The organism is Tetragenococcus halophilus subsp. halophilus DSM 20339, assembly GCF_003841405.1.
In the GTDB taxonomy this organism is placed as follows: Bacteria; Bacillota; Bacilli; order Lactobacillales; family Enterococcaceae; genus Tetragenococcus; species Tetragenococcus halophilus.
This window is the reverse complement of the sequence record NZ_PXYA01000003.1, coordinates 345,130-402,800: the sequence shown is the minus strand read 5'-3', so window position 1 is coordinate 402,800 and position 57,671 is coordinate 345,130. Positions and strand designations below refer to the sequence as shown.

Annotated in this window: 41 protein-coding genes, 5 pseudogenes, 1 riboswitch and 1 other annotated feature (2 of these 48 only partly in view); of the genes and pseudogenes, 36 read left to right on the top strand and 10 right to left on the bottom strand. The window is 36.3% G+C overall.

All coding sequences use genetic code 11. From position 1 onward, the window contains the following. The 8 genes and pseudogenes from C7K42_RS11630 to C7K42_RS11590 form a co-directional block, all read left to right on the top strand. Positions 1-1,596, top strand: the 3' portion of a protein-coding gene (locus tag C7K42_RS11630) for a RelA/SpoT family protein (RefSeq protein WP_014125518.1). It extends 618 nt beyond the left edge of the window; only the last 1,596 of its 2,214 coding nucleotides appear in the window; the start codon falls outside the window, past its left edge; the stop codon is at positions 1,594-1,596. A gap of 4 nt (positions 1,597-1,600) precedes the next feature. Beyond that, entirely contained in the window at positions 1,601-2,050 is a 450-nt protein-coding gene (gene dtd, locus C7K42_RS11625) for a D-aminoacyl-tRNA deacylase (protein WP_014125517.1), read from the top strand. A gap of 222 nt (positions 2,051-2,272) precedes the next feature. After that, a pseudogene (locus C7K42_RS11620) lies at positions 2,273-3,923 on the top strand (phosphoenolpyruvate carboxykinase (ATP)). A gap of 551 nt (positions 3,924-4,474) precedes the next feature. After that, entirely contained in the window at positions 4,475-5,773 is a 1,299-nt protein-coding gene (gene ltrA, locus C7K42_RS11610; RefSeq protein WP_249038036.1) for a group II intron reverse transcriptase/maturase, read from the top strand. 208 nt (positions 5,774-5,981) lie between these two features. Beyond that, the gene (locus C7K42_RS11605; RefSeq protein ID WP_014125514.1) at positions 5,982-6,320 is read left to right on the top strand and encodes a helix-turn-helix domain-containing protein; all 339 of its coding nucleotides are present in this window, start codon (positions 5,982-5,984) and stop codon (positions 6,318-6,320) included. After that, positions 6,317-8,977 (top strand): annotated as a pseudogene (locus tag C7K42_RS11600) (cation-translocating P-type ATPase). Before C7K42_RS11605 ends, C7K42_RS11600 begins: the two are co-directional and overlap by 4 nt. A gap of 97 nt (positions 8,978-9,074) precedes the next feature. After that, entirely contained in the window at positions 9,075-10,613 is a 1,539-nt protein-coding gene (locus C7K42_RS11595) for a phosphohexomutase domain-containing protein (RefSeq protein WP_371862652.1), read from the top strand. 155 nt (positions 10,614-10,768) lie between these two features. After that, on the top strand, positions 10,769-12,151 hold the full coding sequence (locus tag C7K42_RS11590) for an APC family permease (protein WP_014125510.1): 1,383 nt from the start codon (positions 10,769-10,771) through the stop codon (positions 12,149-12,151). A gap of 56 nt (positions 12,152-12,207) precedes the next feature. Here the strand turns inward: C7K42_RS11590 and C7K42_RS11585 are convergent, their stop codons facing one another. Both C7K42_RS11585 and C7K42_RS11580 read right to left on the bottom strand, forming a co-directional pair. After that, positions 12,208-13,407, bottom strand: coding sequence for a toxic anion resistance protein (locus C7K42_RS11585; protein ID WP_094243226.1), 1,200 nt, complete (start codon positions 13,405-13,407; stop codon positions 12,208-12,210). A 54-nt stretch (positions 13,408-13,461) separates the two neighbouring features. After that, positions 13,462-14,139 (bottom strand): 5-bromo-4-chloroindolyl phosphate hydrolysis family protein, encoded by a 678-nt coding sequence (locus tag C7K42_RS11580; protein WP_014125508.1) that lies wholly within the window; start codon positions 14,137-14,139, stop codon positions 13,462-13,464. Positions 14,140-14,327: 188 nt separating this feature from the next. On the opposite strand from C7K42_RS11580, the gene C7K42_RS11575 reads away from it, so the two are divergent. The 3 genes from C7K42_RS11575 to C7K42_RS11565 are packed head-to-tail and all read left to right on the top strand — an operon-like array spanning position 14,328 to position 15,899. Beyond that, positions 14,328-14,897, top strand: a complete 570-nt coding sequence (locus C7K42_RS11575; protein WP_014125507.1) for an NUDIX hydrolase — start codon at positions 14,328-14,330, stop codon at positions 14,895-14,897. A 3-nt stretch (positions 14,898-14,900) separates the two neighbouring features. Then, a complete protein-coding gene (macP, locus tag C7K42_RS11570) occupies positions 14,901-15,182 on the top strand; it encodes a cell wall synthase accessory phosphoprotein MacP (RefSeq protein WP_014125506.1) in 282 nt (93 codons plus the stop codon). A gap of 24 nt (positions 15,183-15,206) precedes the next feature. Beyond that, positions 15,207-15,899, top strand: a complete 693-nt coding sequence (locus C7K42_RS11565; RefSeq protein WP_014125505.1) for a 5'-methylthioadenosine/adenosylhomocysteine nucleosidase — start codon at positions 15,207-15,209, stop codon at positions 15,897-15,899. Positions 15,900-16,106: 207 nt separating this feature from the next. On the opposite strand, the gene C7K42_RS11560 is transcribed toward C7K42_RS11565, so the two are convergent. Further along, complete coding sequence (locus tag C7K42_RS11560) at positions 16,107-17,993, bottom strand: M13 family metallopeptidase (protein ID WP_014125504.1); 1,887 nt, start codon at positions 17,991-17,993, stop codon at positions 16,107-16,109. A 252-nt stretch (positions 17,994-18,245) separates the two neighbouring features. On the opposite strand from C7K42_RS11560, the gene C7K42_RS11555 reads away from it, so the two are divergent. The 7 genes from C7K42_RS11555 (at position 18,246) to C7K42_RS11525 (ending at position 25,387) form a co-directional block, all read left to right on the top strand. Beyond that, on the top strand, positions 18,246-18,785 hold the full coding sequence (locus tag C7K42_RS11555) for a C39 family peptidase (protein ID WP_014125503.1): 540 nt from the start codon (positions 18,246-18,248) through the stop codon (positions 18,783-18,785). Between the two features lie 63 nt (positions 18,786-18,848). Beyond that, a complete protein-coding gene (locus C7K42_RS11550) occupies positions 18,849-19,820 on the top strand; it encodes a ribose-phosphate diphosphokinase (RefSeq protein ID WP_094243229.1) in 972 nt (323 codons plus the stop codon). An 87-nt stretch (positions 19,821-19,907) separates the two neighbouring features. Next, positions 19,908-21,065 carry a cysteine desulfurase family protein gene (locus C7K42_RS11545; RefSeq protein ID WP_014125501.1) on the top strand — a complete coding sequence of 386 codons (1,158 nt, stop codon included), beginning with the start codon at positions 19,908-19,910 and terminating at the stop codon, positions 21,063-21,065. Positions 21,066-21,107: 42 nt separating this feature from the next. After that, entirely contained in the window at positions 21,108-21,446 is a 339-nt protein-coding gene (locus C7K42_RS11540; protein ID WP_014125500.1) for a DUF1831 domain-containing protein, read from the top strand. A gap of 305 nt (positions 21,447-21,751) precedes the next feature. Then, positions 21,752-22,873: a tRNA 2-thiouridine(34) synthase MnmA gene (mnmA, locus tag C7K42_RS11535; RefSeq protein WP_014125499.1), complete on the top strand. Its 1,122-nt coding sequence runs from the start codon at positions 21,752-21,754 to the stop codon at positions 22,871-22,873. 128 nt (positions 22,874-23,001) lie between these two features. Next, positions 23,002-23,379, top strand: a complete 378-nt coding sequence (locus tag C7K42_RS11530; protein WP_014125498.1) for a DUF1033 family protein — start codon at positions 23,002-23,004, stop codon at positions 23,377-23,379. Beyond that, a complete protein-coding gene (locus C7K42_RS11525) occupies positions 23,312-25,387 on the top strand; it encodes a DNA topoisomerase 3 (RefSeq protein ID WP_014125497.1) in 2,076 nt (691 codons plus the stop codon). The genes C7K42_RS11530 and C7K42_RS11525 overlap by 68 nt, the downstream gene beginning before the upstream one ends. 127 nt (positions 25,388-25,514) lie before the next feature. On the opposite strand, the gene C7K42_RS11520 is transcribed toward C7K42_RS11525, so the two are convergent. The 4 genes from C7K42_RS11520 to C7K42_RS11505 all read right to left on the bottom strand — a co-directional run bounded on the left by C7K42_RS11520 (position 25,515) and on the right by C7K42_RS11505 (position 29,826). Then, positions 25,515-27,053: an IS1182 family transposase gene (locus tag C7K42_RS11520; RefSeq protein WP_124175436.1), complete on the bottom strand. Its 1,539-nt coding sequence runs from the start codon at positions 27,051-27,053 to the stop codon at positions 25,515-25,517. Between the two features lie 177 nt (positions 27,054-27,230). Next, a complete protein-coding gene (locus tag C7K42_RS11515; protein ID WP_014125495.1) occupies positions 27,231-27,602 on the bottom strand; it encodes a YccF domain-containing protein in 372 nt (123 codons plus the stop codon). Between the two features lie 124 nt (positions 27,603-27,726). Further along, positions 27,727-28,830 (bottom strand): ABC transporter ATP-binding protein, encoded by a 1,104-nt coding sequence (locus C7K42_RS11510; RefSeq protein ID WP_014125494.1) that lies wholly within the window; start codon positions 28,828-28,830, stop codon positions 27,727-27,729. Between the two features lie 120 nt (positions 28,831-28,950). Then, positions 28,951-29,826 carry a helix-turn-helix domain-containing protein gene (locus C7K42_RS11505; protein WP_103099543.1) on the bottom strand — a complete coding sequence of 292 codons (876 nt, stop codon included), beginning with the start codon at positions 29,824-29,826 and terminating at the stop codon, positions 28,951-28,953. A gap of 414 nt (positions 29,827-30,240) precedes the next feature. Next, positions 30,241-30,472, top strand: a binding site (T-box leader). 147 nt (positions 30,473-30,619) lie between these two features. Here C7K42_RS11505 and C7K42_RS11500 point away from each other — a divergent pair. From C7K42_RS11500 to C7K42_RS11470, 7 genes and pseudogenes are all read left to right on the top strand, one after another. Beyond that, entirely contained in the window at positions 30,620-31,261 is a 642-nt protein-coding gene (locus C7K42_RS11500; RefSeq protein ID WP_041591850.1) for an amino acid ABC transporter permease, read from the top strand. An 11-nt stretch (positions 31,262-31,272) separates the two neighbouring features. Continuing rightward, the gene (locus C7K42_RS11495; RefSeq protein ID WP_014125491.1) at positions 31,273-31,908 is read left to right on the top strand and encodes an amino acid ABC transporter ATP-binding protein; all 636 of its coding nucleotides are present in this window, start codon (positions 31,273-31,275) and stop codon (positions 31,906-31,908) included. A gap of 16 nt (positions 31,909-31,924) precedes the next feature. After that, a complete protein-coding gene (locus C7K42_RS11490) occupies positions 31,925-32,731 on the top strand; it encodes an amino acid ABC transporter substrate-binding protein (RefSeq protein WP_014125490.1) in 807 nt (268 codons plus the stop codon). A gap of 84 nt (positions 32,732-32,815) precedes the next feature. Further along, positions 32,816-35,248, top strand: coding sequence for a DNA translocase FtsK (locus tag C7K42_RS11485; protein WP_014125489.1), 2,433 nt, complete (start codon positions 32,816-32,818; stop codon positions 35,246-35,248). A 214-nt stretch (positions 35,249-35,462) separates the two neighbouring features. Next, a complete protein-coding gene (locus C7K42_RS11480) occupies positions 35,463-36,170 on the top strand; it encodes a gamma-glutamyl-gamma-aminobutyrate hydrolase family protein (RefSeq protein WP_014125488.1) in 708 nt (235 codons plus the stop codon). 28 nt (positions 36,171-36,198) lie between these two features. Then, a pseudogene (locus tag C7K42_RS11475) lies at positions 36,199-37,825 on the top strand (peptide ABC transporter substrate-binding protein). A 211-nt stretch (positions 37,826-38,036) separates the two neighbouring features. After that, a complete protein-coding gene (locus C7K42_RS11470) occupies positions 38,037-39,695 on the top strand; it encodes a peptide ABC transporter substrate-binding protein (RefSeq protein WP_014125486.1) in 1,659 nt (552 codons plus the stop codon). 70 nt (positions 39,696-39,765) lie between these two features. Here C7K42_RS11470 and C7K42_RS11465 read toward each other — a convergent pair whose 3' ends face one another. Continuing rightward, positions 39,766-40,101: a DUF3899 domain-containing protein gene (locus tag C7K42_RS11465; protein WP_014125485.1), complete on the bottom strand. Its 336-nt coding sequence runs from the start codon at positions 40,099-40,101 to the stop codon at positions 39,766-39,768. Between the two features lie 89 nt (positions 40,102-40,190). Here C7K42_RS11465 and C7K42_RS11460 point away from each other — a divergent pair. The 8 genes and pseudogenes from C7K42_RS11460 to mgtE all read left to right on the top strand — a co-directional run. After that, positions 40,191-40,370, top strand: a pseudogene (locus C7K42_RS11460) (ABC transporter permease); the annotation flags it as partial. A 139-nt stretch (positions 40,371-40,509) separates the two neighbouring features. Next, positions 40,510-41,868 (top strand): IS4-like element ISTeha3 family transposase, encoded by a 1,359-nt coding sequence (locus C7K42_RS11455; protein ID WP_103099640.1) that lies wholly within the window; start codon positions 40,510-40,512, stop codon positions 41,866-41,868. Further along, positions 41,869-42,660, top strand: a pseudogene (locus C7K42_RS11450) (ABC transporter permease); the annotation flags it as partial. Continuing rightward, complete coding sequence (locus C7K42_RS11445; protein WP_014125483.1) at positions 42,660-43,703, top strand: ABC transporter permease; 1,044 nt, start codon at positions 42,660-42,662, stop codon at positions 43,701-43,703. The pseudogene C7K42_RS11450 and the gene C7K42_RS11445, both read left to right, overlap by 1 nt. Positions 43,704-43,705: 2 nt before the next feature. Beyond that, positions 43,706-44,764 carry an ABC transporter ATP-binding protein gene (locus C7K42_RS11440; protein WP_014125482.1) on the top strand — a complete coding sequence of 353 codons (1,059 nt, stop codon included), beginning with the start codon at positions 43,706-43,708 and terminating at the stop codon, positions 44,762-44,764. Next, a complete protein-coding gene (locus C7K42_RS11435; protein WP_014125481.1) occupies positions 44,761-45,720 on the top strand; it encodes an ABC transporter ATP-binding protein in 960 nt (319 codons plus the stop codon). The genes C7K42_RS11440 and C7K42_RS11435 overlap by 4 nt, the downstream gene beginning before the upstream one ends. Positions 45,721-45,786: 66 nt before the next feature. Beyond that, positions 45,787-46,785: an RNA-guided endonuclease TnpB family protein gene (locus C7K42_RS11430; protein ID WP_014125480.1), complete on the top strand. Its 999-nt coding sequence runs from the start codon at positions 45,787-45,789 to the stop codon at positions 46,783-46,785. Positions 46,786-47,096: 311 nt separating this feature from the next. Beyond that, positions 47,097-47,262, top strand: a riboswitch (M-box (ykoK) riboswitch). A 169-nt stretch (positions 47,263-47,431) separates the two neighbouring features. Further along, positions 47,432-48,793 carry a magnesium transporter gene (gene mgtE, locus C7K42_RS11425; protein ID WP_103091971.1) on the top strand — a complete coding sequence of 454 codons (1,362 nt, stop codon included), beginning with the start codon at positions 47,432-47,434 and terminating at the stop codon, positions 48,791-48,793. Between the two features lie 85 nt (positions 48,794-48,878). Here mgtE and C7K42_RS11420 read toward each other — a convergent pair whose 3' ends face one another. Then, positions 48,879-49,700, bottom strand: a complete 822-nt coding sequence (locus tag C7K42_RS11420) for an NUDIX hydrolase (protein WP_103091970.1) — start codon at positions 49,698-49,700, stop codon at positions 48,879-48,881. 533 nt (positions 49,701-50,233) lie between these two features. On the opposite strand from C7K42_RS11420, the gene metG reads away from it, so the two are divergent. Continuing rightward, positions 50,234-52,246, top strand: a complete 2,013-nt coding sequence (gene metG / locus C7K42_RS11415) for a methionine--tRNA ligase (protein ID WP_103099561.1) — start codon at positions 50,234-50,236, stop codon at positions 52,244-52,246. A gap of 205 nt (positions 52,247-52,451) precedes the next feature. Here the strand turns inward: metG and C7K42_RS11410 are convergent, their stop codons facing one another. Further along, complete coding sequence (locus C7K42_RS11410) at positions 52,452-55,097, bottom strand: cation-translocating P-type ATPase (protein ID WP_041591849.1); 2,646 nt, start codon at positions 55,095-55,097, stop codon at positions 52,452-52,454. A 419-nt stretch (positions 55,098-55,516) separates the two neighbouring features. Here C7K42_RS11410 and C7K42_RS11405 point away from each other — a divergent pair, with 419 nt between their 5' ends. Together C7K42_RS11405 and abc-f are read left to right on the top strand one after the other, a co-directional pair. After that, a complete protein-coding gene (locus C7K42_RS11405; protein ID WP_069029209.1) occupies positions 55,517-55,939 on the top strand; it encodes a hypothetical protein in 423 nt (140 codons plus the stop codon). A 389-nt stretch (positions 55,940-56,328) separates the two neighbouring features. Beyond that, positions 56,329-57,671 carry the 5' portion of a ribosomal protection-like ABC-F family protein gene (gene abc-f / locus C7K42_RS11400; protein ID WP_103091967.1) on the top strand. It continues 148 nt past the right edge of the window, so the window shows 1,343 of its 1,491 coding nt (coding positions 1-1,343); its start codon is at positions 56,329-56,331; its stop codon lies off the right edge, out of view.

Sequence of the window (57,671 nt, the reverse complement as noted above, 5' to 3'; positions counted from 1 at the left end):
ATGCAATCTAAACGAGACGAACGAGAAAAATATGTGAAACAGGCAGTAGAAGAAATTCGCATTGCTACTGAAGACTTAGACATTTATGCTGAAATATATGGTCGTCCTAAACATATTTATTCTGTTTATCGGAAAATGGTTGATAAAAAGAAACAGTTTGATGAAATTTATGATCTATTAGCGATTCGAGTGATCGTTGATTCGATCAAAGATTGTTATGCTGTGTTAGGGGCTATTCATACAAAATGGAAACCAATGCCTGGTCGGTTTAAAGATTATATTGCTATGCCTAAAGCCAATATGTATCAATCGATTCATACTACAGTTATCGGCCCTAACGGTAACCCAGTTGAAATTCAAATACGAACACACCAGATGCATGAAATTGCTGAATTTGGTGTAGCTGCTCATTGGGCGTATAAAGAAGGACATACAGAAGAAATTCAGCCGGATGAAATGACAAACCAAGTCGGCTGGTTTAAAGAATTATTAGAATTACAAGATGAAAGTTTTGACGCTTCTGATTTTATGGAAGGTGTCAAAGGAGATATTTTCAGTGATAAGGTGTACGTATTTACGCCTAAAGGAGATGTTTCTGAACTACCGAAAGGTTCGGGTCCTTTAGATTTTGCTTATCATATTCATACAGATATTGGTAATAAAACTGTAGGAGCAAAAATTAATGGAAAAATGGTGCAGCTTGATTATAATTTAAAAAATGGTGATATTGTAGAAATATTAACGTCTCCTAATTCTTTTGGTCCCAGTCGGGATTGGTTAAAATTTGTTGCTACGAGTAAAGCTAAGAATAAAATTAAGCGTTTCTTTAAAGCCCAAGACCGTGACGAGAATATTGAAAAAGGGCACAGTCTATTGGTCAAAACATTACAAGAAATGAACTTTTCAGCCAAAGAGGTTCTTTCAAAAAGCAAAATCCAAGAAGCTTTAGAAAGATATAATTATCACTCAGAAGATGATTTATACGCAGCAGTTGGTTTTGGTGAAATGAGTCCGACTACTCTAGCAAATCGTTTAACCGAAGAGGAGCGGCGTCAACAACAAGCAGCAGAAGAAAAACAACGTGTACAAGATATGGTCAATAATGGTCCGAAAAAAGACACGGAAAAAATGAAGATTCGCCATGACGGCGGTGTAGTCATTCAAGGCGTAGAAAACCTGTTGATCCGTATCAGCCATTGCTGTAATCCTGTGCCAGGAGATGACATTGTTGGTTATATTACAAAGGGCCGTGGCGTTTCTATTCATAGAAAAGATTGTCCTAATGTACAAAATTCATCGCAAATGCAAGACCGCTTAATCGAAGTGGAGTGGGAAGATACAAGTAATACTAGTAAAGAATATGATGCTGAAATCGAAGTTTATGGTTACGATCGTTCGGCACTATTAAATGATATTTTACAAGCAGCAAGTTCACAAAATCATCGAATTATTAATGTAGAAGCACATTCTAATAAAGAAAAAACAGCGACGATTCGGATTACTGTTTCGATTAAAAATCTTTCACATTTACAATCAATTGTAGATAAAATTAAACAAGTTCCTGATATATATAGTGTCCATCGTTTGAAAGGATAGAGGTATGCGAGCAGTTGTTCAAAGAGTAAAAAGTGCGCATGTTACGATTAATGATAAAATCGTAGGTGAAATCGATCAAGGCTTTATGATCCTATTAGGAATTCATGAAGAAGATAGTCAGGACGATGTGGCGTATCTGGTAAAAAAAATAGCAAAATTGCGCGTTTTTGAAGACGAAAATGGAAAATTAAACTTAAGTATTGATGCAGTTGGCGGGAGTATTTTAAGCGTTTCGCAGTTTACTTTGAATGCAGATACGAAAAAAGGTAACCGTCCTAGCTTTATTAAAGCTGCGCGGCCAGAAACAGCAGTTCCTTTGTACGAAGCTTTCAATGATGGCTTAAGCCAACAAGGAATTCCTGTAGTAACGGGGGAGTTTGGCGCAGACATGCAAATTTCTTTAGTAAATGATGGTCCAGTCACTATTATTTATGATACTAGAGAAAAGACATAAGTGGGCTTAAACTAAACACTAGTGTTGATAACAAGAAACTAACCTTCTTGTTTTATCAACACTAGTTTTTTATTCTACTAATAAAACATGTATTTTTTCCGTAAAATTATTTGTAAGTGCTTTATAATTATGAGATAATAAAATGGCAGGAGGGATTTCCCTTTATATAAACGTATTTATAAATATTTATTTTATTTACAATGAAAGGAGTTTCGATGATTTATGGCAACTATTGGAAAGTTTAATCGCAGTGAAGTTAAAAAAGAAAATCAGTTATTTTCGCGTTTTAAAACTTTAGTTGAGACAGCTTTTTATGGAAATAATGTGACAAAAGTCACAAATTTGCAAAAAGCTTATCATTTAGCTACACAAGCTTTAGGAACGGTTGTTACAGATTTGCCAGTAAAGCATACTAGTGACTTAGGTTTACCTGAAGAGGCTAAGATGCTTATTTTTAATGATGGAAAAATTGTGGGAAGAACAGCAGCAGCACGTGTAGTTATTGGTCACCCTGGGGTTGATTCTGATTATTATCAAGGAATATTAAGAGAAGCACTATATCAATCAAAGGAACAAAACTTTTATACAGCTGATGTTGTTGTCGGTCTTGATGAAAAGTTCATGGTCAAAAGTCATCTGATGCTGCCAGAAGGATTTGAAAATAATCTCTATTCTTATTTATTGAATTTCCAGATAGCAAACGAGCAGTGGCAGGAACGTTATGAAGACTCTGTTTCTTATGAAGAAAATGACATCTATCTTTTTGCTGACCCTAACTGGCAACATCCAGATTTTCCTTTTGGCTTAGCTTTATTTGATCCTGAACATAATGTAGCCGCTATCTTAGGTTTACGTTACTTTGGTGAATTGAAAAAAGGTACGCTGACACTTGCTTGGGCTACTGCTCACCGGAATAACTATGTAGCTTGTCATGGAGGGATTAAGCAGTACCAACTACCCGGAGGTAATAAATATACAATGGCTGCTTTTGGTCTTTCTGGTTCAGGAAAATCAACGATCACTTTAACTCAACATGGTGGGAAATATAAGGTAGATGTTTTGCATGATGATGCATTTGTTATTGATCGAGATACAGGATCAACGATTGCATTAGAGCCTGCGTATTTTGATAAAGTACAAGATTATCCGTTAACTCATAATACAGTTGATTACTACTTAACCATGCAAAATGTCGGGGCAACAAAAGATAAAGAGGGTAAAACTGTTCCTGTTTTACAAGATATTAGAAATGGCAATGGTCGAACAGTTAAATCACGTTATGTCACAAAAAAATCGAGTAGATGCTTTAGATGAGAAATTAGATGCTATTTTTTGGATTATGAAAGATGATAGCTTACCTCCTGTAGTAAAAGTGGAGGACCCTATTCTAGCTGCAGTTTTTGGTTTAACACTTGCAACAAAACGGTCAACAGCAGAAAATGTTGTAGGCGATGTCGATTTAAGTCAGCTGGTTATTGAGCCTTACGCCGATCCATTTCGTGCTTATCCTTTAGCAGAGGACTACCGTAATTTCCGTGATTTATTTAATAAAAATAAAACTTCCTGCTATATTTTGAATACAGATGCTTTCCATGGTGAGGATATCACTCCACAAGTCACTTTATCCAGCATTGAAGAAATTATTACAGGTGAAGCAATTTTTGAACAATTCGGCCCAATTAAAGAAATGTCTTACTTGCCAATTGAAGGATACGAACTGGATTTTAATGACGAAAAATATATAAAAGATATTCATGTACGTTTACAAAGTCGTTTAGATTTTATTTTAAAAGAAAATAATACAAACGAAGGTTATGATGCTTTACCTGAAGAAACAGCAGAAATGATGCGTCATGTAATAAGTGAATTATAACTAAAGTATTAGTAAACTGATAATTAACTTTAACGGTTAATTATCAGTTTTTTTGGTGCGCTCGGCATGGGCGATAACTTGGTGGTGAAAGTCCACTACAGGCTTGGCAGTAGGAACTGTTAGCCAAAAGCAAGGGTGTCCACTGCGAAGTGGAATCTGAAGGAAGCTGGAGGCAAACACTCGCGCTGACGAACAGAAACCTCATAGGAAGGCTGGATTGGGACGGATGAGCTTGCCAAACAAAGCAAAGTCCAATACTGCCCGAACCCCATACAGTAAATGAGGCAGCGGCATGAGTGGAAGGTTATCACTCCTTACCCGAGGATATCTATCTAGCGACAGCTGTCGTAGTAATAACGAATAGATAGAAGTCAGCTGAGGTCATAGTAGGGAAAATGTACCGAAGGACCGAACAATATTCATACAAAGTATAGATTGGAGGTTAGAGGAAGCAAAGAAGACAGAAAACAACCATAAGGTTGGCAATCTACAGAGGGATAAGGTGGAACCTGAAAGCGTATGTAGATGTGTCGAGTTATCCTCTAGGAGAAATGAAAGAAATGTATCGTAAGTCTTCATCTTTGATGAAGTCCGTTGTAAGAAAAGAAAATCTTAAGACAGCCGCAACAAGGGTCCGACGTAATAAAGGAGCCGCTGGTGTCGATGGTATGGCTGTGGATGAAGTAGAAGACCACATTGAGAAGTTGTATGCGCCACTAAGGCAGAAATTGCTTCAAGGGACCTACCAGCCACAACCGGTCAAACAAGTCGAAATACCGAAACCCAATGGTGAAAAACGCCAATTGGGAATCCCATGTGCGCGTGATCGCGTAGTTCAACAAGCGATTCGACAAGTCATTGAGCCCATCATTGACCCATACTTTCTTCCACAAAGCCACGGATTTCGCCCGAATGAGGGAACACACACTGCTTTGAAGCAATGTGTCGCTTATTATGAGGAAGGCTATAAAGTGGTGGTCGATTGTGACTTGAAACAATGCTTTGACACACTAAATCATGACAAGCTCATGTATCACTTAGAGCAGTTTATTCAAGATAAGGCAATTCTCAAGGTTATTCGTAAGTTCTTGACGAGTGGTGTGATTAACCTGTCTAGCGAATACGTAGAAAGAAAGTCGGGTGCACCTCAAGGGGCGGTCTTATCGCCTCTTCTCTGTAATATTTACTTACATGAACTGGATAAAGAACTTGAGAAAAGAGGACACCAATTTGTTCGTTATGCCGATGACTTCGTCATCTATGTCAAGTCAAAACGTGCGGGCGAACGAGTGTTAAAAAGTGTGACCCGTTTCATTGAAAAAGATCTTAAACTCATTGTTAATCAAGACAAGAGTCAAGTGGGGGCACCAACGCGTTTAAAATTCTTGAGCTGTCTGATAATGAAAGTCAATGGCACCTGTCGTTTTATCCCTACCAAAGAAGCCAAGAAGAAATTCAAAGCCGAATTGAAACGTCGAACAAGCCGTAAGCGTGCGGGTGATTTTCGAACGATCATAGAGGAAATCAATCAAGTCACGCGTGGCTGGATAGGCTATTTCGGATTGGGATTTATTCGAGGTTTTATTCAAAAGGAAATTGAACCATGGTTACATCACCGCATCAGGCAGCTGATCCTCAAACGTTGGAAAGTTCCCAAAACGAAAATAACGAAGTTATTGTCTTATGGTTTAGATTTAAACGGCGCCAAGAAAATCGGATCCTCTAGAAAGAAATATTGGCGACTGTCCAAAACGTCTGAAGTTCATCGGACACTTACAAACGAAAGACTCCACCGATGGGGCTTAGTTTCACTAAGCGCCTTGGTAGAGTCTGCTTACGCAAGATATTGAACCGCCGTATACGGAACCGTACGTACGGTGGTGTGAGAGGTCGACTAGCCAATTAATGGCTAGTCACCTACTCGATTGACTAAAAAAGCGTTTGTATATTGCCACTTAATATTTATCTGAATAAATAAACTCACACTTTACAAAAAAGTGGAGAAATGTTAAGGTATACTTAATCTGAAAAACGAAGGGAGGCAAGTTGGGGTTGCAAATGGATATAGGTAAGCGAATTTATGAATTGCGAACAAATCAGAAAATGAGTGCAAAAGATCTTGCGAAGAAGGTGGGTGTATCTGCTGCGTTTATTTCAGCGTTAGAGCATCATACAACGAGTGCTTCAATTACAACATTGGAAAATTTGTGCAATGGGTTAGATGTTTCATTAAGTGAATTTTTCCAAGAGGAGGAAGCACCCTTAGATGTAGAGCTATTTCATAAATTTGCAAATATGAATACTGAACAAAAGACAGCCATTTTAAATTTAATTGAAGTTTTTTGTCCAGTAAATTCTGAAGATGAAATTAAAGAAAACAAGGAGGCTAATGAATGAAAGAAGACTATCAGGTATCAATTGAGGAAACAATAGAAAAATTTGATACGGATCAAAAAGTAGGTCTCACGCAGGAAATCGTCGATAAGCGCTTAGAAGAAAATGGGCGTAATGAGATCCAAGAAGGAAAGAAAACCTCCCCTTGGAAATTGTTGTGGAATAATATAAATGACTTAATTGTGTATTTATTATTAGCAGCTGCCGTCATCTCCTTTCTTATGGACGATTTAGCAGAGACCATTGCAATACTACTGGCTTTGTTACTTGCGGTACTCACTGGTTTTTTTACCGAGTTACAAGCACAAAAATCAGTTGAATCCTTGCAAAGCATGATTTATACTACCACCACGGTTATTCGTGATGGAAAGACGCAAACCATCGATGCAGGAAGTGTTGTCCCCGGAGATGTGCTCTTATTAAGAGAAGGTGATGCTATTGCTGCGGATGGTCGAATTATTTCTAGCAATAACTTTGCCTGTATTGAATCAGCATTGACGGGAGAATCAGAAGCGGTTGAAAAAAGCCCAGATGATATTTCTGAAGAAGAAGTACCCTTAGGCGATCAACAAAACATGGTTTTTTCCGGTACAGCTGTGACCCGTGGATATGCTTATGTTGTTGTGACTGAAACTGGTATGGAAACTGAAGTTGGTAAAATTAGTGGGATGTTGGATGAAGCAAGCGATGAAAAAACACCACTAGATATAGAATTAGATAAATTAAGTAAGGCTATTATTGTTGCGGCTTTCATTGCTGGAGTTGCAGTACTTGTTGCAGGACTTATTACTGATAAACCCTTTGTTGAAATGATCCATATCGCTATTATTTTAGCTGTTGCTGCGATACCAGAAGCAATGCCAGCAGTAGAAACAATTACTTTATCAAAAGGCATGAACACTATGGCCCAACGCAAAGCTTTAGTGAAGTCACTGCCAGCAGTAGAAACGCTAGGGGCAACTAGTGTAATTGCTAGTGACAAAACAGGTACATTAACTGAAAACCAAATGATGGCTTCTGAATTAGTACTAGGTGAAAAAACACACTATGAAGTTACAGGGGAAGGTTACGACCCACATGGTTCTGTCAAAAAAGATGGAGAAGAAATTGTTCCAGAAAATAATCAAGATTTAATGCAATTTATTCAATCGGGGGTCTTATGTAATACTGCTCATATAGATCAAAATGAAGATGGACAATATGAAGTTGTGGGTGATCCTACAGATGGCGCTTTAGTTACGCTAGGTAAAAAAGTAGGATTAGATCGTGAAGATCTTGAAAACGAAGCCTTCGAAAAAATAGCTGAAGTTCCATTTTCTTCTGAAAATAAATATATGATTGTAGTTTATGAAAAAGAAGATCAACGTCAGTTAATTATTAAGGGAGCTTTTGATGTCATTTTAGATTTAGCTGATCAGACACAAGAAACCAAAGATAATTTGCAACAACAAAATGAAATGTTTGCCGAAAAAGGCCAACGTGTTATTGCAATTGCAAGTATCGAAAATTATGATGGCGGATTGACCGAAGAGGAAATGAAAAATTCTTTGGATGGTTTAAAAATTCAAGGATTAGTAGGTATTATTGATCCACCACGACCAGATGCATATGAATCTGTTGAAAGTGCACAAAATGCTGGTATTAAGGTGAAAATGATTACTGGAGATCATCCTAAAACAGCTTCTATTATTGCTAAAGATATTGGCATAGCTGATCATGAAAGAATTATGACCGGTAAAGAAATCGATGAACAAGTAGATAATGAAAATTTTGCTGAATTAGTGGATGAAACGGCAGTCTTTGCTCGTGTTTCGCCAGAAAATAAAATGCAAATTGTATCAGCACTTAAAAAAGAAAGCGAAGTTGTTTCAATGACCGGTGACGGTGTAAACGATGCGCCTGCTTTAAATGATGCCAACATTGGTGTTGCTATGGGTATCAGAGGTACTGAAGTTGCTAAAGAAGCTTCGGATATGATCCTAACAGATGATCGTTTTGGTACAATCGTGGATTCAGTTAAAGAAGGAAGAATTATTTTTGATAATATTAAAAAATATGTTTCTTTCTTATTTGCCTGTAATATGGTAGAAATTGTCGCGATCTTCGCAAGCGTAGTCTTTTTATTGCCGATGCCGATCGCACCCTTACACATTTTATTTTTAAATTTAATTATTGATATCGCTCCTGCAATGTCATTATCTTTTTAACCAGCTGAGGATAATGTAATGGCAAGAGGACCACGTTCCAAAAAAGATAGCTTAGTCAATCGCCACTTTTTAACACGTATTGTTTTTAGTGGAGTAATTATCGGACTATCAGCTTTTATCCTATTTTGGGTATTACTAAATGGTAACCGATCAGGTGAATATCTACAGACCGCTGTATTTACTTTTATGGCAGTTGCACAATTAATGCATATTTTTAACGTTAGAAAGACAAATTCTTTCGGGATTGACCGTAGCTTTTTCCAAAATAAAGCTCTATTAGGTTCAATCGCACTATCTATTGCTTTACAATTAGTTGCAGTGTACGCGCCATTTATGAATGATCTTTTAGGTACTGAGCCTCTAAGATTTGTTACTTGGTTAGGAATTCTCGGTGCAGCTATCATTTCTACAGTTATTGTAGGGTTGTTTAATAAAATAAAATACCATCATTGATTTAAAAACCTATTTGCTTCTATAAGATAAAATATAATAAATTCCTCCTCGTTATTTAGCACCAAAGTTTGGTATAATGATTTTGACGTTAAATAAAATGCTTACAAAAAGTAGCTTAGAGGGGGAGTTTTTTGTGGAAGAAATAATGAACCTACAAAATGAATCAGATATTCGTGGTATTGCTATGGATACCAAAGAATATCAAGCAAATTTGACAGTTTCAGCGGTACGAGAAATTGCTGCAGGTATCGTAAATTGGCTAAATAAAATGGAAAAAAAAGATGAACTAACAGTAGGGGTAGGCAGAGATAGCCGCTTAAGTGGTCCTGAATTGAAAGAAGCACTTATAGAAGAACTGATCCATAGCGGCGTAAATGTTTATGATTTTGGACTTGCAACAACACCGGCCTTATTTATGAGTACGCAATTTTCACAATTTTCGTGTGATGCAGGTGTTATGTTGACTGCTAGCCACTTACCTTATTATTACAACGGTATAAAAGTTTTCAGTCAAAAAGGCGGCGCAGAAAAAGAAGATATTACTTATATTTTGTCTCATACAGAAAAAAGACAAGGAGTAACTGCTGGTAAGCTGACAGAAGCTGATCTGCTTACTGTTTATGCGAATAATTTGGTTGCAAAAATACGTACGGCCAGCTATAAAGATACTGAAAAACCATTGACTGGCTTTAAAATTGTTGTTGACGCTGGTAACGGCGCAGGTGGGTTTTTTACAGAGAAAGTTTTACAAGTTCTAGGCGCAGACACTTCAGGCTCGCAATTTTTAACACCTGACGGCAATTTCCCCAATCACATCCCTAATCCAGATAATAAAGAAGCGATGCGAAGTATTCAAGACGCTGTTTTAACAAATCATGCGGATTTGGGAGTGATTTTTGATACTGATGTGGATCGTTCGGCAGTGGTAACAAAATCAGGTGATGTATTGAATCGTAATAATCTTATCGCTGTATTAAGTCGTATTGTGTTAACCGAACATCCGGGGACAAGTATCGTTACGAATTCGCCGACTTCTGATCATTTAAAGGATTTTATCGAATCCTTAGATGGTAAACAAGTTCGTTATATTTCTGGTTACCGTAATGTAATCAATAAAGCACTAGAACTTAATCACGCAGGTGTTGATACACAATTAGCGATTGAAACCAGTGGACATGCAGCTTTTAAAGAAAATTATTTCTTAGATGATGGGGCGTATGTCATTGCTAAAATTTTAATGTTGTTGCCAAAATTACAAGAAGAAGGAAAATCTTTAGAGTCATTGATTGCTGATTTAAAGCAGCCACTTGAAACCCAAGAAGTTCGTTTTAAATTAGAGGCGGAAAATTATCGTGCATTAGGTAAAAAAATCATTGAACAAATTGTCGATATTCAAATTCCTGGATGGCAAATCGATCCTGAAAATGATGAAGGTATTCGTTTTCGCTTATCTCAGCCATATGGACAAGGATGGTTTTTACTACGTATGAGCCTGCACGAACCTTTATTGGTATTACAAATTGAAAATGATGAAAAAGGATATATTGTTCCTGTGCTAAAAAAGATGCAACAATTTTTAAATAACTATCCAGAGGTAAATCAAGAAAAATTAACACCCTTAATAGCAAATGTGTAATCCTTAAAAGATAAAATGACTCCCAGCAAAGTGAAGAATAGTCTTTGCTGGGAATTTTTTATTACAATAAGTCTAGAAATAGTGGTAGAACTTTGTTTGAAAATGAAAAGAAAAATCTATATAATAGACAGCGATTAAAGAATGGAGGGAAATGAATGGAAATTTTCCGGAAAAGACCAATTGAAAAGAATTCATTCAATACATTAAAAAGAGAATTAAAATTAAAAGATTTAATTATGTTAGGAATCGGCGCCATTATTGGGACGGGGATTTTCGTTGTAACCGGGCAGGCTTCAGCAGATTACGCAGGTCCAGCTTCCATGATTTCCTTTATTATCGCAGCTTTAGTTGTTATCTTAAATGGTATTTGTTTTGCGGAATTTGCTTCACGCGTGCCTGTTTCTGGCGGGCCTTATAGCTATATGTATGTGGTCTTTGGCGAGTTGACGGCTTGGATCGCTGGTTGGCTTTTGATTTGTGAGTATATGTTAGCTGTTTCTACCGTTGCTTCAGGTTGGTCTGGTTATTTTCAGGGATTTCTGAGTAATTGGGGAATTCAACTACCCCAAGCATTAACTGCTGGTTATAATCCAGAAGAAGGTACATATATTGATTTGATCGCAGCCCTAATAATGATTTTAGTAACATTATGGGTTACACAAGAAGCAAAAAAAGCATTGCGCTTAAACAATGCTATGGTATGGGTGAAATTTGCTGTAATTATTTTATTTGTTGCTATTGGTATATTTTTTATTCAGCCTGACAATTGGCAACCTTATATGCCTTATGGTACGCAAGGTATTTTTAACGGTGCAGCTTTAGTATTTTTTGCCTTTTTGGGCTTTGATTCGATTTCCATGGCAGCTGAGGAAGCCGAAAATCCCCAAAAAGATGTACCACGGGGAATTATTGGTTCTATTTCAATTGCAACGATTTTATATGTAGTTGTTACTTTAATTTTGACAGGTATAGTACCTTTTTCAAAATTAGGCGTTGCAGATCCAGTGGCTTTTGCTATGCGTTATATCGATCAAGGTTTTATCGGCTCTGTCATCTCCGTTGGAACGATTTTAACCTTATTAACGGTTACGATATCGATGCTTTATTCTCTAGCAAGGCTGATTTATTCTATTAGTAAAGATGGCTTGTTACCGAAATACTTACAACAGATTGATGAAAAAAGAAAGACACCTAAACATGCAACCTTTGTCGCTGGTGGCATGGGCTTGTTCTTTGCGGCCGCTTTTCCATTGAATATTTTAGCCGAACTGACAAATATTACAGCACTTACATGTTTTGCATTGATGGCTTTAGGTGTAATCCGCTTACGTAAAATGCTAGGCCCTCCTAAAAAAGATGAGTTTAAAGTTCCATTGGTGCCGCTAATTCCGATTATTTCGGTAATTTCTTGTGTATTTTTAATGTTACAGTTAGACAAAATTACTTGGACAGTTTTTATTATATCGCTTGTTTTAGGATTAATTATTTATTTTAGTTATGGTTATCAACATAGTGATTTAAATGAAAAAAAGAGCTGATGTAAAATACTCCCTGAAAGAATTAATTCTTTCGGGGAGTAACATTAAGCTCTTTTTTATTGCTCTTTTTTAGTTGTTAATTCGATCAATTTTTGTTTTAGGTCTTCTTCCATTTCGCCAAGTTCTAGTTCTGCATGACGACGGTTTTCTTTACCTTCTTTTTGAATACGTAAAGTTTCTTCGATCGTTTCTACTAAGTCATTTTGTGTTTGTTGCAAGGTGTCGACATCAACAATACCGCGTTCATTTTCTTTTGCAGTTTCGATGGCCGAAACTTTCAACATTTCAGCGTTTTTCTTCAATAAATCATTTGTTGTTTCAGAGACTTGTCTTTGAGCAGTTACAGCATCTTTTTGACGTAACAGCGTTAAAGCAATAACGACTTGGTTTTTCCATAAAGGGATCGCTGTATTGATCGAAGACTGAATTTTTTCTGCTAAAGCTTGATTTGTGTTTTGAATTAAGCGAATTTGCGGCGCTTGTTGCAAGGAGATTTCACGAGTTAAGCGCAAGTCATGTGTCCGTTTATCTAAGCGATCTAAAAATTGAGCATAATCATTTGCTATTTGCACGTCCATTTGTTCGCCTGTTCGTTTTGCTTTTTCCATTGCTTCGGGAATAGTTTTTTGTTCTAATTCTTCCATTTTAACTTCACTAGCGGCAATATAAATATTTAAAGCGTCAAAATAATCCTTATTTTTTTGATAAAGTTGTTCAAGCATCGCATGGTCATCAAGTAGGCCTTCTTTTTCCTTGTCTAATTTAACGGCAACCTTATCCACTTGTGCACCGATTTTTTGGTATTTTGCTGTGATTTCATAAATCGACTGTTTAACTTTACCAAACATACGTTGAAAAATGTTGCCCTCACCGGCACGGAGTTCGTCAGGATTGGCTTCTTGCAAACGGTACATTAGATCGTTAAGCGTATCTCCAATCGGTCCAATATCAGAAGTTTGTACTTGACTTAACATTGATTGTGAGAATTCACTCAATTTTGTTTGTGCTTTTGTCCCATAAGTTAACACCGCTTGTTGATCTGTAGCATCAATCTGATCGGCTAGTTGCTTGGCTTGCTGTTGCCTTTCTTCTGATAATTTATCAACTAAGCGAGGTGCTTGTTCTTGCGTATGTAGATCGGCGATTTCCTTTTGTTGAGTGGCTGTTAATTGATTTAAATCGGGTGTAAATGAATCATCCATTAAATCTTCTAAAGTCTTGTCAACAGAAGTTGGTTGGTTCGAGCGGTCGGACATAACAATTTCCTCCTTCAATAGTTTGAAAAACAGAAGAAGATAAAAGTTGAACTTTTATCTAGCTTCATGTTGTTTGTAATCACCGTTTTGTTTTAAACTTTGTTTAGCAATAGTCATTTCTACATCTAAATCGTCTAAATCATCAGCGACAAATTTCTGATAATCAATTGTGATTAAAGCAGCCATTTGATCGATGATTTGAATACTTTCTTCGATTTTATCATAAGTATCACGATTTTTTATTTCATGTTCGTTGATTTCCATAAATTTGTCGGTTAAATCCACTAAGTTTGGTAGATGAGTGTATAAAAAGTGGTTTGCTTCAGGCATTCTTTTAGGAGAGTCCACAATTTCTTTAAATAAAGCCTTAGCTGCTTTGATGGTATCATGACGTAAATCAACGGCCCTTAGTTTGCCACTTTTGTTCATCGTTATTTGTAAGTGATCAATTTGTTTTTTCGTTTGATTCATCGTTTGACGGAACATATCGATTTCACTGTCAGACATCCCAGCATCGATATAATTTTGCTCTCTTTTTTTTGATAGTGTAGGTAGTTCACTTTTTTTAGAATACTTCGATTTGCCCTTAAAACCATAATAGATTAAAAAGCCGCCGGCAACAAAAAACAGCAATGGGAAATAATCAAATGAGTCATTTCCAGAAAAAATGTTAAGCAAAAAAATGACTCCCAAAATGACGCCAATCCACAATGCCCATTTTGAATTTTTCATTTCTAAACCTCCTAAAATCCTTGTATATAAACGTTTTGTCTTATTTCTCTACTCTTTCATTCTATCATGATATAGTAAATAAAAGAACCCGACTTACGGTGTATTTCTATAATTTAGAAAAAACATAACTTTTTTTGTGTTAAAATATAAGAAATTGTGTAGGATAAAAAAGAAAGATTGGTGAAATAATGCTGAATTTTGACGATTTTGCAGAAAAAACGCTAACTAGAAAAGAGATATATAAAGGAAAAATCATTGATGTAGCTTTAGATGATGTAAAGCTACCCAATGGTCAAACTTCTAAACGAGAATTAGTTTTCCATGCAGGGGGCGTGGGGATTATTGCGCTAACGCCAGAAAATAAGATGGTATTTGTACGTCAATTTAGAAAACCAATGGAAAAAGTAATCTTAGAAATACCCGCGGGTAAAATTGATGAAGGCGAAGGGAAGCATCCAGAAGATACAGGAAAAAGAGAATTAGAAGAAGAAACTGGATATAAGTGTGGTTCTATGACTTTTCTTACTTCCATGTATTTATCGCCTGGGTTTTCCAATGAGATGATGTATATTTATCAAGCCAATGATATCAAAAAAACAGCTCATCCTAGAGCACAAGATGAAGATGAGCTGCTTGAGCTTTACGAATTGACATTAGCTGAAGCTGAGCAGGCTATTAAAGATCAAACGATTTGTGATGCTAAAACGATTTATGCGATCACCTGGTGGAAGTTGTTGATCGCACAAGGGAGTGTTTGACATATGGCAAAAGGACCGCTTATTTCTCGCTCGCAGTTGCGCAAACATCGTGTCGAGGACGAAAAAAAGCAAGAAGAACAAAAACAAGAGGAAGCACAGTATCATAAAGAGGAGCAACAAATTGACAATTACTATCGTAAACAATTGAAAAAAAATAAACCTCTTAATGCAACACGATCTAGTCAAAACCAGCGCTCAAGACAAATGAACAGTTTCTTGATGAAATGGATCGTTATTGTATTTTTATTATTGGTACTGGTGTTAATGATGGTTTTCTTTATATAAATTTGATGAAAAGGTAGGAAAGACATGAAAATAGGAATTATTGGTGCAATGGCACAAGAAGTAAAAGTTTTGACTGAATCGTTCAAAGAAATAAAAAAATGGGAGAAAGCTGGCGCTACTTTTTATTCCGGCGAAATGGCTGGCAATGAAGTTATTGTAGTACAGTCTGGTATTGGTAAAGTATTAGCTTCACTGACAGCAAGTCTTCTGATTCAACACTACCAAGTCGATCTTTTAATTAATACCGGATCGGCTGGCGGGATTGGTGAAGGGCTGTCCGTTGGAGATGTGGTTATCGCAGAAAAACTAGCTTATTATGATGTAGATGCTACAGGCTTTGGATATAGTTATGGTCAACTTCCAGGTGGAATGCCTCTTTATTATGAAACAGATAGTAAGCTGGTAACACAAATTGCTGATGCAGCAGAAAAATCTAATCTTTCTGTAAAAAAGGGTTTGATTGTTACGGGGGATTCTTTTATCGATGATCAAGATAAAATCCGAGAAATTTTAAGTCATTTTCCAGCAGCCTTATGTTGTGAAATGGAAGGAACAGCAATCGCTCAAACAGCTTACCAATTTGATGTACCGGTAGTTGTTATTCGAGCAATGAGCGATACAGCAGATCATGCTGCGACGCAAAGCTTTGATGAGTTTATTGATGAAGCAGGTCAACGTTCAGCTGAGATGGTGCTGACGTTTATCCGTTCTATTTAAATAAAAGGAACTATGACATAAGTTTATTGGCTAATAAAATATCCGAACTATAAAAAGATTGCTCCTGCGGTTACTCGTCGCATGAACTGCATTGCTCCTGCGGTCTAGCAGGTTCTCGTGGCAAATTCACAACGATTAGCAATTCTTAATAAATATAGTTCGGATATTTTTGTCTTATTTTTACTTATGTCACGGTTCCTTTTTTTATTACCAAATTTTCACTCGATTTTCAGTTTTGCGGTACATACCATCAGTAGATTGGATGTCAAAAACAGTAAAAAAGTCGTCTAGATTTTGTAGCTGAATATTGGCTCTTAGTTTTGCTGGTGCGTGTACATCGATAGCTAACAATAATTGTTGATATTGTTGTTTTGCTTTTGTGCGCCAAATTTTGGCCCAGTTATAAAAGAAAGCTTCTAAGTTGTTTTGATCTTCTTTTTTTGCTGCCTCTAAAGCACAACTGAGTCCGCCAGCATCTGCGATATTTTCTGAAACAGTTAATGTACCATTGACTGTACCCTCAGCAAATTGTAAACCATCAAACTCTTTGATCATTTCTTGCGCCAGTTTTTCAAAGGAAGCTAAATCTTCTTTTGTCCACCAATTGTTCATATTTCCGTACTCATCAAATTTCGCGCCGTTATTGTCAAAAGCATGAGAAATTTCATGGGCAATCACAGCACCAATGCCTCCATAGTTAGCACTTGCTGATTGTTCAAGGCTATAAAATGGTGCTTGTAAAATAGCCGCTGGGAATACAATGATATTTAAGGAGCCATTATAATAGGCGTTTACAGTAGAAGCGGCCATTTCCCATTCGTTCCGATCTACTGGCTTTTTGAATTTCTTAAAGTTAGCGAGTCTTGCTAGCTTTGAAAAATTTCGAACATTAGCAACCAGAGAGTCTTCTTTATTGGTTACTAATTGATTATAGACAGCCGGAATTTTATCTGGATAACCTACGTTAATTCCTATATTATCTAATTTTAAAATCGCCTTTTCTTTCGTTGCTTCTCCTAGCCAATCGTTTTGTTTTAAACGATCCTTATAAATAGCAATCATTGAATGAACCATATGTTCTACATCTTGTTTGGCTTTTTCACCAAAATAATTTTTTCCATAATAAAGACCAATAATTTGATCAAATTGGTTTAAAGTCAAATGAAAAGCAGCTTTTTCTTGACTGGGGATGTTTTCAATACCAGATAAAGCACGGCGATATTGGCTGGCTGCTTGACGGAAATCTTCGCTTAAGTATCTGGCATAGCCAACGACAGTTAATGCAAACATCCAACTTTTTAGTAAAGGTAAGTGACCGTCTGTGATAAAGGTATTAAAGTTTTCGAAATATTCAGGTTCGGTGATAATGATTTGATCAACAGTATCATCAAATAATTGATCAAAAGCTTGTGTAAAATCAATTTGATCAGAATAAGTAGTGACAGTTTCTCTATCCCGAGGATTGTAGATTTTTGTATAGTCAGCATTTTCTTCGGCTGTTCGCACATAAGGGACTAAGCTTCGATCAAAAGCTAGCGCTTGTTCTGCAATTGTTTCGCTTTCTGATTGGCTACATCCGGTCAAATTTAACAGTTCAACTACCATATCAAAAAAGACCTGCAATAATTTTTCACCTTGTTCACTATCATAATAGGTTTTGTCTGGTAAAATCAAAGCAGTTGGCCCCAGGTATAAGGCATGTTTTTGCGTATCCTTCATATCCGCATCGACAAAAAATTCAAAGGGTAATGGAAGTCCATCTTTTATCCAACTCGCTAATTGTTGATTAAGGTCTTGATAACTATCGATAGCATGAATCCGATCAAGCAGATCTTGGATTGGTTCGGATTTGAGCGAATTTCTTTTGTCATAATCATTTGCTAAACGATAGAAAGCAACAGCTTCCTTCATTTTACCTTCAGGGATTTTGCTTTCATCTGTACTCATTTCGTTTAATTGCTTGATTAAAAGTTGTTCAATATTTTCTGCTATATCTTGAAATCCTCCTGTAGCGGGCTTATCAGACGGGATTTCTGCAGTTTCTAACCAATCTTGGTTAACTGCTTCATAAAAATCATCTTTTATATTTGTCATGTTTAACCTCCATTCATATCATCAATTATGATACAAATAAAAAGGAGAAACAAGTTTCTTATTTTTAAGTTTTAAATTTAAATCAATGTAAGGGTCAAACGGTAATCATTTGTACTTAAGTTAGGCAAATGAGGGTCCAGTAAGGAAGCTTTTAAACTCAACTATGCAAAAGTAAAGGTCATATTAAAATAAGAAGTCCTAAATGATTTTTGCTGAATAGTTATAGTACAATGTCAAAAAGAGGGGATAGTTATGGAGAAGAATCAGTGGACTGGCTTAACAGCAGATAAGTTCAAACCGTATAAAAATTGGATCACTTCTAAAAGTGGTTTATGTGGGACAAACGCTGCTAGCGTGTTCATAGCTTTTTATCAGGATAATTTAGATGAGACGATTGTTCCAAGTTTTATTCGGGAAAAAAATAGTAAAAATAATACGCATTTAGTGCATTTTCTACGCTTATTTATTCAAAAACGGGGCTGGCCTACAATTGCTTTTCAACTAGCTCATGGACTATCAAGTTATTTTTCTTATTTTGATCTTAGTTATCGGGCGCGTGCGACCATGATCGGGGGCTGGCAACGTGTGACTAAAAGGATTGATCAAGGAAAGCCTGTAATTATTGGACTGAATAAATATTTAGGAAGTAGTTATGGCAATCATTGGGTAGTTGCTTATGCTTATAGGAAGACAGATAAGGGGCAACGTTTTGTAAAAATTCATGACAATTGGGGAAATTATCAGAAAATTATTCCCGCAAAGTGGATAAATGGGACGATTTCTTTACCTTAAACATAATGGCAAATTAGAATAAAAATATGTTAAAATAAAGAAAAAGTTTAATTGGAGGCACACATGGTCGCAAAAAATGAAGATGAATCGTTAAAAATTTTTAGTTTGAATGGTAATATTCCATTAGCAAAAAAGGTCGCTCAAGTTTTTGGCACAGAATTAGGCGAGTGCTCGATCAAAAGCTTTAGTGATGGGGAAATTTCTATCAGCATCGAAGAGAGTGTACGAGGGGTAGATACTTTTATCATCCAGGCTACTAATCGACCGGTGAATGATTATTATATGGAATTATTAATCATGATTGATGCGATGAAACGAGCGAGTGCAAAAACTATTAATGTGGTTTTGCCTTATTATGCCTATGCACGACAAGACCGCACAGCGAATCCTCACGAACCGATTACGGCAAAGTTGATTGCTAATCTTATTGTCGAAGCGGGGGCCACTCGTGTATTAACGTTAGATCTTCATACAGTACAAGTCCAAGGTTTTTTTGATATTCCTGTTGATAATTTGTTTACCATGCCTTTGTTTGCACAATATTATCGGGAAAAAGGTATGATGGATGATGACTATGTTGTTGTTTCACCCAAAAATAGCGGTGTTCAACGTGCACGAAGCTTGGCAGAGTATTTGGATACAACGATTGCAATCGTTGATCAAGGTGAGACAGAAGCAGACGAAGGTTACGTGATTGGAGACGTTCAAGGTAAGAATTGTATCCTCGTTGATGATATTTTGAACACTGGAAAAACTTTAGCCAATGCTGCAGAGCTTTTAAAAGCAAATGGCGCTAACAAGGTGTACGCATGTGCTTCTCACGCATTATTTTCTGACGGTGCAAAAGAAGTGTTGGAGCAATCAGAAATTCTTGATATTTGTGTGACCGATTCTTGTTTAACTGAAAAAGAACAACAACCTCAAAATGCTAGCTATATTACTTGCTCAAAACTGCTAGGCGAAGGTGTTAAAAGAATCCATGAAAATACGCCGATGAGTCCTTTATTTAACAAAGTAGATAAAGATTTTTTGTAAAAAAGAAACCAATGGAAAAATGTTGAATTTTTTCATTGGTATTTTTCTCAATAATGGTTTAAGTTGTAAATAAAAGAAGGTGAGAAAATGACTTATTTAGATCATGCAGCAACGACTCCTATGCATCCAGCTGTTATCGATGAAATGAGTAAAGTGATGGCAGAAACTTTCGGTAACCCTTCTAGTATCCATCAATATGGACGTAATGGGCAAGCAAAGTTAGAAAATGCCAGACAAATCATCGCGGATAGCTTGCAGGTAAAGCCGCATGAAATTATTTTTAATAGTGGTGGTACAGAAAGTGATAATACAGCGTTAATTGAGATAGCTTTGTCTAAACAAAAGCAAGGAAAGCATATCATCACAACCGCAGTCGAACATCCAGCGGTTTTGAATACAGCAAAATATTTAGAAAAAATAGGTTTTGAAGTAACTTATTTAGCAGTAGATGAAAATGGACAATTGTCTGTTGATGAGGTGAAAAAAACTTTACGTGATGATACTATTCTAGTTTCAATTATGATGGCAAACAATGAGACTGGTAATCTTTTTCCCATCGCTGAGGTTGGCGAATTATTAAAAGATCATCCAGCAGTTTTCCACACGGACGCTGTACAAGCTTACGGGAAAATTGCAGTTCATCCGAATGAATTACAGGTAGATTTGTTGAGTGTATCTGCCCATAAGTTTAACGGTCCTAAAGGGGTCGGCTTTTTATATAAACGTGACGATGTCAGTCTTCCTGTTTTTTTGCATGGCGGAGAACAAGAAGAAAAACGTCGAGCAGGCACGCAAAATTTGGCAGCTATTTGTGGAATGGCTAAAGCAATTGAACTTTTGTCCCCAGAAGTACAAAAGAGTAATCAAGAAAAGTACCAAGCTTTTTCTACTCAATTATTGAACGCTTTAACAGCTGCAGGAATTGAGTATCACGTAAATGGCGATATAGAAAATAAATTATCTCATGTATTAAATCTACAATTTGCGGGTATTTCTAATGACCTGATGTTGATGCACTTAGATTTAAAAGGGTTTGCTATTTCCACTGGCTCTGCTTGTACGGCTGGCAATGTTGAACCTTCACATGTGCTTGAAGCAATGTATGGAAAAAATTCGCCAGCCATTGGGGAGTCTGTGCGTATAAGCTTTGGTTATGGTAATACTGAAGATGAGGTAGATCGTTTTGCGCAAACGATTATCGACACTGTAGAACGTTTGAAAAGAAATACTAGAAAAACCGGATAAAAGCCCTTATAATAATGTTAAAAGTATTGATGAGGTGAAAAAATGGCTTTTCAAGAAGTAACAACAATTTTAGGCGCACAGACTAGTTATAAACTAGCCCCTACGGCTAAAAAATATACTTTGCGCGATAATGGCTTTAGTGAAACATCCAGTGGAAACTTTCAATTGATTCGTCCCCTTGAAGCGACCCCGCAGAGTAAAGAAGGACTGAAACTGAAAATTACTGTAGATAAAGATATCCAAAAAATGAAGATGTCAGTGACAACAGCTAACGGTTTAAAGGCAGTGAACATTTTTAAGATGAAAAATGAATTGTTACAGGAAAAATTTTATTTTTTGATGGATGGATTTATCGACCGCGGATTATTTGAAAAAGCTTAAAATAGTTTATTATTTAAAACTTGCAAAATAGAATTTGCAAGTTTTTTGTTAGATTTTACTATGGGAAAAATCATTTTTAATTTTATATTTTCAGGGAGTGTTTTTCGTTTTTACTCATCATGTTTGAAAACATGAGGAATAGATCGAAGCTTCACTCTCTCATATTTGTTCTTTTAATTATTTATTGACTTTAAGAATCCTTGCGTGAAATTCTTTGGGTTCTGCTGTATAATGGCAATTACTGGAAAGTTGCGACCTTCAAATCGTAGATATTTCAGAATCTATATTGAAATGATGGTGATAGCATGACTGACAACAGCAACACACGCGTTGTCGTCGGAATGAGTGGCGGAGTAGACTCGTCTGTCACAGCCCTTTTGATGAAAGAACAAGGGTATGATGTCGTTGGTATTTTTATGAAAAATTGGGACGACACAGATGAAAATGGCGTTTGCACTGCAACTGAAGATTATAAAGATGTTGCAAAAGTAGCAGATCAAATTGGTATTCCTTATTATTCTGTCAATTTTGAAAAAGAATACTGGGATCGTGTATTTGAATACTTTTTAGCAGAATATCGTGCAGGACGTACGCCTAATCCGGATGTAATGTGTAACAAAGAAATTAAATTTAAAGCTTTCTTAGATTATGCAATGGACTTAGGTGCTGACTATGTAGCAACAGGACACTATGCGCAAGTAGAAAAAGACGAAAACGGTGTAGTACATATGTTGCGCGGCGCTGATAATAATAAGGACCAAACTTACTTTTTAAGTCAATTGTCTCAAGAACAACTTGCTAAAGTGAAATTTCCTCTGGGAAACATCGAAAAGTCAGAAGTTCGTGAAATTGCTGAAAATGCTGGACTTGCCACAGCCAAGAAAAAAGATTCTACCGGCGTATGCTTTATTGGCGAACGGAATTTCAAACAATTCTTAAGTAATTACCTACCAGCGCAAAAAGGCGATATGATGACACTTGATGGAGAAATTAAAGGACAACACGATGGATTAATGTATTATACAATCGGTCAACGTCAAGGTTTAGGTATCGGCGGCGGCGGTAAATCTAGCGCACCTTGGTTTGTAATCGGAAAAGATTTATCCACCAATACTTTATATGTAGGCCAAGGTTTTGAAAATCCTGCGTTGTATGCTGACCGCTTAGATGCAAGTGAAATCCACTTCACAACTGAAGAAGTAAAACCAAAAGAATTTCGTTGTACAGCCAAATTCCGTTATCGTCAAAAAGATACTCCAGTGACAGTACGGTTATTAGAAAATGAACGTGCTGAAGTCATTTTTGACGAAGCGGTACGGGCAATTACCCCGGGTCAAGCCGTTGTTTTTTATGATGGAGATGAATGCTTAGGTGGCGGTTTAATCGATCACGCATATAAAGCAGCAAAAACATTGCAATATGTTTAATAATAAAAGGCAGGAGCGCTTCCTGTCTTTTATTATTAGCAATACAAATTTTCACAAGCTAATTCATTGCAACTTTTTTTAAAACTCACTACCATTATTTTTAGAAAATACTTTATAGGAGTGAGTCTATGTATCAAGTAATAACCATGTATGGGGACAACGAGCCATGGTGGTTTTTTGAGGATTGGCAAAATGACATTCAAGAAGAGACTAGTTTTTTGTCATTAGATGACGCAAAACTTTTCTTTCAGAAAAAATGGGATTTGATTTGCAATAATTATACATATATTAACTCTAAAACCAACTTCTTAAGTGCTTTTTGGAATGATGGTGAAGAACGTTGGTGTGAGGAATGTGATGATGATTTGCAACAGTATAAGGGTTTGGCACTATTAAAAAATTATCAACCAATTACAGTTGAAAGCGAAAGGAAATTTTATGAAGCAACTAATTCTAGCGGAAAAGCCAAGCGTTGCAAAAGACCTGGGCAGAGTATTAGGAGCTAATAAAAAAACAAAGAACTACTACGAAGGCCCTAATGTGATTGTCACATGGGCCCTCGGTCATTTATTGGGTCTAAAAATGCCAGAAGATATCAATAAAAATTGGCAGACTTGGCAAATGGAAACATTACCGATGATTCCCAAAAACATTGGGATTAAACCATTACCAAAAACTGGGCAACAATTAAAAGCGATTAAACAATTAGCTCATAGAAAAGATATTAAAGAATTTGTTATTGCAACCGATGCGGGAAGAGAAGGCGAGTTAGTAGCTCGCTGGATTCTCGAATGGGTTCATTTTGACAAGCCAGTAAAACGTTTGTGGATTTCTTCGCAAACAAATAAAGCGATAAAAGAAGGATTCAAACAATTAAAACCAGCAAAAGAATATGATGCACTTTATGAATCAGCGCTAGCTAGGTCCAAAGCAGATTGGTTAGTAGGACTGAACATTTCACGGGCTTTAACAGTGAAGTATGAAGACAGTTTAAGTGCCGGAAGGGTTCAAACACCGACATTATCTTTTGTAAGGCAGCAAGAAAAACAAATTGATAAATTTCGACCACAGACCTATTATGTCATTGAATTAGAGGTGGCTGGTCAAAAAGCAGCTCGCATACAAAAAAATCCTTATGAAATAAAAGAACAACAAGAAGCACAAAACTTGATTACACAAATGAGTCAGCATGCGGGTGCTGTAGTGTCTGTGAATGAAAAAAATAAAACAGAAAATGCGCCATTGCCATATGATTTAACTGAAATTCAACGCGAGGCTAATCAGCGGTACGGTTTTTCAGCTAAAAAGACGCTTTCTGTAGTTCAAAGTCTTTATGAAACGCATAAGGTAGTTACTTATCCACGTACTGATAGCAAATATCTAACAAACGATATGAAAAAGACGATGAAAGAGCGTCTACAGGCAATAGCGAATTTTTCCCCTGAAGTAAAAGACTATATTAAATCAGGAGCCAAGGTTGAGCAAAAAGCCGTATTTAACGATGCAAAAGTATCTGATCACTCTGGTTTAATTCCTACTGAACAAGGCGCTAATCCAGCCAAATTTTCAAATGACGAACAAAAAATTTACAATATGATTGTTACGCGTTTTCTAACTTTATTTGCTAAAGCTCATAAAAAACTGCAACAAAAAGCGACAGTTAAATTTGGTGATGAAACTTTTGTATTTACTCAAAATAAAATTATTGAAGCTGGCTGGAAAGGTCAAGAAGAATCTGAAAAAAATGTTAACAAATGGCAAGAAGGACAAAAAATTCAACCTAATTTTTCTATAAAAAAAGAATTAACCAAGCCACCAAAACCTTTGAATGAAGCGAGTTTACTGGCTAAGATGGAAAAATTTAGCTTAGGGACACCCGCTACACGAGCAGAAATTATTGATAAATTACTTCGTTCAGAGCTAATGGAAAGAACACCGAGTGGTTTGCAAGTTTCTCCTAAAGGTAAGCAATTACTTGATTTGGTAAATCCATCGTTAGTAACCCCTGATTTAACTAAGAAATGGGAAGAAGAACTAGAAGCTATTGCACAAAATAAATTCTCGAGCAAAAAGTTTTTAGCACAGATTGAAAAAGATACAAAAGAGTTAGTTAATGAAGTAAAAAACAGTCAGAAGAAGTATCAAGACTTTTCGATAACACAGAAGAAATGCCCGGAGTGTAGATCTTTCTTAAGAGAAAAAAATACGCGTAATGGTAAAATTTACGTTTGTTCAAATTCAGAATGTAGTTACCATCGTCGTAAGGATCCTAAGGTAAGTAATCATAGATGTCCTCAATGTCATAAGAAAATGGAAATTATTGAAGGTAAAAACGGGGCCTATTTCCGTTGTAAGTTTGATGGTATTACCGAAAAGATCCCAAATAAAAAAGAACAAAAGAAAAAAATGTCCAAGCAAGAAGAAAAACGTTTGTTAAAACAATATTCCAAACCAGATGAGCCAGAAGAAAGCCCACTAGCGATCGCGATGAAAGAAGCGATGAATAAAGACTAACGTTTATGTTAGGATGATGTTTAAAAGAGGCTGGGACAAAAAGCCTAACCTAACTTTGAATCACAAAAAAATCCGGGAAAGTTTGTATGAACTAACAAACTTCCCCGGATTTTTCCTTTTTCTTTCCTTATTTCTCTTTTCTTTTATGGTATTTTCGTAGATTATTCGCCATAAAGATCAGTTGGGTTTCATTTTCCACCTTAGATTGCCCACGGACAGAAAATCGAGTGAAACCTAAATTCGCCTTCACTTGTCCAAAGGCGGGTTCCACATCGATTTTACGCTGTCCGTAACGTTTCGCGCCTTCTTTTGATGAAAGCTTTTCTTTGATTTTTAATTTGTGGGCTTCATAGTCGTAGTTTATCCATAAAGACTTTTTCCCGTTTTGATAAAAAGGGTCCGTTGAGCGATAAACATGAGAAAACCTTACATATCCGGTGTTCGTTTTCTGCCGTCGAATATAATTAAAGGCGTAATACGTCCCATCGGGATGGACATAAGCATTTTCTTCTTGTATGTAGGTCCAGTTGGCTAAATTTTTTTCTGATTGAAGATATTTCCGTTTTTGCTCTTTTTCATACATGCCATATTTTACGATTCCCGTCCAAGGTGAACTTTCTAGGAATTCAAGATTCTCTTGGCTGCCATAGCCAGCATCTGCGACCACATAGGTCGAAGGTTTTACGCTCTCTGGAAAAGTATTCATAAAAGGAATCAATGTTTGGGTATCCGTTGGATTGGGATAAATTTGGGTATGCAAAACGAACTGGTTTTCTGTCGCAATTTGCACATTATAACCAGCTTTCAATTGCCCATTCATCATAGCGTCATCTTTCATACGCATAAAAGTTGCGTCGGGATCGGTTTTAGAAAAACTATTTCGTCCTTTAAACGTTTTATAATACCTTTCGTATTTCTGCTCTCTGGGAATAAAATCATTATGACATTGGTTTCGGTACTTTTTTAACTGACGACGTTTTTTCTTTAAAGAGCTGCTTTGTTCTTTCTTTGTAATCGTTTGTAATTCTTCGTTTACTTTTTCAATTTCTTCTTGTAAAAGATCATTTAACGTGAAAATTTCTTCTTTTGTAAATGCGTCGTTATTTTCTCGTATCATTTCCTGTTCGATCAAAGGCGCGATTTCTTCCTCATAAATTTTCATTTCTTTTTCTTTTAATTTAGGATAGAAGCGATCGACCGCTTTCTTCCAAACAAAAGTATACTTATTCGCGTTCGCTTCCACTTTTGTTCCGTCGATGTATACGGCCTGCCCTTCAATGAGTTTCTCTTGCTTTAAACGAGTCGAAAACGTACAGTATAAATCTTGAAGCACTTTTTTCGTTTCTTCCGAAACTCTAAATCGATTAAGCGTGCGATAAGAAACGATCGTTTGTGCCGTAAGCCATTGCATAGCTAAGTTTTCTTGCATCATTTTTTCAATTTTACGTCCGGAAAAAATGCCTTCACTGTACGCAAAAAGTAACGCTTTAAGAAGGATCTTAGGATGAAAAGCAGGTCGACCCAAGTCATTTTTGATCAACTCATAAGATCGTGTATCCAAGTCTTCCACAACTTGATGAATGGAATAAACTAGGTGATTTTCTGGCAAGAAACTTGATATTTCTAATGGCAAGACGGTTTGGTTCATGGTATAGTGGGTATACATAAGAAACGTCCTTTCTGTTTTTGGTCATGGTGACTTTAGTATAGCAGAAAAGGCGTTTCTTTTGTGTACATATGATAGAAGAAAAGTTCCGAAAAGTAATCTTTATCGTTACTTCTCGGAACTTTCTATTTAAGAAGGGATGATTTTTGTCCCAGCCTCTTTTTTAATTAATTATAATCAATAACGGCTAGATACTATTTGCGCACCAAAAGGCATTAATGCTAGACGTGCAAGTTTAAAAGATTGTCTAGCAAAAGGGATGCCAATGATTGTTATACATAAAAAGAATGCGCTTATTAGGTGACTAATAGCCAGGGGTAGACCACTTAAAAGCAACCAAATAATATTTAGTAATAAAGAAGTACCGCTATTATAATAAATAACTTCTTTACCAAATGGCCAAAAACTCATGGTAGCTAGTTTGAAACACTGCAGTCCAACAGGGATACCAATAATTGTAATAGACCATAACAAGGCAGCGAATAACCAGCAAAGCCCGCCGAACAAACCACCAAAAATAAACCAAATTAAATTTCCTAAAAGATTCATCTTTTTTCCTGCTTTCTGATAAATTTTATTTATTTTACTATAACAAATATCATGAAAACAAGAACAAAAATGACCTTTTTGCTCAATGGGTTTACAAAAAGGTCGGATGGCTTATTAAAAGAAGCTATTTAATAACTTCTTCTGTTTCTTTGTCAAAGAAATGGGCTTTGTTAAGGTTAAAACTTAAATCAACCATTTCTCCTGGTTCGTGAAAGTCACGAGCATCTACTTTTGAGATAAATTCTGTATCACCGATTTTTGTATATAACATAGTTTCTGCACCTAGTAGTTCAGATACCACCACTTCAGTGTGTACAGTAGTTTCTGGTGCGGCGTCGATAACTACTTGTTCACCGTGAATATCTTCTGGGCGAATGCCAAAGGTAATTTCTTTTCCGTTATAGCCTTTTTCGACTAACGACTTGTTACGGCCTTCAGGAACACGTAATTTTAGTCCATAGCCATCTTCAATTACGCCATTTTTTAGCGTAACATTGAAAAAGTTCATCGCTGGAGAACCTATGAAACCCGCAACAAATTCATTTATAGGAGTATCATAAACTTCTCTAGGTGTACCGATCTGTTGGACGATGCCGTCTTTCATAATGACAATTCGATCTGCCATTGTCATGGCTTCTGTCTGGTCGTGAGTTACATAAATTGTGGTAGTTTCTAGCCGACGGTGTAATTTAGCAATTTCTGCTCGCATAGCTACCCGTAATTTAGCATCTAAGTTAGAAAGAGGCTCGTCCATTAAAAAGACTTTAGCATCACGAACAATAGCACGCCCTAAAGCTACCCGTTGGCGTTGTCCACCGGATAGTGCTGCAGGTTTGCGGTCTAAGTATTCTTTTAAACCTAAAATTTCGGCGGCATTTTCTACCCGTTTTTTAATTTCATTTTTATCATATTTACGTAATTTTAAGCCAAAAGCCATATTATCAAAAACCGTCATGTGTGGATATAAGGCATAATTTTGAAAAACCATGGCAATTCTACGATCTTTCGGGGCAACATCGTTCATGACTTTGTCGCCAATTTTTAACTCACCTTCTGTAATATCTTCCAAACCAGCAATCATACGTAATGTAGTAGATTTCCCACAGCCAGAAGGACCGACAAAAACGATAAATTCTTGGTCTTTAATATTTAAGTTAAAATCAGTAACAGCAAAGTTTTCTGCATTATCATATTTTTTTCCTATATCTTTTAATGACATTTCGACCATAATTTTATTCCTTCTTTCAAATCAATTTGTTATAAATAATATAGTTGAAAGCGGTTTATAAACGCAATATAAATATACACAAAAAAGGAGTTACTTTTTGTGCATATTGTTAAAGCGCTTTTACTTGTTAAAAGTTAAAATCAACAGATAACATAAAAATAAATCATCCATCTTTTTTAAATTTGTTTTGGTCTGTTCTTGGAATTTGTCTACTTTATATTGTAGTGTGTTGCGATGCATAAATAATTCTTTGGCGGCTGAACTAACGTTACCTTGCATTTCCCAAAGTTTAGAAATAATTTTTATAAATTCTGGATTGAACCATTCAACAAAAAGGCTCTGCATTAAGTAGCTTTTACTAACATCCTGATGGACGAAAAATAAAATAGCACTTTTAGCTATGTCAAAGGATTTATCTTGGGTGTTATTATTTAATGCGTGAAGAAATAACTGCTCTTCTTCGTAGAAAAGTTGCGTAAAATCTTTTTCAAAAGAATGGAATGCGCCACAAAAAAACCGAGTATAACTATTAAAATCACTATCTAAAGCTAGAAAAAGACCTTCTAATTCTTCAGTGGATAAAGCATCTTCACTAAAAGATTCGACAATGACACCATAACTTTTACTAAGGAAAAATAAATCGACAGTATGTGGTAAAATCGTGGTTATTTCTTCTTGCAAAGATAGAAGCTCGTTTTTTTCTAAAGTATGATATTCGAATTGAATCAAACGAAAGCTTCCTTTACTTGCTGGAATAACTTCATTAAAAAACAAAGCAGCATACCAAGGATGATCATACTTTTCATCATGGAGATTATTTGTTAAGTCAGTATTAGTCATGCTTTGTAATAATTTTTCTTCGCTTAAAGAGAGACTCTCCTTTGGAATCCACAAAAAACCATGCACTACAGCGATGGATAAATAATCTTCGTTAATTGTAGGAAAAGAGTGTAAAGAGGATGTAGGATAAATTTCTTGTAGGGTTTGCTGATTCATGTTTAATCTGCCTTTCAAATATAGCCGTTTTTTTCATTGTAACTAAAAGTTGTAATTTCGCAAACAGGAATGAGTCTCCGCCTTTGAAGAACTAAGACCAACAAATGAATTTTCCTGCTCTAAGTCTAGCAAAGTAAATAGTTTTTGTCCTAAAGACAGATAAAGAAGAGGCCAAAGCTTTGGCTATTGTCCTTTAATCTAGCAAAGTAGGGGCCAATCATTTGGCATTTGGCCCTAAGTCAGACAAAGGAAAGGCCACAAACAGAGTAATTGTCCCAAAGTTTAATAAAGAAGAGGCCACTAGTCTGTCTTTTGGACTAAAGTAAGCTCAGGAAACAGGAATTGAAGTTGGAAATTTTTCAAAAAAAGCTTGACAATTTTGTCTACTACACGTAAACTAGGCAACAACTTAAATAAATGACTTCGAACAAGAAGAGTAACTTTAGTTTTGTTTCAAGAGAGTTTCTGTCTGGTGAGAAGAAACAATGAAATTATGGTGAACCACATCTTGGAGTCGTCTTTTTGAATAAAGTAGAAAAGTCCGGGCAGCCCGTTATAGCCAAAGTTATTGATTGATGACTTACTGAGTTTTATTCTGTAAAGAATGAATAAATAAAGGTGGAACCGCGTAATTGACGTCCTTTAGCCGTTTGGCTAAAGGATTTTTTTATTTTTCGATTGATAACTTACTAAGGTCTTTTCTGTGAGGAAAAGATAAATTGGGGTGGAACCACGTATTTTGCGTCCTCTGGGTAATACCAGAGGATATTTTTATTTTTAAAGGAGAATGTATATGGAGTATTTAATTTCTATTTTTCCACAATTGCTTAACGGAATGGAAGTCACTTTTCGCTTATTTGGTCTAACGATTATTGGCTCAGTTCCTATTGGTATTATTTTAGCATTTGTATTATGTAGCCGTTCAAAAATTTTCAAGTCAATTATTCAAGTATATGTGTGGTTGATGCGGGGAACACCATTATTGCTACAATTAATTTTTGTTTTCTATGGCTTGCCTATTATGGGAATTGTGTTTGATCGTTTTGAAGCAGCACTAGTAGCATTTATATTAAACTACGCAGCTTATTTTGCAGAAATTTTCCGTGGTGGGATTCAATCAATTCCTAATGGTCAATACGAAGCAGCACGTGTGCTACGTTTAACTTACGGGCAAACTTTACGAAAGATCATTATCCCACAAGTTTTCAAGGTTACTTTACCTTCTGTTGGAAATGAAATTATCAATTTGGTAAAAGATACATCGCTTGTTTATATTCTAGGATTACAAGATGTGATGCGTATTGGAAAAGTGGCGATGGAACGAGACGTTTCCTTAGTGCCACTATTGGGTGTAGGGATTTTATATCTTCTTATGGTAGCTGTCTTTACGCTTATCCTTCGCGGCCTAGAAAAACGTATGAATTATTATCGTTAGGAGGGAAATATATGTTAGAGCTTAAAAATATAAGTAAATCTTTTGGTTCAAAAAAAGTGATTAATTCATTAGATTTAACCATACCTGACGGATCAATTTTAGCTATTGTTGGACCTTCAGGTGGCGGAAAAACGACTTTGTTACGGACGCTAGCAGGTTTAGAAACTGTAGATAGTGGAGATTTTTTATTAGATGGGGAAAAATTTGATCCAGTAAATTCAAAGCATCAAGAACAAGTAGTAGGTGTTGTTTTTCAGGAATTTGAATTATTTCCACACTTAAGTGTATTTGAAAATATTGTATTAGCGCCTAAATTGGCTTTAAAAGAAGAAAAGGACGCTTATACGAAAAAAGCAGAAGATATTGCTGCGCAACTGGGTATAGAATCGTTAATGCAGCAATACCCTTACCAATTATCTGGTGGGCAAAAACAACGGGTAGCTATTGCTAGAGCGATGGCGATGGATCCTAAAGTGCTCGCTTATGATGAACCTACAAGCGCACTAGATCCCGCTTTACGTGAGCATGTTGAACAAATTATTTTGGGGTTGAAACAACAAGGCGTTACGCAACTTGTTGTTACCCATGATATGACTTTTGCTGAAAATATTGCAGATAATTTATTAGAAGTTGAGGAAATCAAATAAGAGGAGGAAAAAGGAAATGAAAAAATTAAAGGGAATTGTTTTAGGTTTGGCAAGTGTTTTTCTGTTGGGGGCTTGTTCCTCAGGAGGAAATGAGCAAGCAGACAATGACACAGAAAATGCAGATGTGGTTATTGGGCTGGATGATACGTTTGTTCCTATGGGATTTCGTGATGACGATGGAAATTTAACAGGGTTTGATATTGAATTGGCTAAAGCTGTATTTGCTTTAAATGATACTGAGGTTGCCTTTCAACCGATTGACTGGTCGATGAAAGAAAACGAACTAAACAATGAAACAATCGACGCGATTTGGAATGGCTACACACAAACTCCTGAGCGTGAAGATGAAGTCGCGTTTTCTGATCCTTATATGAATAATAGTCAGTTATTAGTGACTTCTAAAGACAGTGGGATCAACTCAGTTGAAGAAATGGATGGAAAAATACTAGGTGCACAAGAAGGTTCTTCTGGTTACAATTCTTTTAATAATGATTCCGAAGTGTTAAAGGATAGAGTAGATAGCGAAGATGCAACACTTTACGATAGTTTTAACGAAGCGTTTATTGATTTGGAAAGTGGGCGTATTGATGGGCTTTTAATTGATCGAGTTTATGCTGAATATTATTTGAATCAAAATGAGAAGATAGATGCCTTTAACCTGATTGAAACCCCTTATGAGGATGAAAATTTCGCGGTGGGTGTTAGACCAGATGACGAAGAATTGTTACAAGAAATTAATGATGGTATTAACGAGTTACAGGAAAATGGTGAATTTGCAGAGATTTCAGAAAAATGGTTTGGTGAAGATGTTTCAATGGATTGATAAAAAAGTGAAAGAAAGTAGGGAAGAAACTTTTGTTCCCTTCTTTTTTTTTGTATAATGGTTAAGAGTGAAAGGAGGGATTATATGGCACAAAAAAAGAAACGTTCAAAAAAGCGAAAAACAAAAAAGCAGAAACATCAGCAAGAGAAATTAATGCTGATTGCTTTTGGATTTTTATTTATCTTATTTGGCGTATTTGCATTATTTCAACTAGGCTTTTTAGGAACGTTGATCGCTAATGGTTTTCGTATTATCGGCGGTAATACTTATCCCTTCCTTTGTGCTTTGTTAATCATCTATGGTTCATGGGTAATGCTTAAAAATAACGAGCCAAGAAAGGGAAAAATATCCTATGGAGGAAAAATTTTTGGTGGGCTCCTCATTTATTTAGGTGTGTTAATTTTTTTCCACGCCCAATTATTCGGCAGAATCCAAACCTCTGATCCACAATTCTTAGCAACAACTTGGCAGACTTTGGTCAGTGATATTCAAAATAGTCAAGTGAGTGCTAATGTTGGAGGCGGTATGCTAGGTGCTTTACTTTATCAGATGACCTTCTTTCTGGTTTCCAAAGTAGGTAGTTATGTAGTTGCAGTCCTTTTCGTTATTTTAGGTGCTTACTTTATAAGTTCAATGGATAGCCAACAACTATTAGAACTTTTACATGGTCTAAAAGAAAAGATACAAAAGTTAATTGAAGGGAACCCTGAGAAAAAAGCGCAAAAGCAAGCCGATAGAAAAGCAAAGAAACAAGCAAAAAGGGAACAAAAAGAACAAAAACAGGCACAAGAAAGAGAAGCTCTTTTACAGCAAGTAAAAGAGCAGGAAAAAAACCAAGTTCGCTCTCTATCTGAGGCAGAAAAATTAGCTCAAGACCAAAAAGATGAAGCCAGTGGTGAAGCAGAACAGCTAAGTTTTGTTCCTATTGATAGCTATCAACAAAGTCAGATGACAAACAAAAAAGCAGAGAATGAAAGAACAGACGAAGCTTTACCAGAAGAAGCAGAAGACGATGGTAAACCACTTGAATTTGAAATCTCGCAAGAAGTTGAGGATGAAGATTACGAATTACCGCCGTCCTCTCTTTTAACTGAAGTGAAATCGACAGATCAAAGTGATGAATATAAAAAAATTGAAAAAAATATCACGATTTTGGAAAAAACATTCAAAAGCTTTGGTGTGAACGCTAAGGTTGTTAAAGCTAGTTTAGGACCTTCTGTAACAAAATTTGAAATAGAACCAGCGATCGGAGTTAAAGTTAGTAAAATTGTTAACCTTTCAGACGATATTGCCTTAGCCCTTGCTGCTAAAGACATTCGTATGGAAGCCCCTATTCCTGGTAAATCTCTAATAGGTATCGAGGTCCCTAATGAAACTGTTAGCACCGTAGCCTTTAAGGAAATGATTGATGAAACGCCCGCTCATCCTGAGCACTTACTTGAAGTCCCATTAGGGCGAGATATTTCGGGGAAAATCCAGACAGTTGATTTGACGAAGATGCCTCATCTACTTGTTGCAGGCTCTACTGGCAGTGGGAAATCGGTGTCTATTAATGGCATTATTACTAGCATTTTAATGCAGGCCAAACCACATGAAGTCAAACTTATGATGGTTGACCCGAAAATGGTAGAGTTAAATGTTTATAACGGTATTCCTCATCTTTTGACACCAGTTGTAACCAATCCGAAAAAAGCAGCACAAGCATTACAAAAAGTCGTGAAAGAAATGGAAGAACGTTATGAAAAATTTGCGGCAACAGGGGTACGTAATATTACTGGTTATAATGAAATGATTAAACAAAGAAATCAAACTGAAGACCAGAAGTATCCGACAATGCCATTTATCGTGGTTATTGTAGATGAGTTAGCTGACTTGATGATGGTAGCTAGTAACGAGGTAGAAGACGCGATTACCCGTCTAGCACAAATGGCTCGTGCTGCAGGGATTCATATGATTTTGGCAACGCAGCGTCCAAGTGTGGATGTCATTACCGGGATTATCAAAGCTAATGTTCCTTCGCGAGTTGCTTTTGCGGTATCCAGCGGTACAGACTCGCGTACGATTATTGATTCCAATGGTGCGGAAAAATTATTAGGACGAGGCGATATGTTGTTTCTACCAATGGGAGAAAATAAAGGGATTCGGGTACAAGGAGCCTTTATTTCAGACCATGAAGTAGAAGAAGTGGTTAAATTTGTGACTGACCAGCAAGGGGCAAATTACGAAGAGAAAATGATGGTCAGTGACGAAGAGATTGCCAAAGATAATAAAAGAGAAGAATCCGAAGATGAGTTGTATGATCAAGCCAAAGAATTAGTCGTGGACATGCAAACAGCTAGTGTTTCTTTGCTTCAACGACGCTTTAGGATTGGTTATAATAGAGCTGCTCGCTTAGTGGACGAACTAGAAGCCAATCATGTTGTAGGTGCTTCAGAAGGTAGTAAACCACGTAAAGTTTTAGTAGATAAAGCGCAAAATCCGGCAGATGATAATTATCAAGGTGAACCTCAGGAATAAAAGTCATCACTAAATCTGTGTTTAAAACCGTTCATTTAAACAAAAAACAATACCTAACAGTTTCACATATAAGTGTGGAATGTTAGGTATTTTTACTAGCTAAAAGTAATGTATTTTTGTTATATAAGAAATAAGTGCAATGGAATTAATTTGTTGACATGTGTAAACTAAAAGACTATTATTTTAGCAAACAAAAAGGAAAGGAGAATGTAATATGAGACGCCAAATTATTGGTATTTCTGCAAATAATATACTGGATTCTGGCGAAATGTTATATCATTTGCCTATCAGTTATACACCGGATGGTTATGTTAAGGCGGTTCAAAAAGCGGGTGGTCTGCCTCTTGTTTTGCCAGTTGGTACAAAAGATTTAGCCAAAGATTATATTTCTCAAGTTGACAAATTAATACTAACTGGCGGTCAAGATGTTTTACCAAAGTTTTATAAACAGGCAAAGACTGTTCAAGGAAACTATTCTGAAGCGCGCGACCGTTTTGAATTAGCATTGTTAGAAGAAGCCTTATTACAAAAAAAGCCGGTATTTGCGGTATGTCGTGGAATGCAGTTAATGAATGTATTTTTCGGTGGCGATTTAAAACAAGAATTATCCTCTTTTACTAAAATTTTACATATGCAAGATCCAGTCCCTAGAGAGCAACCAACACATCAGTTGCTTACAAAAGGTAGTAGCATTTTGCAAGAAATTTATGGAGAAAAGACAAGTGTTAATTCTTTTCACAACCAAGCGTTAAACCGTCTTTCTAGTAATCTTACAGAAACAGCTCTTTGCCCTGATGGTGTGATTGAAGCAGTTGAAAATAAAAAACAGCGTCTATTAGGTGTTCAATGGCATCCAGACTTTGCTTTTGAAGCTCAACCAAATGAGATGAGGATATTTAACTATGTGGTAAAAAAATTGTAAGGAAAAATTTAATATATAGGAGAAAAATATGAAAAAAATAGGGTTGCTGTTGGGTGCAGCATTGTTTATATTGGCAGGGTGTTTTAGTACTGGAGGTAATACTGAAGAAAAAAATAGTACACAACAAGAAATTTCGGTGTCTCTTTCTGGAGAGCTTACGACTTTGGATAGCGCACAGTATACTGATGTGAATAGTTCAGACATGATTGGTCAATTAACAGAAGGCCTTTACCGTTATGATGAAGAAGGCGAGCCTGAATTGGCTTTGGCTAGCAAAGAACCAGAAGTTAGCGAAGATGGGTTAACGTATACCTTTCAATTAAAAGACACAAATTATAGCGATGGCACGCCAGTTAAAGCGGAGGATTTTGTTTATGCTTTTCAAACGGTAGTTGATCCCAAGACTGCTTCTAGTAGTAGTAATCGAATGGATATTTTTCAGAATGGCAGAGAAATTCGTGAGGGTGATAAGGAAGTAGATGAGTTAGGAGCCCAAGCTATTGATGATAGTACTTTAAAGCTGCAATTAGAAGATCCACTCCCTTTTTTACCAGAAATTCTTACAGGGACCCCTTTTATGCCTAAATCGAAAGAGTTTGCTGAAGGTGAAGGAAAACAATATGGTACGAATACAGAAAAATTTTTAGGAAATGGTCCTTTTGTCATTAATGATTGGGACGGCAATAATGAATCATGGACTTTAGAAAAAAATCCAGAGTATTGGGATCAAGATAATGTGCAAATGGAAACAATTAACGTACAAGTAGTAAAAGAAGTAGCTACGGGAACAAACTTATTTACTGATGGTCAGCTAGATTATACTTTGTTAGCTGATACGCAAGCCCAACAATATCAAAACGATGAGCAAGCTTATTTTGAACCAAAAGCTATGGTTGGTTACATCAGTCCAAACCAAAAGCGGGAAGTAACTAGTAATGTAAATGTAAGAAAAGCTATCTTACAAGCAATTGATAAAGACAATTTTGCGCAAAATATTCTATCTGATGGCTCTACACCATTAAATGGTTTTGTTGCGTCTGATTTTGCTAAAAACCCTTCGACAGACGAGGATTTTCGGGAAGAAAATGGTGATTTACTGCCTTATGATAAAAAAGCAGCGCAACAATCATGGGAAAAAGCAAAAGAAGAACTTGGCCAAGATGAAATCACTTTAGAATTGCTGTCAGCAGATGCAGCGATGAGTAAAAAGACTATTGAATATATTCAAGGTCAATTGGAAGAGACGCTTTCCGGCTTAGAAATCACAATAAAATCCGTACCATTGCAAAACCGCTTGGATTTACAAACTGAAGGAGACTTTGATTTAGTGTTTGGTACTTGGACGCCGGACTATGCGGATCCGATTGATTTTTTGAATTTCTATGATTCTCAAAGTGGACTAAATACTTCCGGTTATGATAATCCAGATTATGATAACCGGATTAGAAGAAGCTCGTACAACACTAGCTAATGATCCAGACGCAAGATGGGATAAACTACTTGAAATGGAGCGGTTGTTAGTAGAAGAAGATGCTGCTGTTCTACCATTTTACCAAGGCGCGAATGCTTATTTAAAAACAGATCGTCTTGGTGGGATACAAGTTTTTCCTTTTGGTCGGACAGTTTCCTATCGAACGACTTTTATTACAGAATAATTTTGATATGGTTAGAAATCTCAGATATTTTTATCTGAGATTTTTTTACCTAAAAAGCTGTTAAACCAATTTTTACAAATAAATAATAAGTACTTCCTCATTTTATTTTCAATTTTCTCTTGCTTTTTTAATAATTAATAATTACAATCTTATATAACTTCAGAAAAAGAAAATAATTCTGAAAATTCTCAATGAAAAAGGGGCAAGTGATGTGAGAAAGAAACATGTTTATAGTTTGTTTGCAATGAGTGCCTTGGTTCTTGCGGGATGTACAACAGGAGGAACGCAAGATTCAGGTGAAGGTGAAGGTGCTTCTGGTACTTCAGGGAATGAGTATACTTTTATTGAAAGACAAGAAATGCCAACAGCGGACTTATCACAGGCTACAGATACAGTTAGTTTTTCGGCCTTAAATAATGTTTATGAAGGAATTTATCGTTTGGACGAAAATGATGAGCCTCAACCTGCAGGTGCAGCAGAAGAAGCAGAGATTTCGGATGATGGCTTAACCTACACTATTCAATTACGCGAAGATGCAACTTGGTCAAATGGTGATCCTGTAACAGCCGATGATTATGTTTATGGTTGGCAGCGTACGGTCGATCCAGAAACAGCTTCAGAATTCGCTTATATCTATGAACCAGTTGAAAATGCAGAAGCTGTAATGGACGGAGATGCAGACTTGGATGAGTTAGGAATTGAAGCAGTTGATGATTATGAATTGGAAATCACCTTAGAAAGACCGACAGAATACTTCGACAATTTATTAGCTTTTCCAGTCTTTTTCCCACAAAATGAAGAAGTTGTGGAAGAAAATGGGGATGATTATGCACAGACAAGTGACAATCTGGTTTATAATGGACCGTTTGTCTTAGCTGATTTTGATGGCCCTGGATCAGATACTGAATGGGCTTATGATAAAAATGAAGACTATTGGGATGCAGATAATGTTTCACTAGATCGAGTGAACGTTAATGTTGTTAAAGAAGCATCAACTGCTTTGAACTTATTCCAAGATGGTCAAGCAGATGAGATTACATTAAGTGGTGAACTTGCACAACAAATGGCTAATGACCCCGATTATCTTACAATTCCTATGGCATCTACTTTTTATATGGAAATGAATCAAGATGATGAGGATTCACCGTTTAATAACGAAAACTTTCGTAAAGCAATCTCTTACTCTATTGATCGTGAAGCTTTAGTTAACTCAGTTTTAGCTGATGGATCGATTGAACCTTCTGGCTTAGTACCAAGTGATATGAGCGAAAATCCAGAAACTGGGGATGACTTTACTGAAGATGCAGGTAGCCAGATTGAATATGATCCAGAACAAGCACAAGAATATTGGGAACAAGCACAAGAAGAACTAGGTGAAGATTCGTTAGAAATAGACCTATTAGCAGATGATACAGATGGTTCTAGAAGAGCGCAAGAATTCTTACAAGAATCCATTCAAGATAGCTTAGATGGAGTAAGTGTTTCATTAAGTCCTGTACCTTTTTCTGTTCGTTTAGATCGTTCAACTTCCGGAGATTTTGACATGGCTCTAAGCGGCTGGGGAGCTGACTATGCTGACCCAAGTGCGTTCCTTGACTTGTTCCAAACGGATACGTCAAATAACCACGGGCTTTATAGTAATGAAGATTACGATCAACAAATGGATGAAGCAACTAATGAAAACGGTAATGATCCTGAAGCACGTTGGGATAATTTGGTAGAAGCTGAAAAAATTATTATGGAAGATCAAGGCGTCGTTCCATTGTATCAAAATGCTGAAGCACACTTAAGAGCAGATCGAGTAAATGGACTTGTCGCCCATCCTGCTGGTGCAATGTATGATTACAAGTGGGTAACGGTCGACGAATAGATTTTACGGTAACTTGAAAATAAAAATAGACTGAGACAACAAATAAATTATAATGTCTCAGTCTTTATTGTTAAAAAATTGCCAATAGTAAAGTCAACAGGCTTAATAAAAGTAGTATACCTGCAGGTTCTAACCAGAAACGAAAGCTGGAACGACCAACTTCTGACAATTTCATACCTTCTGTTTTTGTTTTTTTATTTCTTTTCTTGAAAGAGCGTTGAAAATTATCAAAAAATCCAGAAGAAAATACCCAAAGAAAACCGCCAATGATCAGAAAAAATAAGGTAAATAGAAATAAATTATCTGATAAAGCAGTAAGGGAAAAATCTTTTTGGATGATCGTGAGTAATATACTAACTAACAAACTTGTTAGGCTGATGATCCAAGAACTTTTTTTAAATCTCATAAGGAGGTTCCTTTCTTAACTATAAAAATAAAGATAGATTTAATGTATAAAAATATTGTTTAGAAGTCAAAGAAATAGGGGGAAAAAACGTGAACGATTTTATAAAATATTTATTGCAGCGTGTGTTTTTCATGGCAATTACATTGTGGTTGATTGCAACCATCACTTTTTTCATGATGCAGTTTTTGCCAGGGACACCTTATACCAATGCTGAAAAATTAAGTCCGGAACAAATCGCTTTATTAACTCAAGTTTCGCACATAAAAAAATAGGATAATCCATTGCCAGATCTGGGCCTGCATTGAATTCAATCGCCTTCTTGACTTTTTTAACAAAAGATACAAAAAGAACTCGCTTTGTTTTATAATTGATTTACCACAAATCAAAGACAAAGGAGTTCTTGCCCTTATGATACACTTAAAAGCCATCAAAAATCAATTACCAAATGAAGTAAAAGCGACTTTTTCCGAATTAAAGGTGCCTTCCTTTTTGCGTCAAGCTCACATCCACAAGCAAAAAGGCTATTCCGTCGCAGTCATCTTTACTTTTCTTTTTTCTTTAGTCTTTAAAGGCAAATCGCTTCATCAAGTCCTTTCTGGACGTGAGGCGGACCAATGGATGAAAAAAGATACGGTCTATCGTTTGATGAACGATCCTCACAATAACTGGCGGACCTTTCTTCTTCGTTTCAGTACTTCGGTGATCGAAAAGATCCATCGTCTGACGGATCCTCAAACTCATCTACGCACCTTGATTTTAGACGATTCTACCTTTTATCGAAATCGGAGTCAAAAAGTCCCTGGTTTAGCCCGTCTATGGGATCATGCCTTGCAAAAAGGCTACAAAGGATATCGTATGCTCACGTTGGGCTTTTCCGATGGGTATTCGTTTCTGCCTATTGATTTTAGTTTGCTTTCTGGCAATAAAAAAGTCCAGCCCACCATCTCTGTACAAGACCAGCGAACCGTGGGCACTCGTCGATTCAAAGAAGCGCAGCGTCCCATGCCTGAAGTGGCGGTTGAAATGGTGGCACGTGCCCTTGATCAGGGCATTTATGCCACGCATGTGCTCATGGACAAGTGGTTTACTTGTCCGAAAATGATCGATCGGTTACACGATTTAGGCATTCATACGATAGGGATGATGAAAAACGGAAAAACAAAATATCTCTACCAAGGGCGTTTTTATAAATTAAGCGAACTCTACCAAAAATCGACGGAAGAAGTAACTGCTGAAGCTATTCTTTCGTCCATTATCGTCCAGCCCTGTGCTGGTCAGCATCCTGTGAAGATCGTTTTTGTGAAAAACCACAGTAAACAAAGTGCCTGGTTAGCCATTATGACGGATGATCTGACGCTGTCTTCTCAAGAGATCGTCAAAACCTATTCTTTACGGTGGGATATCGAAACATTCTTTAAAGCATCAAAATCACTGCTTCATTTAGCGCAAGAAACACAGACACGGAATTATCAAGCCCTGCTCTGTCACACGACCATTGTATTTACCCGTTATATTCTCTTGAGCTGGCAACAACGCTGTGCCAATGACGAGCGGACACTGGGCGGCTTATTTTATGAACTCGCAGATCAGATGAAAGAACTTGATTGGTCTGTGGCATTGCTTGAGTTGGTCAAGATCATTCAGGCTGTCAGCGAAAAAGCAGAAAGTACACTACAAGACTTTATTGAAAGTCAACTACAACACTGGATCGATACGCTACCCAACTATATCAAGGGTTATCTACCGAATTTGGTGTGCGAAACTTGAGTATTAAATAAACAAATGGGCTTAGATCAACCAATGATCGTTCAATATGGCAACTATTTGGTAAATATTATGCAAGGTGATTTTGGTATTTCTTTCCAATTTAAAAACCAAGCAGTGTCTAGTTTATTAGGTGGTCGTATTGGTCCATCTCTTCAATTGGGAATCCAAGCTATTGGGCTTGGTACGATTTTTGGGATTGTTTTAGGAACGATTTCTGCTATGAAGCAAAATACTTGGGTGGATACTTTAAGTACGTTAGTTGCTATTTTAGGACGCTCTATTCCTAACTTTGTATTTGCTGTATTATTGCAATACGTATTTGCAATTAAACTAGAAATTTTACCAATCGCAAGATGGGATAGCTTTGCTTATACGGTTTTACCTACTTTAGCATTAGCGATGGCGCCACTAGCGGATTCAGCTCGTTTCATACGTACTGAAATGGTCGAAGTATTACATAGTGACCAAGTTGAGCTGGCAAAATCAAAAGGACTAAGTCGCTGGGAGCGAGCATTCAAACATGGTTTACGTAATAGCTTGATCCCAATTTTGACTTTACTAGGACCATTAGCAGTTGCGCTAATGACTGGTTCACTTGTTGTAGAAAATATTTTTGCTATACCGGGCATTGGAGAACAATTTGTTAAATCAATTATGACCAATGATTATCCGACAATTATGGCAGTAACGATTCTTTATTCTACGATGTTAGTGTCGATTATCTTTGTTGTTGATGTATTATATGGCATTATTGATCCTCGTATCCGTATTTCAGAAGGGAGTCGTGGATAATGGAAAATAAAAATTATACAAACGACCAAATCACACAAATTCCAACTTCTGAGTTTGAACCCTTGGAAAAGAGTACAAAAGTTGAGCGTGAAGCTATTACAGCCCCTTCACTAAACTTTTTACAAGATTCATGGCGTCGGCTAAAGAAAAATAAAGCAGCTGTTTTTTCGACGGTTTTTCTTTTGATTGTACTAGCAATATCAATAGTAACCATTTTTGCAACACCACACGATCCAAACGAGCAAAACGTAAGTTATATTAATTTACCTCCTAAGATTCCCGGGATTGATATTAATGGACTAAATGGGGTATCTGAAGTTGGTGGTCAAATGGTTGACAAATATGACGCTGCTGGCGTGCCTGATGATGTTCATTTTTATCTAGGAACAGATGGTTTAGGACGTGATCTACTAAGTCGTTTATTTATGGGTGTGCGTATTTCCTTAATGATTGCTTTTATTGCAGCAGCGCTAGATATTTTCTTTGGGGTCAGTTATGGGGTTATTTCAGGCTTATTAGGTGGTAGAGTGGATAACTATATGCAGCGAGTTATCGAAGTGTTAGCCGGGATTCCTAACCTTGTTGTGATGATTTTGATGTTAGTGGTGTTTAATCCTGGAATTTTTTCAATTGTTGCGGCAATGGCGATAACCAACTGGATTCCAATGGCTAGGATTGCTCGAGCCCAGACACTTAAATTAAAAGACCAAGAATTTGTCTTAGCAGCCACAACTCTAGGAGAAAGTAGGACTAAAATTGCTTTTAAACATATTTTACCTAATATTTCTAGCGTCATTATTGTACAAATGATGTTTAGTATTCCAGAGGCTATTTTCTTTGAAGCCTTCTTAAGTTTTATCGGGATCGGTTTAACGCCTCCTACTGCATCTCTTGGTACATTACTTAATGAAGGATATAAGACTTTCTTATTCTTACCTTATCAAATGGCCATACCTGCAGCTGTACTGTCTGTCATTATGATTGGATTTAATTTACTAGCAGATGGTTTGCGAGATGCGTTTGATCCGAAGATGAAGGAGTGATTATGGTGAAAAAAGTTTTAGAAGTTAAAGATTTAGAAATTTCATTTACCACTTATGCTGGAAAGGTTCAAGCGATTCGAGATGTAAGTTTTGATTTATATGAAGGCGAAACCTTAGCGATCGTTGGTGAATCAGGTAGTGGAAAATCAGTAACGACTCGAAGCATCATGGGGCTATTAGCTGAAAACGCGGTGGTTGAAAATGGCCAAATTTTATTTAATGATGAAGATATTTTAAAAAATTCGGAAAAACGAATGCAAAAAATTCGAGGGAAAGATATCTCGATGATTTTCCAAGATCCCATGACTTCTTTGGATCCGACAATGAAAATTGGAAAACAAGTCGCTGAATCATTATTAAAACATACCAAAGTATCAAAAAAAGATGCTTTACAGAAAGCTTTAGAGCTATTAGAACTGGTGGGAATTCCCAATGCTAAAAAAAGATTAAAGAATTATCCCCATCAATTTTCCGGCGGGCAACGTCAACGGATCGTCATTGCTGTAGCCTTGATTTGTTATCCCGAAATATTAATCGCTGACGAACCTACGACTGCTTTGGACGTGACGATTCAAGCGCAAATTTTAGAGCTATTAAAAGATATTCAGCAAAAAGTTAATTCTTCCATTATCTTTATTACTCATGATTTGGGCGTAGTAGCTAATGTGGCAGATCGTGTGGCTGTGATGTATGCAGGTAAAATCGTAGAAATTGGGACAGCTGCTGAAATCTTTTATAATCCGCAACATCCATATACTTGGGGTCTTTTAGGTTCGATGCCAACCTTGGAAGGTATAGACGATCGGTTGTATGCTATTCCAGGAACACCGCCTGACTTGTTAGAGCCACCTACCGGGGATGCTTTTTATCCTAGAAATGAGTATGCGATGAAAATCGATACACAAAAACAACCGCCCTTTTTTGAATTATCCAAAACCCATAAAGCAGCTACCTGGCTATTAGCGCCTCAAGCGCCGAAGGTAGAGCCTCCTAAAGAAATTTTGCTGCGTTGGGAAGCATTTAAAAAGAAACAACAGCCGGAAACGGAGGAAAGTAAATGAAGAACGTTTTATTAGATGTAAAAAATTTAAAACAGTACTTTAATGAAGGTAGCAAAAATGAAGTCAAAGCGGTCGATGACATTACTTTCCATATCTATGAAGGCGAAACGTTTGGTTTAGTGGGAGAATCTGGTAGTGGTAAATCTACTACTGGACGTACGATTATTCGTTTGAATCAAGCAACTGGAGGTACTATTGAATTTGACGGCAAAGACGTAATGAAGTTACATGGAAAAAAAGCGATGAATACTTTTCGTCGTGATGTACAGATGATCTTTCAAGACCCTTATGCGTCTTTGAATGGAAGAATGAAAGTTCAAGATATTATCGCTGAGGGAATCGATATTAACGGCTTGGCAAAGTCAGAAACAGAACGGAATGAACGAGTAAATGAGTTATTAAGAACTGTTGGTTTAAATCCGAACCATGGGACACGTTATCCGCATGAATTTTCTGGTGGACAACGCCAACGGATTGGCGTTGCACGAGCTTTGGCAGTCAATCCAAGGTTTATTATTTGTGACGAGCCAATTTCGGCCTTAGATGTATCCATTCAAGCCCAAGTGGTCAACTTGTTACAAGACTTGCAAAAAGAACATAATTTGACTTACTTATTTATTGCCCATGATTTGTCTATGGTTAAGCATATCAGCGATCGTATTGGTGTGATGCATAATGGTAAGTTACTAGAAGTAGGGACAAGCGATGACATTTATTATTATGGTGTACATCCTTATACTGAAAGTTTACTTTCAGCTATTCCTATGCCTGATCCAGAGTATGAACAGACAAGAACACGTATTAAGTATAAAGGAGAGCAAGATAATCCGGATACAGCACGTGAAATGTTAGAAATTGACCCAGGTCATTATGTTTATGCTACTGAAGAGGAAAAAACACAGTACCAAGAAAAACTTGCAAACAAAAAAGCTGCAAAGAAAAAACAAGCTGTCTAAATTTATTTATTCTTCAGATGGGAAGGCCAAACTTATTTTAAGGGCCTTATAAATAAGGAGGACCTAGTGAAAGTATTAAAAGCTTATAAATTTCGTATTTATCCAAATGAAGAACAAATACAATATTTTATACAGACTTTCGGTTGTGTACGTTTTACTTATAATCAGTTGTTGTATGCCCGAAAAAAAGCCCTACAAGCAGGAGATTATGAGACACGACTGACTCCTGCTCAATTAAAAAAAGACTATCCGTTTTTAAAACAAACGGATAGTCTAGCTTTAGCTAATGCTCAGCGTAATTTAGATCGAGCGTTTAAAAATTATTTTAGTAAAAGAGCGGGCTATCCTAAATGGAAGTCGAAAAAAAGTCATTGGCAATCCTATACCACAAATAATCAAAAACATACAATTTATTTTATTGGGGAAGAATTAAAGTTACCTAAACTTAAGTCTTTAGTAAAAGCCAATTTGCATAGAGAAATTTTGCGCGAAATAAAGTCAGCGACGATTTCAGCTAAAAACAATCAATTGTTTTTTGTTTCAATTCTGTGTTTAGAAAACGTGATGTCTTTACCCAAAACGGGTGAGTCTATAGGAGTTGCTTATTGTTCTGAAAACTTAGTTCAAATGTCATCTACGAATGTTTTTCTTAGTCGTAAAAGTAATTCTTACTATCAGTTGAAAACAGCTAAGAAAAGATTGGAACTTCGAGCAAAGTTAGCCAAAAAAAGAAAAGTATTGTTGAGTCAGGCCAAAAATTATCAAAAGCAAAAAAGGAAAGTCCAGAAATTGTATATGATAATTGATAACCAAAAAAACGATTATATTAACCAATTAACTTATTTCTTAGTGAAAAACTATGATTATATCTATTTGGAAAAGCATCCGAAATTCAGTGAAAATGCAAAATTTTCGGAAACTGATTGGCAACATCTTTTAAGGAAAATACAGTATAAAGTAAGTTGGTATAATAAGCAGTTGGCATTTGTTGTCCCTGACACAAAAGAAAGTGAAGAGAAGTGCTTTGCTATTGAGCAATTGGGCAGACAGCTAACTACTAGCTAAAATTATTAGGAACTGGAAGGAGCGCCAGGGATCGCCTAGGGTATAGAAAAAATCTTTATGATTTTTGTTTCTAGGAATATTGCTCACTAATTATAAAAAACCATGAAAAGACTGCCTCATTATCCTGAAGCAGTCTTTTTGCTGTGAAGCGAAAGCGAGGCGTAGTGTCCGAATTAACCGAATAGGTTTATAATCATAGAAAAATAGAAATATGTAGGTTTATTTATATACTTATAATTTAACTGAAAAACAAAGTGTTTCAAATCGTTGACACAAACCTAAATAAAGGTTATATTGGAGCCGGTAAAATAAAAATAGCCTGTTAGGTGAGGTTACTATACAGATGAATGCTACTGCCCGGAAATATCGAAAGATGCCAACGTGGTTAACAAAAATGTCCGACCTAAGGAGTTTTTAACGTAGCTGGGTTAAATCCCTAGGCTGTATTGAGCCAAAACTCAACGAAGAGGTGTGCTTTGCAAATATATACAATATCGTAAGGTAAACACGCTCTTAGTAGCGTGTTTTTTGTTATGTAACATAGAAAAGGAGGTAAATACTTTTGTAGAATGCATAGCATAATATTGAGTTTTTAGCTGGAAGTCGAGCACTGTAACTTCTCCTTAGCTTAGAGGAGGAATAAGAAATGGAAAAACTTAAGGTAAATAAAAACCAATACTATGACGCAATTTATCGAGCTGCAAAGAAAAATGATCGTAAATCATTTCGTAAGTTATTTTTACGCTTACATGATCGAGATCAACATGAGGTATTTCATCTATTATATCCTGAAAAAAAACAAATGATCGCAAATTTTTTGAGTCCGGAAGAGTTTTCAGATCTTTTTGAATGGATGACGATTGAAGATCAAGAGTATGTTGTTAGCTATTTCCCCAAGTCATTTTTAACAAAATTATTTAACACCATGCCCACAGATGATGTAGTGAAATTTTTAAAACAATCTTCCAATATAGAGCAAAGTTATCCATTGGGTTTGATGAATGAAAAAAAACGTTCGAGAGTAGAAGAGCTGTTGTCCTATCAGCTTGAAACCGCTGGATCGATAATGACTAAAGAATTCGTTTCAGTTAATCAAAATCAAACGGCAAGTGAAGTGATTGCTTTTCTTCGGCAAGTTAGTAATAAGGCAGAAACGATCTACTATATTTATGTATTGGACAATCAAGCTGATTTAGTGGGAGTTTTGTCTTTACGTGATTTGATTTTGTCACCTGAAGATGAAATTATGCAAAATGTTATGTCTAGACAAGTAGTTTCTGTTCCAGTTGATATGGACCAAGAAGAGGTTGCACGAGTCATACAAGATTACGACTTATTAGCAGTACCTGTGGTTGAAAACAACAGTACTATGATAGGTATTGTTACAGTTGATGACGTCATGGACATACTTGAAAATGAGGTTACAGAAGATTTTAGAGATATTGCTGCAATCCGTCGCAGTGATAAACCTAAAGAAGAAGGAGCACTACAAACAGCTAAAGCACGCACGCCTTGGATTGTTATTTTGATTTTTCTTGGAATGCTTAATGGCGGGTTAATCAGTTCTTTTGAAGAGACATTAGAATCGGTTGTGTTACTCGCTGCATTTATTCCTGTGATGATGGATACAGCGGGCAATGTAGGTACGCAGTCATTAGCTGTTTCTGTCCGAAACTTAAATGTAGAAAAAGATGAGAAACAAAGCCTTTGGAAGACAGTTAGAAAAGAGTTTGGCGCTGGTATATTAATAGGCATTGCCGCAGCGATTGTTATCTTCCTAGTAATAGCAATTTTTTATCAAAATGTAACTTTAGCATTTATTGTTGGCGTTTCTTTGTTACTTACTATATCATTTTCTACTGTAGTGGGTGCTGTTATTCCTGCGATTGCAGATAAGCTGCATGTAGACCCAGCTGTAGCTAGTGGACCTTTTATTACTACAATAAATGATGCCTTAGGATTAATGCTTTATTTCAGTATTGCAACTAGTTTAATACATGTTCTTTGATTTGCTCTACTTTATACTATTTTAAATAAGTTTGTAAAAATGCCTATTCGTTATTTTTGGTTTACACAATAACGAATAGGCATTTTTATTTTTCACGAAAATTTTCTTTTAACTGATAAAGTTTTGAAGGACGGCCTATGCTGGCTGGTCGTTCTCCTACTTCCTTTAAAAATCCAATTAAACTTTTTTTGAAGTTTGAATGATCAATGGAGTGATAGTCTACGCCTAGAAATTTGGCGAAAACTTTACGTGCTTCTGTAATTGTGAAAGTATCACCCAAAACTTGCAAAACTTGTGGTTCATGATCCATTTTATTTACAATGCGGTTAAAAGCTTTGATGATAATTTGACTGTGGTCAAATGCCAAGGTATCTTCTCCTAAAGATGCTTGGGTTTTTAGATCAAGAATAATTTTTGTATCGCCACTTGTAAGGTAAAGACGATTATTTTTACGTTCTAAAGAAAACCAACGTGCTTGGTTTGCATCATCGCCAGCCGAAAGTATTGCTTCTCCGATAAAAGCTAAATAACTAACGGTGATTACCCAACCTCGTGGATCGCGTTCAGGTGTACTGAAGGTATGGAGTTGCTCGATATTTTTTTCAGAAATCGTAACCCCTGTTTCTTCTTTTGTTTCCCGAATGACGCTATCGCCTGTTGATTCGTTAGGGCTTATAAATCCACCTGGTAAAGCCCATGAATTACGATAAGGATTTCCACGTCGCTGAATCAATAAAACCTTAATTTGATCAGTATTTTTGTTATAACAGAGTAAAACCATATCGACAGTAACAGAAGGCTTTTGATACATTGGGTGTTCTTGGTTTTTATACCATTCTAAAAATTCTTGCTCACTTGCGATATGTTGGTAATAATGTTTTTCTTCTTGTTTAGAAGAGAATTCCATACCTTTCCCTCACTTTAGCAAATACACAGCTATAATGTTTTGCGTTAATTCCGTTTGTATTGTAGCATATAAAAAAGTAACTTTAATAAAAAATAAAAGACATGACTAAGTTAAAGAAAAATAAGAGTATATAAAACAAAGCGATCTTTTTATTTTTTTGTATTGAGCGCAAACCTAGCCAAAATAAAGCAAGCAAAAGTAATGACCGTAAAATGAGTGTAAAGGCTATAAACAGTGAAAGCCAATTTTGTACATTCATGAAAGCATAGATTTGCGTGTAAAAGTTACAAAATAAAGTATGCAAAATAGTAAGTATAAAACTGATAATAACAGATTTTTTTTGTTTTGTGTTCATAAGAACTCCTTAAAAATTAGACTAAATACATTATAGCAAAAGTTGTTTTTAACTCAAAAAATATTTTTTAATTATAAGAAAATAAGAAATCAGCATAGAAAAAATAAAACAAGGCATGTAAAATTATGTTATACTATCAAAAGTATGAACGTGTTTTTTAAAGGAGGAACTTTTACCCATGGGGGAAAAAGAAACATTTTATATTACTACACCGATTTATTATCCTAGTGGTAAATTACATATTGGAAATTCTTATACAACAATCGCCTGTGATGCGATGGCCCGTTATAAACGATTAATGGGTTTTGATGTATTTTATTTGACGGGTGTAGATGAACATGGAGAAAAAATTGAACAAAAAGCTGAAGAATTAGGCGTAGCGCCACAAGATTATGTTGATAAAATGGCAGCAGACGTTAAAAAGTTATGGAAGACTTTAGGCATTAGTTATGACAAGTTTATCCGTACAACGGATGATTATCATGAAAAAGCTGTTCAAAAAATCTTCCAACAATTGCTAGATCAAGGTGATATCTATTTAGGTGAATATGAAGGTTGGTATTCTGTTTCAGATGAAGAATTTTTCACTGAAAAGCAATTAGAAGAAGTTTATCGTGACGAACAAGGAAACGTTATTGGCGGAAAAGCACCTAGTGGTCATGAAGTCGAATTGATTCAAGAAGAGTCCTATTTTTTCCGTATGAGTAAGTATGCGGATCGCTTGGTGGAATATTATGAAGAACACCCTGAATTTATTCGTCCAGAGTCACGAAAAAATGAAATGCTTAAAAACTTTATTGAGCCAGGATTAGAAGATCTAGCGGTTTCAAGGACTACGTTTGATTGGGGGATTCCAGTAAGTTCAGATCCTAAACATGTGGTTTATGTTTGGATCGATGCTTTAACGAATTATATCACTGCTTTAGGTTATGGTTCAGCAGACGAAACAAACTTTGAAAAATTTTGGCCGGCTGATGTTCATATGGTAGGAAAGGAAATTGTACGTTTCCATACGATCTATTGGCCAATTATGTTAATGGCACTAGGTCTTCCCTTGCCTAAACAAGTTTTTGCTCATGGTTGGTTGTTAATGAAAGACGGTAAAATGTCTAAGTCAAAAGGTAATGTTGTTTACCCTGAAATGTTAGTAGAACGTTATGGGCTGGATGCTTTACGCTATTATCTTTTGCGTTCTGTGCCTTTTGGTAGCGATGGGATTTTCACGCCAGAAGATTTTATTTCACGAGTGAACTATGATTTAGCAAATGATTTAGGTAATTTATTAAACCGGACGATAGCTATGATTAACAAATATTGTGAAGGAATTGTGCCAAATTATGCTTCTAAGGTAACACCATATGATAGCGAACTATCGACTACTGCCGCTAACGTAGTTGGCCGCTATCGTGAAGCCATGGATGATATGGAATTTAGTACGGCGCTTTCTGAAGTCTGGGTTTTAATTTCACGTGCGAATAAATATATTGACGAAACAGAACCTTGGAAATTAGCCAAAGAAGAGGATAAAAAAGCCGAATTAAACAGCGTGATGGTTCATTTGGCTGAAAGCCTTCGAATCACAGCTATTCTTTTACAACCTATTATGGTTGAAACGTCAACGAAAATCTTCAAACAATTAGGATTAGATGAAGAACCTAAGGGCTTGCAAGAATTACGCTTTGGTGAATTTCCTCATGATACTAAGGTAGTCAGCAAAGGTTCGCCGATTTTTCCACGACTAGACGCCGAAGCTGAAGTAGCTTATATTCAAAATAAAATGGCAGAAGGTAAACAAACTAACGATGAATCTGTCAAATGGAATCCAGAAGAAACTGAACTTGCTTCAGAAAAAAATAAACAAATTAAGTATGAAGACTTCGATAAAGTTGAATTAAAAGTGGCAGAAGTCATTGATTGTAAAAAAGTGGAAGATGCTGATAAACTATTACAATTCCGCTTGGCTTGTGGTGACAATCAAGATCGGCAAATTTTGTCAGGCATTGCTGAGTTCTACCCTGATCCCAATGCATTACTTGGCAGTAAGGTAGTCATTGTTGCTAACTTAAAACCGCGGAAAATGCGAGGTCAAATCAGCCAAGGGATGATTCTTTCAGCAGAAGATCCAGAAACTGGCAGATTAAAAATTGTTGAAGCGCCTAAAGGAATGCCTAATGGCGCGATTATCGCTTAGTTTAATTTTGATAAAGTCTGTATAATAAAAGGATGATTTCTCACCCTATCAAGTGGACTAAGGTAGAACTACGCAAAGAATTGAATATTAAGAAAAAGACCTCAACAAACGCTTGGAAGTTTGTTGAGGTCTTTTATATATATTAAAATTTATATTTGATACTATTTAAGCCATAGTTTTTGACTGTTATATATCATCAAAAAAATTATTTTCCGAAAAGTTTATGATAAATAACTTTGACAACTTCCATCATAAAAATTGCAGCTAATGAAAGTCCGGCCGCTATTGACCATACATCTATTCCAAAAGAATTTGGAATAGAAAAGATTGTTCGTAGTCCAGGTAAAATTGTGATGACATAAAGCGTTAAACAGAAAGCAACAGCAGCTAATACATATTTATTTGTAGTAAAACCGACACCTAAAATCGTTTGTTGATTTGAGCGCGCTGCAAAAGTTTGTAAAGTCCTAGATAAAATTAAAGTTGTAAATGCCATGGCAACCCCCATGTCAGTGCTGTACTGTAAACCGATTTGATGAGATACAATAACAGCAATTCCGATAATTGAGCCGCGAGTAAGTACGGAACGTAATGTCTCGCCAGCAAAAATACCTTCGTTGACTGAACGAGGTTTTCGTTCCATGATGCCTGGTTCTGAATTTTCCATGCCAAGTGCAATAGCTGGCAGCGAGTCGTTAACTAAGTTAACAAAAAGCAACTGCAAAGCAGTAAATGGATTGGGTAAATCTAATATAACGGCAAACAAAATCGCAATAATCGCTCCAAGATTTCCACTGAATAGATAAGCGATCGCTTTTTTTATATTATCAAAAACCGTTCTTCCAACTTCTACGGCTTTTACAATCGAAACAAAATTATCATCTGTTAAGATCATTGCGGAAGCATCTTTACTAACATCTGTTCCACTACCCATTGCAATGCCAATATCTGCCTGTTTAAGAGCAGGGGCATCATTTACACCATCACCAGTCATTGCTGAAATTTGGTTTTTAGCTTGCCATGCTTCAACAATGCGAATCTTATTTTCAGGAGAAACACGGGCATAGACAGAAATATGTTCTAGATTCTTATTAAGTTCTTCGTCGCTCATTTCATCAAGCTCTTGACCTGTAACGGCGAAGTCTCCTTCTGCCATTAAACCAATGTTTTGCCCGATAGCTTCGGCAGTTGTTTTATGATCTCCGGTAATCATAATGGTCTTCATACCAGCTGCCTTAGTTTTCCTAATAGCGCCATAAACAACTTCACGAGGGGGGTCAATCATTGCCATTAAACCAACTAAGACAAGTTCGGATTCATCATCAAACCTTAGCTTTTCTTTTGAAGATGACATTTTTTTATAGCCAAAAGCAAGTACCCGTAATGCTCGACTCGAAAAAGTTTCGTTTTGATTTATTAAATAATCATACCAATCTTGACTTAGAGGCTGTTCTTTTTCATCTACTAAAATATACTTAGCACGTTTAAACATCACATCTGGGCCGCCTTTAGTTAACATCAATCGTTCATCATTTACATCATTTAAAGTAGACATTAACTTACGGTCAGAATCAAATGGTAGTTCATCAATGCGTTGATTCGTTTCCCGAATTTTTTTACTTTCTAGCCCTTGTTTTTGCGCAAAATTGACTAAAGCAATTTCGGTGGGGTCGCCAATTTCATTTTCTTCTGTACTTACATAACTATCATTACATAAAATTGATATATCGATTAAACGTTCTTTTGCAAAGGACCATTCAGCTGACTCATTGTCATTATTTTGTGTTTTTTGACTAGGGAGGAAATAATCGACCACGGTCATTTTGTTTTTAGTTAAGGTCCCTGTTTTATCTGTACAAATGATACTTGTTGATCCTAAGGTTTCTACAGCTGGAAGTTTTCGAATAATAGCGTGTTGTCTTGCCATCTTATTCGTACCGACGGAAAGAACAATAGTCACAATGGATTGTAATGCTTCTGGAACGGCAGCAACAGCAATGGCAACGGCAAACATTAATGCTTGTAATAGCTCTTCTGTCAAGTCAGTAGGCTGATCACCAAACCAAATTCTTGCAGCTTGAACAATAAAAATACCAATAGATAGTAGTAAGATCCAAATTCCCAACTTTTTACTAAAACTATCAAGCTTACGTTGAAGAGGCGTTTGTTTCTGTTCGGCCGTATTAAGCATATCAGCAATTTTACCGATTTCTGATTTTGTCCCTGTGGCTGTAACGACAAAAGTCGCGCGACCGTTTGTCACAAGAGAGCTACTAAAGACAAGATTTGTACGATCACCAAGAGCAGCTTCTTGTTCAATCACAGCTTCTGTTTTATCTACAACTTCGGACTCACCAGTCAACATCCCTTCGTTTACCTGAAGCGAACCGTTTTCTATAATCCGTCCATCAGCTGGAATATAATCTCCTGCTTCAAGGAAGACAATATCACCAGGAACAAGTTCACGTGCAGGAACAGTTTGCTTTTCATTTCCTCGAATAACTGTAGCAGTGGGTGCCGACATTTGTCTTAATGCATCTAATGAGCTTTCTGCTTTTTTCGTTTGAACGACACTGATAATAGCATTCATTATTAAAACAATCATGATTACAATCGTTTCAATATAGTCCCCTAATAAAACCTGAATAATTGCGGCAATTAAAAGAATAACCACCATTGCGTCTTTAAAGGAGTTGAAAAATAACGCCAATACGGATTTCTTTTTTTCTTTTTCAATTTCATTAAAGCCTTCTGTTTCTTGTCGACGTTTAACTTCTTGTTGTGACAAGCCGCTTTTATCAACGTTTAATTGATCTAAAACATCTTTTTTTTCCTGCTGATAGTAGTTCATTACCATCTCTCCTCATCTTTTCCTTAATCGTTACTGTTTTTAGATGGGAGTTTGTCAAAGTGCATAAAAAAGACCTTTACCAAAGATTTCTGAATATCAAATTTCAGAAGTTTTTGGTAAAGGTCTTGCTAACAACGACAATTCACATTGTCAATAATGCCGGAGATATGAAATCTCGTAATGACGACATTATTGCCAGAGCTACTCCCCTTATGTACTTAAGTTTATGTTTTATTAGGCGAAAAGTCAATTAAAATTTTCAGTAATTAAGATAATAGTAATATTTAAGTAATAGCTCATTAAGTTTTATTCGGAGTTATTATAATAAAAACAATGCTTTATAGGGATTTCTCCTTTCCTAACTAAGAAAAACAAGGTAAAATAAGGATATTGAATAAAAAGGAAAGAAGGACAGACTTTTGAAACCAAATCCGAATTTTTACGTACAAAAAATTAATCAAATCGTTAAAGATACAGAAAAAGTTGGGGAGGATATGAATCCTAACTATGAAGAAATACGCGGACTTATTGATGAAGATAATATTGCTGAATTAACCGAAGAAAGACAATTAGAAGCAGTGGAAGTGTTTAAAGAAGGTACTGCAAAATATCGTGACCTTCTCAAAACTTTATCAAGTTTGCGGGCACCAGCGCGCGTCATGGGGGCTCATAAAAAGTTTGAACGGTCTTATCAAAATTATGTAGACGGTTGCCAAGACATGATTGAAAGCATCTCTAATGAAGTTGATGTGAAAGCTTTTGACGCTGCTGAACAAAAACAAGATGAAGCGACAGATGAAATTGCTTCTGCTTTACAAAAGATCACCAGTTTTTTGATGTAATTGTTGTCACAATGTAAATTTTATTAGGAGAAAAAGATGCGCTTAATACCTTGTTTACTGTCTGATGGAAGACATAGGTAGAGCGTTCTTTACTGGTATGTATAAATAAATTTTGGACAATATCGTTTACTTTTCATTTGTCAAATTTAGTCACATGTGTTAGGTTAACGCTAACAGATATAAAAGTGAGGGATCTTCTATTGAAAAACTAAGTCGATTTGTTGAAAGCTGCATGAAGGCTGTACCTTTTAAAAAGGGGGCAGTGTGCAGATTTTTACGGTTGGCTGGTTTTCTTTGAAGGTCTTTTTGTATGCCTTTTTTGAAAATGCCGGCCTAAAAATTGGTCAGGCATTTTTTCTTGCTTAAAAAAGCAAGTTGAGGTGATTATAATGAGTAAAATTGAAATCAAAAATTTGACCTTTGGCTTTGACACCCTAGCCGAGCCATTGTTTGAGCACACTAATTTGACCATAGATACTCAGTGGAAATTAGGTTTGATCGGAAGAAATGGCCGAGGAAAGACGACATTACTTCAATTACTATTAGGAGAATACGTTTATAGTGGGGCAATTACCCATCAATTAGCCTTTACTTATTTTCCCCAAAAAGTTTTGGATAAGACACAATTAACCTATGATTGTTTACAAACATTAGCTGTTTTTGATTTATGGGAAATCGAACGTGAGCTAAATTTATTACAAACAGATCCGGAAATTTTATGGCGTCCTTTTGCTAGTTTATCTGGTGGCGAGCAGACAAAAGTATTATTAGCTTTATTATTTATTGATGATCGTCACTTTCCATTAATCGATGAACCCACGAATCACTTAGATATTACGGCTCGCCAACAAGTAGCAAACTATTTAAAAGCAAAAAGAAATGGTTTTATTGTGGTGAGTCATGATCGTAGTTTTGTCAATGAGATCGTGGACCACGTTCTTTCTATTGAAAAAAGTCAATTGGTATTATATCAAGGAAACTTTAGTACTTATGAAGAGCAAAAAGAAAAACGTGATCGTTATGAACAGGAAGAAAATCGTAAGTTGAAAAAAGAAATCGGACGACTTCAGCAATCAGCTGCGGAGAAAGCTGAGTGGTCACGGGGTAGAGAAAAAGATAAACAAGGAAATCCTAATCAAAAAGGTAGCGGCGCCATTTATGATACGGGAGCTATTGGTGCTCGCGCAGCTCGTACGATGAAGCGATCTAAAGCTATTGTTAATCGTATGGAAGAAAAAGCTGAAGAAAAGAAAGGTTTATTACATGATATTGAAGATGTTGACTCTTTAACAATAAACTATCAACCCTCTTATCATAAGCAATTACTTAAAGTTGAAAAATTGCAACTTAGCTATACAGAACAACCGTTGTTTTCCCCTATTTCTTTTGAAATTGAACAAGGACAGCGTTTAGCGATTCAAGGAGCGAATGGTTCGGGGAAATCTTCCATTATTCAGTTTTTGTTAGATGAATTTACAGGAGTTGCTAGCGGGAAGGCAACCTTTGCTCATGACTTAAGTATAAGTTATGTACGGCAAAATTATGAAGATAATACTGGAACGCTGCAAGAATTTGCTCAGGCGCATCATTTATCTTATGAAGAACTATTGAATAATTTGCATAAATTAGGCGTGGAACGCAAAGTATTTGCCAATCGGATTGAAAAGATGAGTTTAGGACAACGCAAACGAGTTGAGTTGGCTAAGTCATTAGCGACTCCAGCAGAGTTGTT

Coding starts and splice junctions, on each gene's coding strand:
- dtd (WP_014125517.1), top strand. CDS start 1,601: ATGCGAGCAGTTGTTCAAAGAGTAAAAAGTGCGCATGTTACGATTAAT.
- ltrA (WP_249038036.1), top strand. CDS start 4,475: ATGAAAGAAATGTATCGTAAGTCTTCATCTTTGATGAAGTCCGTTGTA.
- C7K42_RS11605 (WP_014125514.1), top strand. CDS start 5,982: ATGGATATAGGTAAGCGAATTTATGAATTGCGAACAAATCAGAAAATG.
- C7K42_RS11595 (WP_371862652.1), top strand. CDS start 9,075: ATGCTTACAAAAAGTAGCTTAGAGGGGGAGTTTTTTGTGGAAGAAATA.
- C7K42_RS11590 (WP_014125510.1), top strand. CDS start 10,769: ATGGAAATTTTCCGGAAAAGACCAATTGAAAAGAATTCATTCAATACA.
- C7K42_RS11585 (WP_094243226.1), bottom strand. CDS start 13,407: ATGTCCGACCGCTCGAACCAACCAACTTCTGTTGACAAGACTTTAGAA.
- C7K42_RS11580 (WP_014125508.1), bottom strand. CDS start 14,139: ATGAAAAATTCAAAATGGGCATTGTGGATTGGCGTCATTTTGGGAGTC.
- C7K42_RS11575 (WP_014125507.1), top strand. CDS start 14,328: ATGCTGAATTTTGACGATTTTGCAGAAAAAACGCTAACTAGAAAAGAG.
- macP (WP_014125506.1), top strand. CDS start 14,901: ATGGCAAAAGGACCGCTTATTTCTCGCTCGCAGTTGCGCAAACATCGT.
- C7K42_RS11565 (WP_014125505.1), top strand. CDS start 15,207: ATGAAAATAGGAATTATTGGTGCAATGGCACAAGAAGTAAAAGTTTTG.
- C7K42_RS11560 (WP_014125504.1), bottom strand. CDS start 17,993: ATGACAAATATAAAAGATGATTTTTATGAAGCAGTTAACCAAGATTGG.
- C7K42_RS11555 (WP_014125503.1), top strand. CDS start 18,246: ATGGAGAAGAATCAGTGGACTGGCTTAACAGCAGATAAGTTCAAACCG.
- C7K42_RS11550 (WP_094243229.1), top strand. CDS start 18,849: ATGGTCGCAAAAAATGAAGATGAATCGTTAAAAATTTTTAGTTTGAAT.
- C7K42_RS11545 (WP_014125501.1), top strand. CDS start 19,908: ATGACTTATTTAGATCATGCAGCAACGACTCCTATGCATCCAGCTGTT.
- C7K42_RS11540 (WP_014125500.1), top strand. CDS start 21,108: ATGGCTTTTCAAGAAGTAACAACAATTTTAGGCGCACAGACTAGTTAT.
- mnmA (WP_014125499.1), top strand. CDS start 21,752: ATGACTGACAACAGCAACACACGCGTTGTCGTCGGAATGAGTGGCGGA.
- C7K42_RS11530 (WP_014125498.1), top strand. CDS start 23,002: ATGTATCAAGTAATAACCATGTATGGGGACAACGAGCCATGGTGGTTT.
- C7K42_RS11525 (WP_014125497.1), top strand. CDS start 23,312: ATGAAGCAACTAATTCTAGCGGAAAAGCCAAGCGTTGCAAAAGACCTG.
- C7K42_RS11520 (WP_124175436.1), bottom strand. CDS start 27,053: ATGTATACCCACTATACCATGAACCAAACCGTCTTGCCATTAGAAATA.
- C7K42_RS11515 (WP_014125495.1), bottom strand. CDS start 27,602: ATGAATCTTTTAGGAAATTTAATTTGGTTTATTTTTGGTGGTTTGTTC.
- C7K42_RS11510 (WP_014125494.1), bottom strand. CDS start 28,830: ATGGTCGAAATGTCATTAAAAGATATAGGAAAAAAATATGATAATGCA.
- C7K42_RS11505 (WP_103099543.1), bottom strand. CDS start 29,826: ATGAATCAGCAAACCCTACAAGAAATTTATCCTACATCCTCTTTACAC.
- C7K42_RS11500 (WP_041591850.1), top strand. CDS start 30,620: ATGGAGTATTTAATTTCTATTTTTCCACAATTGCTTAACGGAATGGAA.
- C7K42_RS11495 (WP_014125491.1), top strand. CDS start 31,273: ATGTTAGAGCTTAAAAATATAAGTAAATCTTTTGGTTCAAAAAAAGTG.
- C7K42_RS11490 (WP_014125490.1), top strand. CDS start 31,925: ATGAAAAAATTAAAGGGAATTGTTTTAGGTTTGGCAAGTGTTTTTCTG.
- C7K42_RS11485 (WP_014125489.1), top strand. CDS start 32,816: ATGGCACAAAAAAAGAAACGTTCAAAAAAGCGAAAAACAAAAAAGCAG.
- C7K42_RS11480 (WP_014125488.1), top strand. CDS start 35,463: ATGAGACGCCAAATTATTGGTATTTCTGCAAATAATATACTGGATTCT.
- C7K42_RS11465 (WP_014125485.1), bottom strand. CDS start 40,101: ATGAGATTTAAAAAAAGTTCTTGGATCATCAGCCTAACAAGTTTGTTA.
- C7K42_RS11455 (WP_103099640.1), top strand. CDS start 40,510: ATGATACACTTAAAAGCCATCAAAAATCAATTACCAAATGAAGTAAAA.
- C7K42_RS11445 (WP_014125483.1), top strand. CDS start 42,660: ATGGAAAATAAAAATTATACAAACGACCAAATCACACAAATTCCAACT.
- C7K42_RS11440 (WP_014125482.1), top strand. CDS start 43,706: ATGGTGAAAAAAGTTTTAGAAGTTAAAGATTTAGAAATTTCATTTACC.
- C7K42_RS11435 (WP_014125481.1), top strand. CDS start 44,761: ATGAAGAACGTTTTATTAGATGTAAAAAATTTAAAACAGTACTTTAAT.
- mgtE (WP_103091971.1), top strand. CDS start 47,432: ATGGAAAAACTTAAGGTAAATAAAAACCAATACTATGACGCAATTTAT.
- C7K42_RS11420 (WP_103091970.1), bottom strand. CDS start 49,700: ATGGAATTCTCTTCTAAACAAGAAGAAAAACATTATTACCAACATATC.
- metG (WP_103099561.1), top strand. CDS start 50,234: ATGGGGGAAAAAGAAACATTTTATATTACTACACCGATTTATTATCCT.
- C7K42_RS11410 (WP_041591849.1), bottom strand. CDS start 55,097: ATGAACTACTATCAGCAGGAAAAAAAAGATGTTTTAGATCAATTAAAC.